The following is a 48,860-nucleotide window of genomic DNA, read 5'->3' on the forward strand; positions in this document are numbered from 1 at the left end:
CCTCGACACGGTGGAGCAGGCCTGCACGGTGGTACACGCGACCAGTCCAGCCACGGCTGTCAGCGCGGCAAACGATGCCCGCTGCCCACCCTTCAAAGGATTGACGCAAGACACGGAACTGCGCGGTTGCCGCAGCACTCGAAGTAGGCCGTTGCAAGGCAGCTTCAGCATCCCGAAAGCTTGCTTGCAATGAACGGCGAAGCGTCGAATCCGCGCATTCCTTCTGCGCAGGGAAAGATCGGTGGTAAGCATGAATTGTCTCCTGCTGCATCCCGGTAACGGGCGGGGTGTAATCACTGTTAGGTGGTCGCGACCCACAATGCGCCGCGAAGCTGGCGGCCGATGAGTTGTAGATGGCCAACAGTCGCTGCGCATGGTGCCGGGCCTTACTGGCCAGTGCCATGCAATTGGTTGCGGTTCTGCCAGATCAACGCCACAGCGGTTACCAGGCCATGCGTAGGCCCATCTGCGCCGAGATCCTACGCTGGCCGCGACCACCGTGCTCCGCGTTCAGGCCCGCCCAGGCGCCCCGGCGCACGCCCCACTGCAGATCGACACCCGCCTGCAGTTCACGCCGATCGCTTTTCCGAGAATCGTGCATGTCGCCGCTCAGCCAGTACACGGCCGCATAGGGTTGCAGCAGGCTGCGCTGGCCCTCATGCCAGGTGGAAACCCGCAGCCCCCGCACCGGCCTCCATGCCGTCGGCATGCCGCAACAGCACCTGCGGCTGCAGCTGCAATGGCCAACGTGCGCCCCTACGCAAATTGAATGTGAAGCCGCCTTCCAGCGACGCCAGCCATGGCCGCGAGTCGCGGGCCGCTTATGTCAGGCTCGCGCCGTACACATGGCTGCGGAACTGCGCCGCCTGCAGGCTGGCATCGAGATAGGCTCCAGCCGCGCCATCTGCCTGTTGCAGCCAAGTGCCGTACACGCCGACCGTAGTTCCTTGCACGCGTTCCTTCCCGCCGCGACCAGACGCCGTGGAAACCACGTGACCATCGCTGCGGCTGCTGCCCACCATCACGCCCATAAGCACATGACTCGATTGCAGCACATCGCTACCCAGCTGTACCGCCGCGCCGCTTTCGTATGCATTGTTGCTCAGCGTGGCGACACGCACCCATGCATTGCGTCCGTCTTCCAGCGTGAGTGTGCCGCGACGGTCATGCGCGCGCAGGGCCAACAGGACAGCGGCCCGAGCACTACCCAGCTGCACTGCATCGGTGGCCAAATCGCCAGCCATGACCGGTGCAGCAGCGCAAACGCCCGCAGATGGTGTGCGCGAAGGGCTGCTGCTGCCATGCCGGGGGTTGGCCGAGTATGTGGACGTGCAGTTGCACGCCGCGCTGTAGAGTCGAGCTTGCTCGACTTCGCAGACACCGCGGAAGGCAGTCGAGCAAGCTCGACTCTATGATGGGGCGGCGCGCGGCGCGTTATTCGTAGTCTGCGGTAACGGTGATTTCGGTGCGCACTTCGCCGGCCTGCAGGCCAGTCAACGCGGTGGCGTAGTAGCCGGCACGCAGCGGGTAGCTGGCGGTGGCGCCGGTGACCGGCACTTCAATACCGGTGTCGCCGTTCTTCAGGTAGGTGTTGCCGCTGGCACCGGCCAGCAGGGCCACGCTGACGCCCGCTGCCGGGTCGGTGCTGGCGGTATTCTTCCAGCGCTGCGCATCGCCATCGGCCGCCGTGCCGCTGAACGACAAGACCGCCTTGCTTACACCTACGCAGCCGGTGAAGTTCAGCGCGCTGGTTTTCAGCCCATTGTTGCCAACCACCAGCTCATCGGCCTTGATCGAGTCCAGTGTGATCGGTGGCGCCGCCAGTGTGCAGGTACCCGGCAGCACGCGACCGCTGATGGTGAGCGTGGCGGAGTCGGCCGAGGCCACGGCGGGCAGCATGCCGACAGTGATCGCGACGATACAGGCAACTAGTGAAGCTTTCATGGAATTCTCCTGACGAGGATTGAAAGTACGCGGCGGCTTACTCATAGCGAAGCGCTGGCCGCCGCCAGACGCTGCGGAACACACTCGCCCACGCTCCACGACAGCCCGTAGGCGTCGGGAGCATCGGGCATTCGGTACTCGATGCGGCAACGCGCCGCGCCTTCGGGGTCGACAATCAAGGCACCTGCATCCTGCGCGCCACGCAGCTGGATCACCCCACCCTGCCCCACCGCACCCAACGGCAAGCCGTCTTCGCTGTGTACCTGCGCGGCGAATGGCAGCGGCTGGCCCAGCGCATCGGTGGCGTCGATGAACAGCGTGCGCTCACGGCGCACGTCGAACGGCACCCGTACGATCCCACCAGCGGTCGGCGCCACGCGCTGCGAGGTCTGCAACAGTTCCACTTCCATCGGCAGGCCAGACGGATCCAGATCCAGCGTGTTCCAGCGGTACGGGCTGATGTGCGGCACCAGTGCATAGCCATTGCCGGCCACGCGCACGCCCGTGCTGCTGCCCACGCGTGCGCCCTGCGCGCCCGGTGCCTGTACCAGCGCGAAGCCATCGCCCACCGGTGCGCCCAGGTTGATGCCACCACCATGCAGCACCGCGCTGCCCGAGGCGCCCAGCGACAGGCTGCTGTAGTCGCCCACGCGGCTGTAGCCGGCATCGACGTGGCCGCGCCCGCCCTGCCACGCGGCGTAGGCACTGTGGCTGCCTTGCCCGCTGCCCTGGGTAGTGGACAGCGTGTAACTGAGCGCGCGCGATTCACCCAGGCTGCCGGTCAGGGTGGCTTGGGCCTGCCCGCCACTGCCGGCATGGCTGAGCTGGGTGCTCATGCGCGGCGCATGATGGGTGCGGCCCAGCGGCACGCTCAGGGTGAAGGCATAGCGGGTGTCCTGGCGTCCATCGCCCTGCTGGTAGCGCAGGGCCGACAGCCCGTAGTTCGCCCGCCGCGTGCTGGTCTGCACACTCAGCTGCAGGTCGCTGCGGCTGCGGCTGCTGTCCCAGTAGGCGACCTGGCCGCCGCTCAGGTGCAGCGTGGTGCGCTCTCCCAGCTTCTGCGAGAAATTCAGCTGGTAGCGCTCGCGTGCACGAAAGCCGTAACCCCATTCGTCCACCGCGCCGCCGCCGAGCACGCGCGCGGTGTCGTTCAGGCTGAGGAAGCCGCGCGTGCTGTAGCGGTAGGCAGCCAGACCGAAGTTGGTGCCGGTGGCCTGCACATAGCGCTGGTAGTTCACCCGGAAGCTGTTGCCGGACATGCGCTCACCCGGCGCCAAGTTGGCGCGCGAATGGGTGACGTCTACGCCGAAGGCGCCGATACGGGTGTTGATGGCCGCGCCCGACAACAGCGATTGGTAGTGCTGGCCGACCTGCGTACCGCCCAGCAGGGTAAGGCCGTTGCTGATGCCACGCGCGTAGGTGCCTTCGGCAAAGCGCAGCGGCTGCAGGGTGCGCTGGGTGTCGCGCAGCTCGCCCACGGTGAACGCGAAGCGCGAAGCACCTGCGCGCAGCGCCTGTGGCACTGCAGAGAAGTTCACGTTGAAGCGCTGCTCGCGGCCATCGGCCTCGGTGACCGTGACCTCCAGGTCGCCGCCGAAACTGGTGGGGTACAGATCCTCGATGGAGAATGGACCGGGCGCCACGTTGCTTTCGTGGATGATGTTGCCGTTCTGGCGGATGGTGACACGTGCCGCGCCTTCGGCGATGCCCTGCACCTTCGGCGCATAGCCGCGCAGCGAATCGGGCAGCATGCGGTCATCGCTGGCCACGCGCACACCGGTGAAGGCCACGCTGTCGAACAGCTCGCCACCGGTATTGCCCTGGCCCAGCAGCAGCTGGCTGTTCCAGGCCGGAATGTCGCGCTGCACGTGGCTGCTGATGACGTTGTAGTTCGAGCCACGCGTACTGTGTGTAAAGGAAGATCGATGACGCAGCCGCCAGGCCCCGGCATTGAACCCTGCGTTCAGGCCCAGGTAGGAACTCTCACGCCCCTGGCTTCGGTAATGATTGCCGCTGTAGTTCACGAACGCGGCCGTGATGCCGTCGTCGCGCAGCTCCGGCGCCACGAAGCCGCGTGCGGTACTGGCCTGTGCGGCCTGCGGCAGGCTGATCGACAGTTCCAGGGTGCCGCTGTCGAAGGCGACGCGTGCGCCTTGCACACGCTCTGCCAGATCGACGCAGGCCGCTGCATTGCCGGGCAGCGCATCCAGGTATTCCGGCTTCAGCGGCAGCAGGCGAACCAGCGACACTGGAATACACGGCACCGCCACGTGCGGGTCCTGGTCGATGGCGAAGCGGATGTCCTGGCTACGCAGGAACTGGCCGTTCACATGTACATCCACCGCGTAGTCGCCTGCAGGCAGCGGATTGCCGTTGACATAGCGCGCCATGTCGATGGCCTCGCCGCCAAGCAGGAAGCCTTCGCTGAACTCGGGTGCGGGTGAGGCGGCAACAGCAAGGGCGGGCAGACCCGCCAGCAGCGCGGTACCGATGGCACGTGCCAGGGGAACGGGTTTCACCGGGCGCATTGCGCCGGCCCACCGCGATGCGGCGGAAGTCGGAAACTGCATGTGGCGGGTGGCCGCGTGAGCACGCGGCGGCTTCGTGGGGGGACGCCAGACTAGGAGTGTGCTCTTGCCAATGACATTCAACTTGTTGCATTTCGCCTGACGCATCTGCACCAGTGTCGGCGACAACCCACGCTCCGCCAACAACGGGCACGAACAGCCGCCTCGCGTGCGTGATGACGCAACTGCGTGGAGGTCTTCCGCCATGCAAGTGCATTTGCAAGTTGTTGCATTCACCCGGCGACAGCAAGCGCGGAGACTACGCACCGCTGGCTGCTGCGCGGCCAATGCACATCCTTCCCTCCGTTGAGAACTTCGCATGTCCCTGAAACTGCGCCTGCTGTCCCTGTCCCTGCTCGCCGCCGCTGCGCCGGCCGCGTACGCCGAATCACTGGAAATCACCGGTGAGCTGATGCCGTCGACCTGCTCGGTCGGCTCCGCTGGCGGCACCATCACCGTGCCGATGGGCCAGGTCGATCTGGCTTCGGTGAACGCCAACACCCGTGCTGGCCAGAAGAACTTCACCATCGCGCTGGACTGCACCGGCTCGGGTGCCGAGCAGGATGTGGGCGTGCGCTTCGGCGGCACCCCGGACGGCAGCACCGGCAACCTTGCACTGACCGTCGCGTCCGGCGCCACCAACGTGGGCGTGGCCCTGTATGACGGCGCCGGCAACCACCAGAAGATCGGTGATGACCCGACCCAGTGGGTCACCATCGCCGCCGGCGGCACTGGCCAGCTGGACTACAGCGCGTGGTATGCCTCGCCGGGCCAGAACGCGACACAGGGTACCGCCAACGCCTCCGGCGATTTCGTGGTGGTCTACAAGTAAGCCCCTGGCCGCCCGGCGCACGGATGCGCCAGGCGGCCATCTTCATCATCAAGAGGTTTCCCATGAAGCACCACGCATCGACGTGGCTGTGCGCGTCGCTGGCGATGGCCGTTGCGCTGCCTGCTACCGCGGCGGTCACGCTGCAGGGTACGCGTATCGTGTACGACGCCGGCAAGGGCCGCGACACCACCGTGCGCGCCAGCAACGTGGGCGAGCTGCCGGCCATGACCCAGGTCTGGATTGACGATGGCAACGCGCAGTCGCGCCCGGAAGATGTGCGTACGCCGTTCCGGCTGACCCCCGCCGAGCCACGCCTGCTGCAATCCAAGCAGGGCCAGGCCTATCGCATCACCTACGCGCCGCGTCCATCGGAGGCACCGCTGCCGACCGACCGTGAATCGGTTTTCTACTTCAATCTGCTGGACATTCCGCCCAAGCCCGCCAACGTCGCCGACAAGAACCTGCTGCAGTTCGCCGTGCGCACACGGGTGAAGCTGTTCCATCGCCCCGCCGGCCTGCCCGGCAGCGCGCGCGATGCGGCCGCACAGTTGCAATGGCGCGCTGACGGTGGTGCGCTACAGGTGAGTAACCCCAGCGCCTACCACGTGACGCTGAGCACGCTGAAACTGGCCGATGGCCGCAGCGTGGACGTGGACATGATCGCGCCGGGCCAGAGCGCGCGCTTCGCGCTGCCGGAGGGTGCGGCGATGCCGGCGTCGGTGACCTTTACCTGGCTGGATGACTACGGCGCGCCGCGCGAGCAGCAGGCAGCGGTCAGCCGATGAAGCCTGCACGCCCGTGGCACTGGGCGCCGTTGCTGTGTCTGGTCGCGACGCTCTTCCTGTTTGAAGCGGGTGCCGCCTGGGCCTGCACTGCCGTGACCGATGGCTTTGCCAGCACGATGTATCCGGTGGTGTTGAACGAGCGCGAATCGTTCGACTACTCCTTTGGCGCGGCCGGTGTCGAGTTCAGTGGCTGCCCGAACACTGCGCCGCTGGAGTTCGAGGTGGAGTTCGATACCCCGATGACGCTGCTGGGCACGGTGGAGTACCGCGGCCTGACCTTCGGCAAGTTCCAGGCGTCTGATACTTCACCATTGGTACTGCTGGGCGTGTACGAGGAGCGCGGCGGCATTGCCAACGGCGTGGCGTTCACCATGAGTGGGCAAAGCCTGGTGCTGACCGTTCCTGCTTCGTCGCGGGCGAAGCTGTTGACCGAACTGTCGGTCTCCGGGCGTCGCAACGTACAGAGCGAAGCGATCTCGCGTACCTCGCAACTGCGCATCCGCCCGCGCAGCAATCCTTCATTGGTGGGCACAGGCACGCTTGAACTCGGGTTCGATGTCTCGGTGATACGCGACTGCGCGGTGCAAGGCGCCACGCTGACACTGGACGATGTACCCGCCAATGCACTGGCAGGTGCCGGAAGTTCGGCGGGCGACAAGGACTTCGTGGTGAACATGGCCTGCAGCCACGACAACGTGCCGGTGGAGCTGACCCTGACCGACGCGCATGTGCCCGGCGGCAGCGGCAGCATGCTTGCCGCCGCACCTGGCAGCGATGCCGCAGGCGTGCAGATCGAACTGCTGCGCAATGGCCTGCCGGTGCAGCTGGGCACGCCCTGGTCGTACGGCATGGCGCAGACCGGAAGCAACCCGATTCCGCTCAGCGCGCGCTATGCCCGCAACGCCGACGCGCTGGTGGCCGGCGCGATTGTCGGCGAAGCCGTACTGATGGCCGATTACCCCTGAGTGCCGTGGCGGTCGGGTTCAGATCCTTCTGCCAGTCGGCAGACGGATCTGAACCCGCCAATCGTGACCAGTGTTTTCACCGCCCCAAAGGAGAAAAGTAGATGCACAAGATGATGGTTCCGCTGAAGCGCTATACCCAGTTCACTGGGCGCGCCAGCCGCAGCGAGTACTGGTGGTTCCAGCTGTTCATGATGATGTTTACGGTTCCGTTGAACGTACTGGGCCTCATTGCCGGCCACATCAACTCCACATCGCTGGCGTTGGTTTCATCCGGGCTGACAGTGGCGGTATGGCTGGCACTGGCACTGCCACTGATCGCGGTGACCATTCGCCGGCTGCACGACACCGATCGTTCGGGCTGGTGGCTGCTGCTGATGTTGGTGCCGTTTGCCGGCTTGGCCGTGCTGGTGTTCATGCTGCTGCCCAGCACGCCGGTTGACAATCGGTTTGGCAAACCCGTTCCGCACGTATAAGCGATTACGCCGGGCAATGCCTGGTGTTTTTGTTTGTCGCGCCCCCGCTCTGGCAGGTGTCGACCTTGGTCGACACGAGGCCGGCAAGGAGGCCTGACAGATCAGTGCCAACCAAGGTTGGCACCTACCATGGCAACGCTCTGACGCCAAGCTGGGGTCAGAGCCCTTTGCGCTGCAAAGGGATCCGACCCCGCCATGCTTCAGGCGAAGTGCTGGTAACCACCATCGGCGGCTTCGCCATCCACATGCACGCCCTGCCCTTCGGCGATGCGGCCGATACGGGTGAGCGGCAGGTCCAGCGATTCGGCGAGGTAATGCAGCGCATCGCGCTGGTCAGCGGCGGCGGTGAAGCACAGTTCGTAGTCGTCACCGCCGCGCAGTGCGCATTCGCGGGCGGTTTCACGGCCCAGCAGCTCACGCAGCGCATTCGAAATCGGCAACAGATCGGCATCGACATGCGCGGCCACCGCGCTGCGCGTGGCGATGTGGCCCAGGTCGGCCAACAGGCCATCAGACACGTCCACCGCTGCATGCGCGAACGCCCGCAGGCGCAGGCCGAGGGTGACGCGCGGCGTCGGTCGCAGCAGGCGCAGGCGCAGGCTTTCGTAGTCGGCCAGCAGCGTGGCGGTGGCCACGTTCAGCGCACCCTGCTGCCACAGGCGCAGCGCACCGGCGGCATCGCCCAGCGTGCCACTGACCCAGATATCGTCGCCCACCTGTGCACGGTCGCGGCGCAGTGCCTGGCCACGGCCGACCTGGCCCATCGCAGTGACCGACAGCGACAGCGGGCCGCGCGTGGTGTCGCCACCGATCAGCGCGATGTCGTGCTGGTCGGCGAGGGCGAAGAAACCGTCGGCGAAGGCTTCGATCCAATCCTCGCTCGCATCGGGCAATGACAGCGCCAGCGTGCACCACGCCGGGCGCGCGCCCATCGCAGCGAGGTCGGACAGGTTGACGGCCAGCGTCTTCCAGCCGATGTCGAACGCCGGGGTTTCGGCCGGGAAATGCACGCCGCTGTTGAGCGTATCGGCGGTGACCACCAGCTGTTCGTTCGGGCGCGGCTGCAGCAGCGCGGCGTCATCACCGATGCCGAGCAGGATGTCGTCGCGCTCGAGGGTGCGGGCGCGGATGCGGTCGATGAGGGCGAATTCGGCCAGGGACATGGGGGCGCTCCGGCGGGTTGCATGGATGGGCGGCGGGCGCGGGTGGATCGTGCCGATGGGGGACAACCGATGGGAAACCGATCGGATGGAACCGGTGGGAATCCGACGGGGTAGAGTCGACTGTTAGTCGACTGCTCTCCCGTCCGACACCCCGACTGCTGATCGAAAGGCAGTCGACTAACAGTTGACTCTACCAAAGCAGGTTCCCGCGCCATTCGAAAATCAAAGCAGGTTCCCGCGCCGTTCGAAGTCCAAAGCAGGTTCCCGCGCCGTTCAAAGATCAAAGCAGGTTCCCGCATCGTGCAACGGTCGAGCGGGTTTTCACCCATGCCAACCAAGGTTGGCATCCACCAGAAGCAGAAACGGGTCAGTGACCCGATTCGACCTTGCGCCATTCCACGGCGGCACGATCCAGCACACCATTGACGTAGGTGTGGCCGTGTTCGGAACCGAAGCGCTTGGCCGATTCGATGGCTTCGTTGATCACCACGCGGTACGGCACGTCCAGGCGGTAACGCAGCTCATAGGCGGCCAGGCGCAGCACCGCGCGTTCGATCGCGTCCACTTCCTCGATGCCGCGGTCCAGGTACGGGGCCAGGGCTTCGTCGATGTCACGACGGTTGTCGAGCACGCCATGCACCAGCGCTTCGAAGTACGCCAGGTCGGCGATTTCACGGGCCTGCTCATGCGCGAACTGGGCGATCAGCGACTGGGCGTTGCCGCCGGAGATCTGCCAGGCATAGATGGCCTGCACGGCACGGCGGCGGGCGCGCGAGCGCAGCACCGGATCGACGCCATCGCGGCGGACGGGTTTACCGGAGGGCTTGCCCTGGGTGTTCTTGTTCATGGCAGCTGCTCCAGAAGATTGACCATTTCCAATGCGGCGAGTGCGACTTCCTCGCCCTTGTTGCCGTGGCTGCCGCCTGCGCGGGCCTCGGCGTCTTCAACGCGTTCCACCGCCAGCACGCCGTTCAGCACCGGCACGCCGAAGTCCAGCTGCACGCGCATCAGGCCTTCGGCGCAGCGGTCGGCCACGTGTTCGTAGTGGCGGGTATCGCCACGGATCACGCAGCCCAGGGTGAGGATGGCGGCGTGTTCATGGGCGGCGGCCAGGCGCGCGGCCACCAGCGGCAGTTCCCAGGCACCCGGCACGCGGATCACGTCGATGTTGGCTTCGGTGATGCCGTTGCCGGCCAGGCTCTGGCGGGCGCCAGCGACCAGCGTATCGGTGATGCGGGCGTTCCAGCGGCTGGCCAGGATGGCGAAGCGCGCTGATTCGGGAGTGCGAAGATCGCCTTCGTAGTGGCTCATATGCGGCTTGGGGGACTCGATAAGGGGGTAATTCTAGCGTGGATGGGCCCCGGCCGTGGCTCGCGGGGACCTTGAGGGAGCCTGCTGTAGAGCCGAGCCATGCTCGGCTGCCCTGTCTGGCACCGGACCGGAGAACCCCGCGCTGGGCGCATGAGCCGAGCATGGCTCGGCTCTACAAGGGTTCCCAATGGCCTCAGCAGCCCACCGTCTCCACCACTTCCAGGCCGTACCCGGCCAGGCCGATCTGGCGGCGCGGGGTGCCCAGCACGCGCAGCTTGCCCAAGCCCAGGTCGGACAGGATCTGCGCGCCGGCACCGTTGCGGCGCCACTGGCTCACGTCCTTGTCCTTGCCCGGCACTACCGGCGCCGCCTGCTGGCGCAGGCGGGCCAGCAGGGCCTCGCCATCACGCGGCGCCTGCAGCACCACCATCACGCCACTGCCTTCGGCGTCGATGGCACGCAGGGCATCGGTGGCGGCCACGCCGAAATCATCGCGACGCCAGTGCAGCAGGTCGGCCAGCGGGTTTTCCACCTGCACCCGCACCAGGGTGGGGGTGTCGGCGTCCGGGGTACCACGCACCAGGGCGAAATGCAGGTCGTGGGCGATGCGGTCGCGGTAGGTCACCAGCTTGAACGGGCCGAATTCGGTATCGATGTCGCGCTCGTCGACGCGCTCGACGGTCTTTTCGGTGGCCAGGCGGTAGGCGATCAGGTCGGCGATGGAGCCCATCTTCAGGCCGTGCTCGCGGGCGAAAACTTCCAGCTCCGGGCGGCGCGCCATGCTGCCGTCGGGGTTCAGGATCTCAACCAGCACGCCGGCCGGTTCCAGCCCGGCCAGCATGGCCAGGTCCACGCCGGCCTCGGTGTGGCCGGCGCGGGTGAGCACGCCGCCCGGCTGGGCGATCAGCGGGAAGATGTGGCCCGGCTGGTGCAGGTCGGCCGGCTTGGCGTTGGGCTTTACTGCGGTGCGGATGGTGTGCGCACGGTCATGCGCGGAAATGCCGGTGGTGACACCCTCGGCCGCCTCGATGCTGACGGTGAAGTTGGTCTGGAACTGCGCGGTATTGGCCTGCACCATCGGCGCCAGGCCCAGATCGGCCGCGCGCGTGCGGGTGAGCGGCAGGCACACCAGGCCACGGCCGTGGGTGACCATGAAATTGATGTCGCTGGCCTTCACCAGCTCGGCGGCCATGATCAGGTCGCCTTCGTTCTCGCGGTCTTCGTCATCGACGATGACCACCATGCGGCCCAGGCGGATGTCTTCCAGGATTTCGGGGATGGGTGCGAAGTTCATGCGCGGGCTCCTTCACCCAACAACCGCTCGACATACCGAGCGACCAGATCGATTTCCAGGTTCACCGCGCTGCCCACGCCGGTAGCGGAAAACGCGGTGTTGGCCACGGTGTGCGGAATGAGGGCGACTTCGAAGCCTTCATCGTCCACTTCGTTGACGGTGAGGCTGACGCCGTCCACGCAGATCGAGCCCTTCTTGGCAATGTAGCGGCGCAGCGAGGCCGGCGCGGCGAAGCGCCAGCGCTGGGCGCGCGCATCTTCGTGGATGGACAGCACCTGGCCCAGGCCATCGACGTGGCCGCTGACCAGATGGCCGCCCAGGCGGTCGGTCGGGCGCATGGCGCGCTCCAGGTTGATGACCGCGCCCTCGCCCAGCTGGCCCAGCGTGGTCAGGCCCAGGGTCTCGGTGGAGGCATCAGCCTGGAAGCCGCAGGCGTCGAATGCGATGACGGTGAGGCAGACGCCGTTGATGGCAATGCTCTCGCCCATCTGCACGTTGTCAAACGGCAGCGTCCCGACATTGAAAGTGAAGCGGACATCGCCGCCAATGGGTTCGCGAGCGGCCAGACGGCCGACGCCTTCGATGATTCCAGTAAACAAGTAACGTTCTCCGCGGAATGTGAGCGAAAAACGCCGCAAGGCAAACAGGCGCACGCAGGGCATGAGCCCTGTGGCACCGTCTTCTTTCATCCGGACTATGACCGTCGGCTCCGGCATTGGACCGGATCTGCTGACCCCCGGCCGTGGGCCGGGGCGCTCGCGGGCTCGTGCTTGCGCACCTACCGCCGGTGGGGAGTTGCACCCCGCCCTGAAGACGTTTGTGTACCGGCGAACCGGCGTAGCCAGTGTAACAGCCCGGGCTGAACGGGGTCGGATGCCACAGCTGTGACGCCCGTCGCTCGCAATTTGTAAAACTTTCATTAAAATTCTACCTCGGACGACATGATGTCGCCACGGGCAGCCGCAAGGGCAGGCCCGCCAATGGACTGAAATTCACAGGAATTCCCATGCGCAAGATCCTGATTGTGGCCGCCCTGCTGGCCGCCGCCCCGTTCACCGCGTCGGCCGACGCCCTGAGCTACACCTACGTTGAAGGTGGCTGGACGCAGGTCAAGGTTGACGACAACGCACTGGACGACCCCAAGGTCGACGGCGGCTACCTGCGTGGTTCGGTCGCGCTGGCCGAACAGGTCTACGTCTTCGGCGGCTGGTCGCGTACCAGCAAGACCCGCCATTACGGCGAAGATTCGCTGAAGCTGGAACTGAACCAGCCGGAGCTGGGCATTGGTTACCACATGCCGTGGTCCGACCGCGTGGACTTCACCGCCGATGCCGCCTGGGTGCGCCAGAACGCCGAATCGACCCTGCGCTATGACGGCGTGCGTTACCACGGCAAGGACCACACCAACCTGGGCCGCGTCACCATGGGTATCCGCGGCAAGCCGTCGCGCATGACCGAAGCCTGGGCCAAGGCCGGCTACATGGATGGCGGCAACAACTTCAAGGGCACCTGGGTCGGTACCGTCGGCGGCCAGATCAACTTCACCAAGACCTGGGGCCTGGTGGGCGAGATCTCCGGCTACCGCGACGTCACCCAGTACTCGGTGGGCGTGCGCGCCAGCTTCTGATCCAACGATCGCTCCTCGTCGTGCGATCGAACGGGCCCCGCAAGGGGCCCGTTTTTTTTGGCCGCTGCACACCGGCACGTGGCCGCGTGGCGCCATCGAAAGTGCAGGCAGATGCGCTAGTCTTGCGCGCCTCTGGAACAGGAAACCACCGTCATGAAGACGCTCACCCGTAGCTTGCTGACCAGCGCCGTGCTGTGCGCCCCGCTGTTTGCCAGTGCCGCCCCGGCCCCGCTGACGCCCGAACAGGCCTTCGACCTGTACGCGCGCACCCTGCTGGAAGACGACGCGGCCGCCACCCGCACGCTCAACGATGCGCTGAAGCCAGCCTTCGAAGGCCAGGACGCCGTGACCCCGACCCCGGGTGCCCTGGCCAAGGCCCTGGCCGAGCCGTGGCAGACCGTGCTGGCCAGCGCCGGTGACAAGACCGACGCCGCCGCCACCGAAGCGCTGTACGCCAAGGCCCTGCGCGATTCGAAGTGCCGCGCGACCAAGAGCGTGATCGAAGACAACGAATACGTTGAAGACCAGAAGCTGGCGCGCATCAGCTTCAGCTGCCAGGTGCCCGACCTGGGCAAGGTGCGCCCGCTGTTTGCTGCCAGCCTGGCCGCCGATGCCAGCCCGGCCTCGCGAAAGCAGTTCACCGATGCCTATACCCAGGCGCTGCAGAGCGGCGCGCGCGTGCCGGTCAGCGGCACCTTCACCCTGTACCCGGCCAAGGACAACGGCTATTGGTACAGCGGTAATTTCGATGACCTGGTGGGCACCGTGGCCGGCGCACTGGCCCCGTTCGAGGACTGGATGCAGGACGTGGAGGCCGCCAGCGCACCGAAGGTAACCGGCGTACCGGGCTGCGACCTGCTGCTGCAACAGCACCGCGCCTGCGTGGCGAAGATCGCGCCGGACCAGATCAGCGGCGTGGATGCGATGGCCGAGGAACTGAAGGCCAAGGCACAGGTGCAGTCGGCCGAGGAGATGACGCAGGAGTGCAAGGCACTGCGCCCGATCGCCGAGATGATGTGGACTGACGAATGCGCGTGAGGCGGTAAGCGATATCGCCAGGCCATGCCCGGCATTACGCCGCTGCCGTCAGCCTTCGGCGGCAGTGCCGGTATGGTGTGACAGAGAGTCCGGGCAACCTTCACGATGCCTGGGAGGGGCCTGCCGGCGAAGGTGGCGCGCGGACGGCCAGATATCCTCGATGCCACCAAGGCACGCGCATGCAGTCCACCGCCATCCCGACTGCGCAGGAACAAGGTCCTCTGGAGGCAGTGCGACTCGCTGAGTCGAACGGCCAAAGTCCGCGCCCCGTGAACCCGGCGCCGTGGGTCTGGAATTTCGGATTTCTTGCATGGACCCAGGGTCCACGTACAGGGATCCTCGCGTTCCATTCCACGCGACGCGGCCATGCCATGCTGAAACCGATCATCACCGGATTGCTCGGCACGTCGCTGTCGGCGACCGCCGCGCCCACGGGCGCACTCTCGCTGGAAGAGACCTTTGACGCGTACGTACGCGTAGTCACCCAGGATGACGAGCGAGCCCGAACCGCACTGAGGGAGAGCCTGCAGACAGCCAGTAAACATGCGTTCCCCGGAATCGGGGATACCGTAGACGCGCTCCATATCCATCAAGGCCCTGCGCTGGGAAGCAATGACCCCATTGCCATGGCTGTCAAAGCCAGGTGGCACTCCATCCATTGCAAAGAGGTCGAGCGCGCCGATAGCGGCTCTCCCGATCGTGTGACGATCCGCTACCACTGCGGGGTTCCAGACGTCTCCAGCTTCTTCGCGACCTATCGCGAGCATCGCGAACAATTCGTGGCCGTGGATGCAGTCGCGTCCATCCAACCCGCGAAAATGGCATTTGCCCAAGTGCTGACCCAAGCTCCCAACAGCACGTTCGACACCACGGCCGAGTTCTTCCGTGCTGGCGAAGGCGGTCCCTGGGCCAGTACCGACATGATGTTCCTCGGGCTGGCGCTGCTTCAGAAGATGCTGCCGTTCCGGGAATGGAATGAGCGCATCGAGGCAGAGTCCATCACTGCCCGTACGGGCATTCCTGCGTGTGACCTGCTGCTTGACGCACGACTGAAAGCCGCACGGATTCACGACTCCGTCGATCCCTCATCAGACGACGCGACCTTTCAGAATGTCTTGGAAGAGACGGTCAGCGGGATGGGACCCGACGAGGCTCGCGCGCACTGCCGTGCACTCCAGGAACGCCACCGACCATGAGTCCACCCATGAAAATGATGCGACTGCTCGTACTGACCTGCGCGCCACTCTCTGCCCTGGCCTCGCCCGATGCATCCACGCAGCGTGCGGATGCGCTGCCGTCGGGCGAGATCACCGCAGGTATTGACGCCAATTTCCAGCTTTATCTTTCGCTTCTGCTCGCTGCCGACCCGGTTGCCCGCCGCACCCTCGACGCGCAGTGGAAGGGTACGTTCCAGCCCCCAGGCTATCTCGATCGGCTGCAGGAAGTGCGAGCGCGCATTGGCGATGACGAGGCCGCCGAACGCTTCCTGGTGCCTGCTGGCTTTGAATCACCCGGCATCGGCGCTGCATCGCTGGACAGGCTGGGCCGCGTGACCTGTACCGCACTATCCACCCGCGCCGGCCCCACCGCCAATACAGCGACGTTGTCCTATCGCTGCTCTGTCCCCGACCTGACTCCACTGTACGCCAGGTACCGGGAGGCAACAAAGGCAGGTTCCAGGGCTGCGGCTCCCGCCGAGATGGCCGACATCTTCCGTCGCCAGGTCAGGATACTGAGGGGATCAGGATCGCGCAGCATTTCCGGGGATCTGGAGTTCTTCCGACATGGCCAGGGCGCATGGCTCAGCCGCAGTGCCAACAGCCTGGAAGCGAAGCTGCTCGACGCCTTCATTCCCTACCACGGCTGGGACCGGCGCATGCTGGAGGAGGAAGCGCCCAGGCTCACAGGATCGGTTGCATGTGACTGGCCGCTGCATCGGCTCCGCAACTGCGTGAGCCAGCAGGCACCGCATCGCATCGGTCATTTCAATGCGCTCCAGGCCGAAATACTGGATGCGGCGAAAGGCATGGATGAGCACCAGCTATTGACCTACTGCAACAACCAGGTATCGCCCCATCTTCATTTCGAATACAGCGGCCTGACATGCCCATGAAACAGGGCCCGGCAAGGTGCACGTGCGGTCAGGGCTGATGAACTACGCGTACGGCAAATGCCTGGGAGGCCATTGGAGACCTGTGAGCCTTGCAACATGCGCAGCGATCATTCGCCCCGCCAACCTTGATGCCACATCCGGCGGGTACGACGCGACATGATCGGCTTGCGTTACGGCCGCAGCAGCAGACGCATGTCCTCACCCACCTGGCGTTGATCCACCACGCGCAGCCGGTGCTGCTGGGCCATCGCCTCGATGCCGAGGCCAGCCAGCAGCGGGCGGCCGGTATCGCCCAGCAGCGTCGGCGCCTGGTAGAGCAACAACTCATCCACCCAGCCGCCGCGCAACAGTGCACCGGCCAGGGTGGCTCCAGCCTCGGTATGCACTTCGTTGATGCCACGCTCGGCCAGCAGGACCAGCACCGCACCAAGGTCCAAACTGCCACCGCTGCCCGGCACGCTGGCAAATTCGGCGTCGGCCGCATCCGGTGCGCTTACTGCTGCGTCATGCAGGTACAACGTCGGTGCCCCACCCTCGCGCACACGGCTGCATTCCAGCGAACGCAGGCGCGAATCCAGCACCACGCGCAGCGGCGGCATCACGTCGGTATCGGCCAGGCGTACGGTCAGCATCGGGTCGTCGGCCAGCACGGTGTCGGCGCCGGTCAGGATCGCGCCGGCGCGAGCACGCCAGTGCTGCACATCCTCGCGCGCGGCCGGGCCGGTAATCCACTTGGAGCTGCCGTCGGCCATCGCGGTGCGGCCATCCAGGCTGGCGGCCAGCTTCACCCGCAGCCACGGGCGGTTGCGCTCCACGCGTGAGAGGAAGCCCTTGTTGAGTTCGCGTGCCTGCGCGGACATCAACCCTTCGGCGACCTCGATGCCGGCATTGCGCAGCAGATCGAAGCCACCGCCATCAACCTTCGGGAACGGATCGCGCATCGCCGCAACCACGCGCGACACGCCGGCCTCGATCAACGCCAGCGCGCACGGCGGCGTGCGCCCGTAGTGTGCGCAGGGCTCCAGGGTGACGTAGGCGGTGGCACCGCGGGCCTCGATGCCGGCCTCGCGCAGCGCGAACACTTCGGCGTGCGGGCCACCCGCGCGTTGGTGCCAGCCCTGCCCGACCACGCGTTCGCCATGGGCGATCACGCAGCCGACCATCGGATTGGGGCGGGTGGTGTAGGCGGCACGCTCGGCCAGGCGCAGTGCGTTGGCCATGTGCAGGTGGTCGAGGACGGAGAACGAGGTGCTCATGCCACCATGGTAACGCTGACGGTGTAGATCCACGCCATCAGTGCCAACCAAGGTTGGCACCCACCAGAGCAAAGGCCATTGTGCCAACCAAGGTTGGCACCCACCAAGGCAGAAGCGGTCAGCCCTTCTTCTTCTTGGTCAGGGCAATCACGTCGCCCAGCAGCTGCAGCTGTTCGGTACTGGACGGCAGGTCACGTTCCAGCTTCTCGATCTCCTCGCGGAAATCAGCTACGTCCTCGAAGCTGCGGTACACCGACGCAAACCGCACGTAGCCCACGTGATCGAGCTTGCGCAGTTCATTCATCACGAACTCGCCAACCTTGATCGAAGGCACTTCGCGCTCGCCGCTGATACGCAGCTGGTGAACCACCGCGCGTACCGCCGCTTCGATCTTGTCTTCGGCCACCGCACGCTTCTGCAGCGCGCGGTCGAAACCCGCCCGCACCTTGCGCTGGTCGAACGCTTCGCGGGTGCCATCGCTCTTGACGATGGCCGGCAGCTTCAGTTCAACCGTTTCCATGGTGCTGAAGCGCTCGCCGCAGGCTTCGCATTCACGCCGACGGCGGATCGTCGCGCCGTCTTCAGAGACGCGCGAGTCGATGACCCGGGTATCGGCATGTTGGCAGAAGGGGCAATGCATGGAACGCCTGGCTCAGGGGGCAACCTAATTGCCACGGTCATGGCAGCGTCGCAAAGGTACCTGAGAAGGCGTTCAGCAGCAAATGCTGTCTGCGCAGAAGTGCCTGCGCAGCGCGCCCAGCGCGCGCGTGGCGGGAGGCTCAGCCCGCCTTGCCGACATCAGGGGGCAGACCGTCCCCAGCGCAGCCACGCCAGGTGCCCCGCCATCACCAGCAACGGCGGGCCAAGCCCAAAGAAGGCCAGCGTCGTTATCTCACCATGCTTGAAGGTGAAATACAGCGTGGCGGCGACCACGCCCAGCGCGGCGAAGGTCCCCAGCAGCAGCCCAATCCATGCGACAAGCGGGGATTGGCGCAGGCCATCGCGGCCGCGCCACAGGAAGAGCCCGGTCAGCCACATCCATGACAACAGACCGAGAAGCCCGGCCAACGACCACAGCGCGATCACCGCGGGCTCGTTGCCGGACAGATACTTGCCGTCCATGACGGCTATCAGGCCCAGCACCGCCACGGTGCCTCCTGCCGCCGCAGTGGGCAGGCCCACCAGCAGGCCTGCTATCCCCATCCATCGTTTGTGCTGCTGCTCATCCATAGGCTCGACTCTCCTTGCTGACGTCAAGGGCTTCGTGGCTGCTGTGGCTCCTGACGCCTCAACCATGCCTGCGAAGCGGACTGCGAGCAAGTTCCCGCGCAGACTGCCATTTACTCCACCACCTCCTTCTTTGTCAGCCATCGGAGGTGGCAGACAAGGGTCAACCACGGGGCGCCCAAGGCTATGGACACAGGCAGAAACAGCATGCCAAACGGTCCAACCACTATGTACATGGCACACCCGGCCTGCATGGCGCATATCAACCCCATCGCACTCAGCGGCTCCGAGTTTTCCCGTAGCCCGGCGGTGCCGCGCTCATGCCACGCATTGATCAGCCTGTAAATGAAAGACAGGGCAAGCAACGAGAGCAGGGCCCACAGCGCAATCATTGACAGAAATACAACACTGCCACGAAGAAGAGCTCCCCAGGTCATCAAGAATGCGAAATAAAAACTGAAAAGAACCAGGGGAACGGACAACAGCCAAAAGTGTAGAGCAAGAAGAATCGACTGCTTGGCAGGTGGATGGCGCATGGTCATGACCCTTGAGGCGATTACACGAGCCTGAGACCCCGCCGTCAGCTAAGCCATACGATTATTCTGAAAAAGTATCAATCGGATACTGGGGTCAGAGCCCTTCCCTGCGGGAAGGGATCCGACCCCTGCGTCGATCCGGGTTGCGGGGTCGGATCCCTTTCCGCATGGAAAGGGCTCTGACCCCTGCTTCGATCAGCCGTAGACCGGGTACTTGCGGCACTGCGCGCTGACGGCGTCGCGCACGCGGGCGATGACGGCTTCATCGGTCGGTGCGTCGAGCACATCGGCGATCCAGTTGGCCAGGTCCACGCAGTCCTGTTCCACGTAGCCGCGGGTGGTCACCGCCGGGGTGCCCAAGCGCAGGCCCGAGGTCACGAACGGCGAACGCGGGTCGTTCGGCACCGAGTTCTTGTTGACGGTGATGTGCGCCTTGCCCAGTGCAGCTTCCGCATCCTTGCCGGACACGTCCTTGCCGATCATGTCGACCAGCATCAGGTGGTTCTGGGTGCCACCGGAGACGATCTTGTAGCCGCGCGCGATGAGCGTGTTGGCCATCGCCTGGGCGTTCTTCACTACCTGCTGCTGGTAGGCCTTGAAGCCCGGTTCCAGTGCTTCCTTGAAGGCCACGGCCTTGCCGGCGATGACGTGCATCAGCGGACCGCCCTGGATGCCCGGGAACACGATCGACTGCAGCTTCTTGACCAGGTCTTCGTCGGCGCCCTTGGCGACGATGATGCCGCCGCGCGGGCCGCGCAGGGTCTTGTGGGTGGTCGAGGTGACCACGTGCGCGTGTTCCAGCGGGCTCGGGTAGACGCCGGCGGCGACCAGGCCGGCGACGTGCGCCATGTCCACGAACAGGTAGGCACCGACCTTGTCGGCGATGGCGCGGAAGCGCGCCCAGTCGATCACCTGCGAGTAGGCCGAGAAACCAGCCACGACCATCTTCGGCTTGTGCTCCAGGGCCAGGCGCTCGACTTCGTCGTAGTCGATCAGGCCCTGGTCGTTCACGCCGTACTGCACGGCGTTGAACAGCTTGCCCGAGGCATTCACCTTGGCACCGTGGGTGAGGTGGCCGCCGTGGGCCAGGCTCATGCCGAGGATGGTGTCACCCGGCTGCAGCAGCGCGAAGTACACGGCCTGGTTGGCCTGCGAACCGCTGTGCGGCTGCACGTTGGCGTAATCGGCGCCGAACAGCTGCTTGAGGCGGTCAATCGCCAGCTGCTCGGCGATGTCCACGTATTCGCAGCCGCCGTAGTAGCGCTTGCCCGGGTAGCCTTCAGCGTACTTGTTGGTCAGCTGGCTGCCCTGCGCTTCCATCACCGCCGGGCTGGTGTAGTTCTCGCTGGCGATCAGCTCGACGTGGTCTTCCTGGCGCTGGGTCTCAGCGGCGATGGCCTTGGCCAGTTCGGGATCGTAGGATTCGATGCGGACGTCACGCGGGAACATCGGGTACTCCAGCAGGCAGGGAAAGGGGATACGACTCAGCCCTCGATTGTAGCCCCGCACCGGCCTGCTGGGGCCGAAACAGACGGGGCCGGCATCCCCGAAGGAATCCGGCCCCGTATGGTTTCGATTGATGGTGTGGGCTCAGAGCCCTTTCCGTTGGAAAGGGATCCGACCCCGGCCGCGATCCTCAGCGCCCGCTGAGCACGTACTGGGCGATCACGCCGGTGGCGATGGCCACCAGCAGCATGTTGCCGCGGTCGTCGCGGATCCAGTGATGCCCGTACGGCGGGCGTCGCAGGTGGTAGCGCGGGTAGTCGTTCACCACGTAGACCGGGCCACGGTAGTAGTCGCGGTAGGGGGAACCGACCCGCCAGCCGTAGCCGCCATAGCGCGGCGGCGGCGGTGCCGGACGATAGACCACGCGCGGCGGCGCCGGGCGGTAGTAGCGGTCATGGTCGCGGTGCCACTCGCGGCGATCCTGGCGGTAGTCGCGCCGGGCCTCGCGGCGGTCGCGCTCCCAGTCACGGCGGTCCTGGCGCCACTCACGGCGATCCTCCCGCCACTCGCGGCGGTCATGGTCGCGACCGCGATGGTCATTGTCGGCGAAGGCCGGGGCCACGGCGCCCAGCGCCAGCACAGAGGCCACGGCGCCGGCCATTACTCGATTGATGCGCATGTCAGACCTCTGCTCGGGTGGGTGGTGAGCCCATATTGCCCACCCGATCTGAACCGTTTCCGGCTGGAAACGCTTCCCGCTGCGGGACTGTGACGGAGTATTCAGGCGATAGCCAGCCCGGCGGCGCCACCCGGGCGCGGCCCGGAACCGGTTCCGGCTATAATTGGCGGTATTCCATTTCAGTCTGTGCCCACTGCCGCAACGGGATCTTCCCGTGACGGACCGGGCGCAGGGCCGCGCCTACGGAGACCGCATGTCCTCGCAATACATCTACACCATGAACCGCGTGTCCAAGGTGGTCCCGCCCAAGCGGCAGATCATCAAGGACATCTCGCTGTCCTTCTTCCCGGGCGCGAAGATCGGCCTGCTGGGCCTGAACGGCGCCGGCAAGTCCACCGTGCTGAAGATCATGGCCGGCGTGGACACCGATTTCGAGGGCGAAGCCCGCCCGCAGCCGGGCATCAAGGTCGGCTACCTGGCGCAGGAACCGGAGCTGGACCCGACCAAGACCGTGCGTGAAGCGGTGGAGGAAGGCGTGGGCGAAGTGCTGCAGGCCCAGGCCGCGCTGGAAGCGGTGTACGCCGCCTACGCCGAGGAAGGCGCCGACTTCGACGCGCTGGCCAAGGAACAGGAGCGCCTGGAGGCGATCCTGGCCGCCGGCGATGCGCACACCCTGGAAAACCAGCTGGACGTGGCGGCCGATGCGCTGCGCCTGCCGCCGTGGGATGCCATCGTCGGCAAGCTGTCCGGTGGTGAGAAGCGCCGCGTGGCGCTGTGCCGCCTGCTGCTGCAGAAGCCGGACATGCTGCTGCTGGACGAACCGACCAACCACCTCGACGCCGAGTCGGTGGAATGGCTGGAGCAGTTCCTGGCGCGCTACACCGGCACCGTGGTGGCCGTTACCCATGACCGCTACTTCCTGGACAACGCCGCCGAGTGGATCCTGGAACTGGACCGCGGCCGCGGCATTCCGTGGAAGGGCAACTACACCGACTGGCTGACCCAGAAGGACGAGCGCCTGAAGCAGGAAGACAACCAGGAAAAGGCTCGCCAGAAGGCGATCCAGAAGGAACTGGAGTGGTCGCGCCAGAACGCCAAGGGCGGCCGCACCAAGGGCAAGGCCCGTCTGGCCCGCCTGGAAGAGCTGCAGTCGGTCGATTACCAGAAGCGCAACGAGACCAATGAAATCTTCATCCCGCCGGGCGAGCGCCTGGGCAATGCGGTGATGGAGTTCAAGAACGTCTCCAAGAAGTTCGGCGACCGCCTGCTGTTCGACAACCTGAGCTTCCTGGTGCCGGCCGGCGCCATCGTCGGCATCATCGGCCCGAACGGTGCCGGTAAGTCGACCCTGTTCAAGATGATCACCGGCCAGGAAAAGCCGGATACCGGCGAGATCGTGGTCGGCCCGACCGTGAAGCTGTCCTACGTGGACCAGAGCCGCGACGCGCTGGAAGGCAACCACAACGTCTTCCAGGAAATCGCCGGCGGCCTGGACATCCTCAACATCAACGGCATCGAGATCCAGTCGCGCGCCTACATCGGCCGCTTCAACTTCAAGGGCCAGGACCAGCAGAAGATGGTCGGTTCGCTGTCCGGTGGTGAGCGTGGCCGCCTGCACATGGCCAAGACCCTGCTGCAGGGTGGCAACGTGCTGCTGCTCGACGAACCGTCCAACGACCTGGACATCGAAACGCTGCGTGCGCTGGAAGATGCGCTGCTGGAGTTCCCGGGCAACACCTTCGTCATTTCGCATGACCGCTGGTTCCTGGATCGCATCGCGACCCACATCCTGGCGTTCGAAGGCGACTCGCACGTGGAGTTCTTCCAGGGCAACTACCGCGAGTACGAAGAAGACAAGCGCCGCCGCATGGGCGACGACGCGGCGCCGAAGCGCCTGCGCTTCAAGGCGCTGAAGTAAGCCGCACCGCAGGAAACGAAAGGCCGCGCTCGCGCGGCCTTTCGTCTTTCAGGCCTTCCTGTCGCCAGTTTTTCAAGGTGTTTTCGCCGGTCGGAATTCAACCGCTGATGAACGTCCGAGCCCAAACAGGCGTGAAACCCTGTCGCAGTCTCGCTTTGCAATTCGTTGTATGTATTCACTCGCCCACATCGGTTTTCCTACGCGCCCGCTTCATCCCCCAACGCAGGAAACCGCAATGAAAACACTGATCATCACCACGGCAGCCCTGCTGCTGTCGGGCACCGCCACGGCCGCAACCACCGACTGGGAAGGCTACTACTTCGGCGTGCAGGCGTCGCACGGCGAAGGCCACAGCAAGGACCGCAGCAACGCCAACGCATCGGAGAAGAGCATCCGCGGCTTCACCGGCGGCGTGCAGGGCGGCCGCCGCTGGCAGTTCGACAACAACATCGTGGTGGGCCTGGAAGGTTCGCTGTCCTTCGGCAACGTCGCGCGCGACTGGAAGGACCGCGAGCAGCACCAGTACAGCCCGTACCACGGCAAGGATGCAGTGACCCGCGCAGGCGCCGTTGATGTGACGCTGGGCCGCGCGATGGGCCGCTGGCTGCCCTACGTCGGTGCCGGCGTGACGGTGGCCCGGCAGGAATTCACACTGGGCTGCGACAAGTCGCTGGTGGAGGCCACCAACGGCTGCCGCGTGGCCGAATTCGAGACCCGCGCCTCGCACGTGTCCACCGGCGCCCACGCCACGGCAGGCGTGCTGTACCGCTTCAACGACCGCCTCTCGGCCGGTGCCGAGTACCGCTACACCCACCTGGGTTCCAGCCCGGTGACCCTGGAAGATCCCAACTACCCGGCTGCGGCCCGTCGCAGCTTCCATACCGACTACAGCAGCGTTACGCTGAAGTTGAACTACCACTTCTAACCGCCTGGCGACGTACCCGCAGGTCCCCAGGGGCGGCAGGGTGTGCAGGCATGAGAGATCTGCGATGTCCCTGTTCGAGCGCCTGTTCCAGCTGCAGCAGCACGGCACCACCGTGCGCACCGAACTGCTGGCCGGTGTCACCACCTTCCTGACGATGTCCTACATCGTCTTCGTGAACCCCGAGATCCTCGGCACCACCGGCATGGATGCCGGCGCGGTGTTCGTGGCCACCTGCCTGGCCGCCGCGCTGGGTTCGGCGGTAATGGCGCTGGCCGCCAACTTCCCGGTGGGCATGGCGCCGGGCATGGGCCTGAACGCGTTCTTCGCCTTCACCGTGGTCGGCGCCGCCGGCCTGCCCTGGCAGCAGGCGCTCGGTGCGGTGTTCATTTCCGGCCTGGTGTTCCTGGTGCTGTCGCTGACCGGTGTGCGCGCATGGCTGGTGTCGGGCATTCCCTCATCGCTGCGCTCGGCCATCGTGGCCGGTATCGGCCTGTTCCTGGCGATCATCGCGCTGCAGAAGTCCGGCGTGATCGTCGGCAATGAAGACACGCTGGTGGCGCTGGGTCCGTTGAACACGGCGCCGCCGCTGCTGGCGCTGGCCGGCTTCCTGCTGATCGCGGTACTGGAAGCACGGCGCATCCGTGGTGCGATCCTGATCGGCATCCTGGCCGTGACCGGCGCGGGCTGGGCGCTGGGCGACGTGCAGTACCAGGGCCTGGTTTCGCTGCCGCCGAGCCTGGCCCCGACCTTCCTGCAGCTGGACCTGCCGGGCCTGCTGCACCATGACGGCGGCGCACCGATCGCCGTGCTGCTGCAGGTGGTGCTGGTGTTCGTGCTGGTGGAAGTGTTCGATGCCACCGGCACGCTGTATGGCGTGGTCGGCCGTGCCGGCCTGCTGAAGCTGCCGGGCGCGCAGAAGCGTTTCGGCCGCGCGCTGCTGGCCGACAGCACCGCGATTGTTGCAGGCTCGCTGCTTGGCACCAGCAGCACCACCGCCTTCGCTGAAAGCGCCTCTGGCGTGCAGGTGGGCGGCCGCACCGGCCTGACCGCTTTGGTGGTGTCGGCCCTGTTCCTGGCGGCACTGCTGTTCTCGCCGCTGGCAGCGATGGTGCCCAGCTATGCCACCGCACCGGCGCTGCTGTTCGTCGCCGGCCTGATGCTGCGCGAGCTGGTGGAAGTGGACTGGAGCGACCTGACCGAATCGGTGCCGGCGGCCCTGTGTGCGCTGGCGATGCCGTTCACCTACTCGATTGCCAACGGCCTGGCGTTCGGCTTCATCGCCTATGCCGCGCTGAAGGCCGGCACCGGGCGCTGGCGCGAAGTGCATCCGGCGGTGTGGCTGGTGGCGGTGCTGTTCACCCTGCGCTACGCGCTGGAATGACCGTTGAGTGGGGTCAGAGCCCATTGCGATGCAATGGGATCCGACCCCGCAGCACTGCAGCTACCAGCGCGGCTGCAGGCGGCCGTCGGCGGCGAAACGCCAGCGTCCTTCAGCCCAGCCCAAGCCGAACAGGGCCAGCATCTGCGAGTAATAGGCCGGTGCATCAGCACGCTGCTGTTCGGCGCTGGGCAGGCTGGCCCGCAGCGACTGCGCGTGCTCCGTGTCGCCCTGCGCGATCAGATACGGTAGCAGGGCCGCACGGAATCCGTAGTTGCCTTCGCCCTGCCCCTGGCCACTGCGGGTGTCGATCTTTTCCCACATCGGCGCACCACTGCGCAGGCGCTGCAGCGGCCCGGACAGGGCCGCCAGCTGCGTGCGGAACAACGGATCGCGCGGCGCGGTCATGCCTGCCCAGGTGTAGCAGCGGATCGCATCGTAGCCGCCGACCGCACCGCGCACCGGATCGACGACGAAGCGATCGCCTTTCCACGCCGCCCAGTCCGGTGCGAACCCGTGCGGGCTGCTCTGCTGCAACAGCTGCACGCTGTTGCGCGCCAGTGCCTGCCACGGCCCACCGCGATCCTCCACCGCAAAGCGGCGCAGCAGCGGCAGTGGCAGATAACTGGGGTTGACACGCGTGGCGTCCCCTTCGACGAATCCCTGTGGGCCCGGCAACAGCATCGGGCCGAGCCCGGGCAGGTCCACGATCTCGCGTGCCCGCACCTGGGCGAGCATGCCCTCGGCGATGGCGTTCAGCGCGGGACGGCGCCACAGCCGCGCGCCTTCCAGCAGCGCATAGGCCAGCCAGAGATCGGAGTCCGAGGCCGGGTTGTCATCCAGTACCCGCCACGCTCCGGCGTCATCGCGTCCCCACAGCCAGGCCGGCAGGCGCTTGCCCATGTCGCCTTCGGCGAGGTTGTCCTGGGTCCAGCCCAGGATGCGGTCGAACAGCGCCTGGTCGTTGTCGACCAGGGCGAAGAACAAGGCATAGGACTGGCCTTCGGAGGTACTGCGCTGATCGTCCTGGCTGCGATCGATCATGCGTCCGTCGCGGCTCAGGCTGCTGTCGAGCAGTACCTGCCACGCCGGCCAGCGCGGTGCGGGCGCGGCCTGCGCACTGCACCAGCCAAGCAGCGGCAGCGTGGCGGCCGCCTGCAGCAGGCGACGTCGCCGCAGGTCAGCGGAATTCGCCATACGGCACCAGTGGCGATACGGGCAATGGCAGGTTTCCCTGCCACGGTTTGAAGGTGTAGCGCAGGTAGAGCTGGAACGAATTCGGCGAGAAATCGCGGCTGCGCTGCAGCGTGCCGGCGGCACCCAGCACGAAGTGGTCGCCCAGGCGGCGCTCGACCGCACCATACAGGCGGTAGCCGGTGCCGGTGCTGCTGCTGTCGCCGGTGTACAGGCCGGCCTCGTCCAGCTGCAGGGGGCCATACTGCGGCTCGAGCTGTGCAATCACGCGCTCGATCAATGCCTGGTCGGGGAAACGGCTGATCGACGAGGTACGCGCACTGGACACACTTACCGAGCCATCCAGGCGCAGCGACCACACGTCGTTGCGCCAGGCGAAGCTGACCGGCAGGCTCAGCGACGCATAGCGCTGCGGGCTGTAGTAGCCGCCCTGGCCCAGCGAGTAACCGCCCAGGTCCTTCTGGTAGCGCCAGTACATCGCGGTGGTGCCCACATCCAGCCGCATGTCGGGGCGCTGGATCAGCTTGTGGTACCAGCCCACCATCGCGCGTGCACGGGTATTGTCGGCCACGTTGTGGCCGGTCAGCCGATGCCAGCTCCAGTTCGACCACACGCCATCGCGGCCACCCTGGTCGTAGCCGAGGCTGAAGGTCACGCCGTTGGCGGTGACGCCGCCCCAGCTGATGCCACTGCGCGGATCAACCGCACCGGCCTGCGACAGCAGCGAATTGGTCATTGGCCGCCGCGACACCGTGGCGCCCCAGCCGAAGCGCCCGAGGTCACCATTGAGGGTGATACCGCCAAGCCAGTTGCCGACCACGTAGTTGGACGGGGTGTGGCCGATATCGAAGTTCCAGCGGTCATCCAGGGTGCGCCAGCCCACGGCGAAGCCGGCGCCGGAGGTGCGCCGCTGGTGCACGAAACGGGTGCAACCCGGTGCGCGCAGGCGGCTGTTGTCAGCCTGCAGCAGATCCAGGTCGCAGCTACCGAAATCCTCGTCGTAGGCCCCGTTCCCGTCGGTCTGGAAGCGGCCGGCATCGAAGCTCACCTGCTCGATGCGCGCCCAGCCCAGGCCACCGGCGAACGGCGCGTCGAGATGCGCGATGCGGGTATCGCGCGACAGCCGCGAAATACCCGGGGTTCCGTCGCTACGGCGCCCGGTGTCCTGCATCACCGTCAGGGTGGGATTCTCCTGCTGGTACAGGGTCTCCACGTCGCTGCGCAGGCTGCGCCGCAACCAGTCATCGCCGGCCGTCTCGCGGCTGGCCAGGGTCAGCGCGCGGTTGTCGCGCGGCGCGGCCTGGCTGGGGGCCAACAGGCCGTTGTCGGCCATCGCCTGCGCATACATGTCCAGCGCCTGCTGTGGATCATCGCGGCGCACCAGCCGTGCCGCATCACGCCAGGATTGTGCGTCGGGCCCGGTCTTGCGCGCCAGCAGCGCGCGCAGGATCGCCAGCGCCTTCGTGTCCTCGCGCAGGTCGGTCCAGATCGTGGCGAGCTGGCGCTGCTGGCCGATCTCGGCATCGTCCACTGCTGGCGGTGCGTCTTGCATCTGGCGGCGTGCGCTGGCCAGATCGCCGGTGCCGATCCAGGCCTGTACCTGGCCCAGCTGCGCATCCACGTTGCCCGGCTGTGCAGCAAGCACGCGCTGGTAGTAGTGCAGCGCCTGCGCGTGGTCGCCGCGCAGGCGCGCCCATTCGGCCATCAGCAGATCGTTGTCGGTGCTGGGCGGTTGCTGCTGCAGCAGCGCGATGGCTTCGGCCTCCCTGCCCTGCGCACGCAGATCCCACAGATGATCGACCAGCTGCTGCCGCTGCAGGCGCGCCGACAGCGCGCGGATGTCATCGTCCCACTGCGCCTGCGGCAGCGCATCGAGCACCGCCAGCGCCTGCGGCAGCCGATCGGATCCCGACAGATAGAGCGCCTGCGCGTAGCGCGCTTCGGTACTGTCGTTGTGCGTGGCCATGTCGGCCACCACCGCGTCGGCTTCGTCCTGCCGGCCGGCGGCGCGCAGCTCGTTGCCCAGCGCATAGGCCAGCCATGCATCGCCCGGCAGTTCGCCGCGCAGCTGCTGTCCCAGCGTGATCGCAGTGCCTGCATCCCCGGCAGCCAGCGCCTGCTCGCGACGCTCACGCAAGCGACTGATCTGCAGCTGGCGCAGGTCTTCGGCATACAACCTGCGCTGGGCAGCGGGCAATGCGTTGATGAAGGCTTCCAGCCGTTGAGGATCGGTGCGGCCGTACAGCTGCACCAGCTTGCGGATCACGTTGGCATCGTTGGGGGCCATCCGCCGGGCAACCTGCAACTGGCGTTCGGCCGCGGCGTCATCACCACGGGCCACGGCCACGTCGACCAGGCCCAGTGCAGCATTGACGTCGCGGGGCTGCTGGCGACGCGCCTGCGCATACAGGCGCTCGGCTTCGTCCAGCCGGCCGGCCGCCAGCGCCGCGTCGGCCTGGTCCAGCTGCAGCCAGTAGCGGGTGCTGGCGATCAGGTCACGCCACTTGTCGTTGCTGTCACCGGCCGGGGTGGCCTGCACCGCACGCTGGAGATAGTTGATGGCCTGCTCGCGGCGGCCCTGGCGCATCAGCGCCATGCCCAGCCCCCCCAGCAGGTCGGGCTCGCGAGGATAACCGCGCAGGGCCTGCAGGAAGGCGCGCTCGGCCTCTTCATTGCGGCCTGCATCGAGCAACTGCTGGCCACGCAGACCGGCGCGCCACGCCGGGTCGCTGACCCGCTTGTGCTGGTCGGTGTAGCGCTCGCGCACCAACGCGATGTCGGCGAACGTCGGGTTGCGGGTGATGAAGTCCTGCAGCCTGCGTACGCTGCGGTCATCGGCCGGCTGATCCTTCAGGTAGGCCCACTCGGCGTCCGCCGCCATGCCGCGCGCTTCCGGATTGCGCCCCATGCGCTGCAGCGCGGCCAGCGCCTCGGCATCGCGGCCGGCCGCGAACAGCATCTGCGACAGCGCCTGCAGCAACGGCACATTGCCCGGATAGCTGCGGTCCAGTTCGCTCAGCGCACGGATCGCCTGTGTACGCCCATCCGCCTGGGCGCCGCGCAGGCGCCAGTACTCCAGGCCCAGCTGCAGGCCGGGCGGCTCATCGTTGAACAGGCGCCGGTAGATCGCCAGCGCTTCGGCGCTGCGACCACCGGCAGCGAACAGACGCGCCTGCTGCAGGTCCTGCTGCAGGTCACCACGGTAGGCCTGCCAGAGGCGTTCGCCGGCGGCCAGTTCACGGGTACCCGCGCCGATCTCGCGCAGGCGCTTCAGGGTCGCCTCGGCATCCTGCAGCTTCTGCTGCGACAACTGCACTTCCAGGATCGCCACCAGCGTGCCGCGATCATCCGGTGCCAGCATGCGCAGCCGCGCCAGCGCGTCTTCGATCAGGCTCTGGCGACCGGTGGCCTCACCGATGCGCACCTGCTGCAGCAACCACTGGCGCTGCTCGGCGACGGTTCCGCCCGGTGTATCGGACAAGGTCTGCGCCGCGCATGGCCCGGCACCGGCCAGTCCCAACAGGACCAGGCCGGAAGCGGTGACCAGCGGATGCCGAGTGCGTGCCATCAGTGCCCCGGGTCCAGGCGCTTGGCCGCAACCCAGCGCAGCGTGCGCCACAACAGGAAGGCGACCATCAGCACCACCAGCGTGGCCAGCACCGCCAGCAGTGCCGGGTGGTCGGCCAGGTGGTACCACAGCAGCAGCCACCACGGCAGCGCGCCGACGTAGTAGTGATCGCCGACGAACTGGCTGTGGATGCCCGAGGTACGCAGGATCGCCACCGAACCGGCGATGGCTTCGCGCTTGCCGGTATCGCTGAGTGCATCGTCGAGCAGGCCGTAGTCGGCGGCGTTGCTGGCGGCCAGCGAAACGATGCTGCGCTGCGCATGCCTCGGCGACTGCATGCCGATGATCGCGGCGAACGGCGCCTGCGCGCTCACTGCCACTTCGGTCACCGCCGGGTCGCCATCGCGGCTGCCACGGCGCGCCTGTTCCATCGCCTGCTGCGGCGACGGCGACTGGCCGTTGAGCAGACGTGCGCGCTGGTCGTCGATCAGCAGCGACAGCTGCTGGCTGCCGCGCAATTCGGCAGGCAGGGCGCCCAGCATCAGCAGGTCCGCATCCAGCGCGCTGGCCTGCTTCCAGTCATCGGACAGGCGCAGGCCATAGGCCGGGTAGCCGCTCTGCACGCCCAGCCCACCGATCAGGTTCAACAGCAGGCTGACCTGTGCTTCGCTGGCGCCGGGCGGCACCAGCACGACCGTCTCGGACAGATCGGCCATGCGGGTGAAGGGGAAACCGCTGAGTGCGAACGCGGACAGGTCCGGCAGGCCCATGTAGTGATGGAACCCGGAGAAGTCGATGGTCGAGTCTTCCTCGATGGCTGCCTGCAGGTTGGGCGGCAGCACGGTCTGGCAATGATCGCGCTGTGCACTTCCCATCACGCTGGCGAAGTTGAAATCAAAGCGCAGCTGGTTGCGGTCGCCCAGCTTGAGCGCCGGAATCAACAGGCGCCCGTCATCGGCACCGGCATCGCCGGCCAGCACCGGCAGGCGGATTTCCTCCAGGCCCTGCTTGCCGTTGCGGCGCACCAGCGGGAAGCTGGAGATGAACTGGTCGTTGATTGCAACGCCCAGCCGCGACTCATCGCTGCCGAACGGCGGCGTGTAGCGGTAGCGCAGGTTCAGCGGAATGCCCTGGTTGCGCCAGATGAACAGGTCCGGCGGCAGGTTGAGGTTGACCGTGATCGGCTGCGGCGACACGCCGTTGGCGTGCAGCTGCTGCGGATAGTCGAGTAGTTCGGCCAGGCGCACGGCGCGGTCGGTACGCACCCAGTTCGGTGCGTCGTACGGCTTGCGCGGGGCCAGCGGCTTGATCTCGTCGACGCTGACCTGACGGCCGCGGAACAGCACGTTGCCGGCCGCCATCGCGGCCACCGCCTTCTGCAGATCCTCATCGTTGCGGCCCAGCACCAGCAGCAGCTTGCGCTGCGGATCCTCCGGCAGCGACATCAGTTCGATCATCGGGCCCTTCACTGGGGCATGGTTGGCGATCACCGGCGGGAACCTGCCGTTGACCGCCAGCACCACCGCGTGGCCCTTGTCCGGCAGCGCACCGAAGCTGACCGGGAAACGCGCCTGGCGCCACCAGCCGGACAGGCTGCCGAAGTACGAGGACATCACCGCCGCCGCGCGCTGCTGCGCCAGGCTCGGTGCGGCGGCGAACACCACCGGCAGTTCCAGGCGTGCGGTATCGCGCGGGTCGAAGAACGGCAGCGGGAAGTTGGCCAGGTCGTCCTGCATCGCCAGTGGCTGGCCACCCAGGCGCAGCGTGCTGTTGCTGGACAGGTTGACCCACAGCGAGCTGTGCGTCGGCTCTTCGCAGATGTCGGTGTAGTGACCGACGAACTCCAGGCGGACCTGGTTGAAATCGGCGATCAGGCGTGCGTCCAGCGGCAGCTTGGCCTGCACCGGGCGGCCGAGCTGGTCGTTGCTGATCGGCACCACGCCCATCATCGCGTCGTTGAGGTAGACCCGCAGGTGCGACAGGGTCGGGAGCAGCGATGGTGAAGGCGTGAAGCTCAGATCCAGTTCCGCATCGCGGACCAGGCGGTCACGGCGCACCTGGAACTCGAAGGTGGTGGCATTGCGCACCCCCGACAGCAGCGTGTCCTGGCGACGCCCCAGCTGCGCGAAGGTGTTCTGCCGCTGCCAGGGCCAGGCGCTGCCCGCCCAGGTCTGCGCCAGCGCGGGCTCGGTACCGGCGGCAGGCGTGGTGGCGGGTGCGGCCGGCACGCTCGGCATCGGTGGCGCGGCAGGCGCCGTGGTGGGAGGAGTGGCCGGTGCCGGGGCAGGCGCGCTGTTGCCTGACGCCACGGGCAGGGCCAGCAGGGGCAGCAGCAGCCAACGCAGAGAGGACGGAAGGGTCATGGACGAAGCCCTGGATCAGCGGCTGGGTCAGCCGGGTGGGAAGGAAGCGGACGTTGCGGAGCAAAACTGGCCAGCCATCGCAGCAGGCGACGGTTCCAGTGTGCCGGGCGGTCAAGGTCGAACGGTGCGAAATCACCCATCCGCCGATAGCCACGCCAGCCCAGGACCAGCACGCTCCACAGGCTGCGCGGCAGGCTCTTGGGTTGGTAACCGGCGTGCCAGTCGAGCCAGGCATCGGCGCGGGCGAAGGTGCACTGGGCGAACTCGACGCGCTGGCGTTCGTTCTCGAACAGCAGCAGCAGGCCCAGTCGCTGGCCGACCGTGCGCTGCACGCGCGCCGGGAACGCGAACTCGCGGCGGCCGCGCCCCAGCAGCACCTGCACGCGCTGGCCTTCGGCCAGTTGTGCGTCTTCGCCGAGCTCGACGCCCACGCCATCGTTGGAGTAATCCTGAAGCACGCCGCGCAGGCGGCGGCCATCGGGTACCTGCAGCGCCATCGGCAGGTGGGTGGTGACGCGATGCGTGCGCCGCACCTGCTGCACTTCAGCGGCCACCGCCAGCGCCCCACCGATGATCAGCAGGTTGTACAGCACCCACAGCGAACTGACGACCACCGTGCCGCGTTCGTCGAGCGGCCCATGCATGAAGCGCCACACGGCAAAGCACAGGCCCAGCACGTTCAGCAGCGCCAGCACCAGGTAGGGCTGCGCTACGCGCCAGTCGAAACGATCACCGGCCTGGGTACCGCCCTTGTCGGTGACGTTGAACTTGCCACGGCCCGGGCTGAACAGCGCCACGGTGGTGGGCCGTGCGATGTACCAGGCCAGCACGGTCTCGTACACCTCACCCCAGAACGGTCGCCGGTACTTGCCCTGGATTCGCGCGTTGGTAAGGCTGGCGTGGGCCATGTGCGGCACCACGAACAGCAGGATGGCCAGTGCCGGTGCGTAGATGATGTAGACGTGCAGCAGCAGGAACGCCAGCGGCGCGGTGAGGAACACCAGGCGCGGAATGCCGGCCAGGAAATGCAGCATCGCGTTGGCGTAGCAGAAGCGCTGGAACAAGCTCAGGCCCTTGCCCAGCAGCGGGTTGTCGATGCGGAAGATCTGCACCATGCCGCGTGCCCAGCGGATGCGCTGGTTGACGTGCGCGCCGAGGCTGTCGGTGGCCAGGCCGGCCGCCTGCGGAATGCGCAGGTAGGCCGAGTTCCAGCCGTTGCGATGCAGGCGCAGCGCGGTGTGCGCATCTTCGGTGACGGTCTCGGTGGCAAACCCGCCGATGGCATCGATGGCCTCGCGCCGCAGTACCGCGCAGGAGCCGCAGAAGAACGCCGCGTTCCATAGGTCGTTGCCGTCCTGCACCAGACCGTAGAACAGCTCGCCTTCGTTGGGGTCGCTGCGGAACACCTGCAGGTTGCGTTCGAACGGATCGGCCGAGAAGAAGTGGTGCGGGGTCTGCACCAGCGCCAGTTTCGGGTCGCGCAGGAACCAGCCGCAGGTGATCTGCAGGAACGAACGCACCGGCAGGTGATCGCTGTCGAAGATGGCCACCAGCTCACCATCGATCAGGGTCAACGCATGGTTGAGATTGCCGGCCTTGGCATGGCGGTTGTCGGCGCGGGTGATGTAGTTGACCCCGGCACGCTCGGCGAATGCGCGGAATTCTTCGCGCTTGCCATCATCGAGGATATGGATGCGCAGCTTGTCGGCCGGCCAGTCCAGGCCCATTGCTGCGTACACGGTGTGCCTCACCAGCGCCAGGTCTTCGTTGTAGGTGGGAATCAGCACATCCACCGTCGGCCACTGGCGGATATCGGCCGGCAACGGCGCCGGACGGCGACGCAGCGGCCAGGCCACCTGCACGTAGCCCAGCATCAGCACCAGCCACGAATAGGTTTCCGCCGCCAGCAGCACCACGCCACAGACCAGGTCGAAGGTGCTGTTCCAGTTCAGCGTGGCGGTGTAGCGCCACCACAGGTAACGGCAGGACACGGTGATCGACAGCACCACCAGCACCAGCGTCGCATAGCGCCCCTGCATGCGCCGCACCAGCAGCGCGATGGCCCACAGCAGTGCAACGAACACGAACTGTGCGAGATAGGTGAACGGCTGGGTGATGCACAGCGCCGCCAGCCCCAGCGTGGCCAACCCGACCAGCAGGGTCAGCAGGTGCCGCGAACGTGGCGACAGGCTGCCCACCTTCCGGCCGAACCAGGCCGCCACGCGGCTGTTCCAGAATTCACTGGGCGCATCGCGCATGGCGCGCAGATAGCGCAGGCGGCCGCGACCGGCCGCGCCACGCAGTTCGGCAATGCGTTCGCGCCGGGCCTGGGCCAACCGCTGCCGCCTCAGCGAAGGCTGCGGTACCAACCGCACCACCGACAGCCACATGGCCTGGATCAGTAACCGCAACGGATCGCCCGGGCGCCAGCGACGGTCGCCCTGGATCTGCGGGAAGGCGTTGCGCAGGCGCGGGGCCTGTGCCTGCCACGCCGGCCCTTCCAGGCGCAGGAACGCCCAGCCCACGCATTGCAGCAGCCACAGCATTGCCCGCGTCGGCCAGGACGCATGCACCCGCTCACGCAGGCGTCCCCAGTCCAGGTAATAGACGCGGGCACCCATCAGCGTCCTCCCGCCGCGGCCTGGCGCCGTGCGGCCTCCGCCAGGCACCACAGCACCAAGCCATCCACATCGGCAGCAGCCAGCGAATCGGTCGCATAGCGGCCCAGTGGCTGCTTGCTGGCCAATGCGGACGGCACCCGCGCATCCTCGTGCAGCGGCTGCGGCACCAGCCGCGCCCCGTGCGCGTGCAGCCACAGCTGCATCAGGTCGCGCTGCACCGGAATGACCGGGTCATAGCGGTTGGCCAGCAGCAGGCGAGTGTCATCCGGCTGTCGTTGCAGGAACACATGGCTGACCGGATCGACACAGGCCAGGCGCAGCGGCAGCGTGCAGCGCGCGTGCTGGTTGATGGCCGCAGCGTGCGCCGGCAGGCGCTGCGGCAGGTCGAACAGGATCCAGTCGAACTGGGCCTCCAGCAGCGGAATGCGTTCGGCCCAGGTGGCCGGTGCCTGCTGCAGCTGCTGTTCGATGTGCATCGCGGCCTCGGCGTCGACACGACCGTAGGGCAGCACCGCGAGTCCTGCTGCGACGGCGTAGGCGGCATCACGCCAATCCGTACCGTCCAGCTGCGCGCGCGCCCAACCGTTGTCCACGTCGGCAGGCAGACCCAGGTGCAGGCCGAGCATCTGGTCCGGGCTGCATTCGACCAGCAGCACACGCTGCCCCTGGGCGTGCAGGCCCTGGCCCAGCGCGGCAAGCACCGTAGTGACGCCGGTTCCGCCATGGATGCCCTGCAGCGACAACACGGTGCTCATCGGCGCGGCTCCAGTTCGGCCAGCAACGGCCAGCGCGCCAGCGCCCGTGCACGTTCCTGCTGGGCCGAGAAGTCCACGTAGGGCAAGCCCGGCATGTCCAGGCTGCGGCGCAGCAGGTCGATGTCATCCTCTTCCACGGACAGTGTGACCGGCACGGCAAGAATGTCGGCAGGCATCAGCGCGCCTCCTCCGGGTAGGGGCTCCAGGTCTGGCTGCCCTGCAGCTGCAGCCAGGGCTTGCCGGCGTACTCGATGACCTTGGCGCCTTCGTTCTCCGATACCGACGGTGTCTGCGGCAACCCCTTCAGCAGGCTGTCCCAGTTGCGCTCGCTCGGCGGCGACTGGGCATTGAGCGCGTACACACGCGACACCAGCTCGGACACCGCCAGGTAGCTGCTCGGTTCGGGCACATGACGTGGGCCGCCGGCCGCCGGCGCGCCCATGCCGATCAGCTTCACGCCCACCGGCACGTGGGTGATCGATGGACTGGGAATCTCACGCATGCCCGGAATCTGCATGCGGTCGCCATGCAGGGCCGCGCCATGCTCAGGCACCACCACGATCATCGCGCGGCGGCCACTCTTCTCCACCGCATCGACGAAACCGGCCATGTCACCCAGCACCATTTCCGCACGTGCCTTGTAGTCGGCGGCATTCGAACGGCCATCGGCGCCGACGATGCGGTTGCCATCGTGCAGCGAGATCGTGTTGTAGAACAGCGCCACCTGCTGGCTGGTCCCGGCCAGCCGCTGTTTCCACCACGCCATCAGCACATCACCATCGCGGCGCAGCGGTGACTTGTCGAACGCCACCAGCGCTTTGGGAAACGCGCTGATGTCCATCGGCTGCGCCTGCAGCCCACCGTACTGGTGCAGTTCACCGATGAAGTCGTCGAAGTGACCGTCATGGTTCATCGCCAGCTCGCTCTGGAAGCCTAGATGCTGCAGGTTCGAGAACAGCTGGCACTCGGCCGGCACCGGATCGAACAGCGCGGTGTGCGAGGTCTGGCCACAACTGGCGCGCAGCAGGCGGATCGCTGCTGGGCCGCTGTAGGCGGTTGCCGAGTTGAAGTCGTCGAACACCACGTCCATGTGGTCGAGCAGGTTGTTCTGGCGCAGCCCCACTTCATCCAGATCGCTCCATGCCAGCGAGCAGATGTTGAGGATGATGACGTCGAACGGCGCGCCGCTGCCCGGTGCGGGGAAGCTGGTCTTGAGGCTGGCCTGCTGCTGGTAGAAGCTGGCCAGCCATGCATTGAGCGTCTCGTTGTTGGCCGGCGGCAGGCCGCCACCTGAGGTGCCTCCGGTGCTGGCGGTGGCTGCGGTGGCGGTACCCTGCCCCCAGTTCCAGCCCGCCGGCATCGGTATCGCCATCACGGCCAGGCCAAGCATGCCCAGCACGCTCAGGGTAGTGATGCGCAGCCACGGCTTGAGCAGCACGTAGGCCAGCACCAGCATCACCAGCACCGCCACCATCTGCCAGTTGATGAAGCGCTGGGCCAGTTCAAGCCAATAGTCGGCCGAGAAGTCCAGCACGCCCGGCTGCACCAGCAGGCGCCGGAACGGCGGCCACCAGGTGTCCTGGTAGTACAGCGCGACGCCCACCGGTACCGCGACGACGGTGCGCGCGATGCGTGCCCAGCGCCAGCGCAGCGGAATCAGCAGCGCGCCCAGGAACAGCAGGTTGGGCAGGATCTTCAGATCCAGCGCGCCCATCCAGGCCAGTACCACCTTGGACAGGAAGTACAGGTTCCAGCCACGCAGGTCGGCCCAGGCGAAGGGAGATGCGGGTGCCATCTGCGGACTCATGCAGCCCTCCGCGGCGCACGCTGGCGTACACCGGCGCGGCGCAGATGGCGGGGTGGCAGCCAGCGTGCGGCACGGCGGCGCAGCCCGCGCCACAGCGTGCCGAGCATGGCTCCGAAGGGAATCATCACCAGCGCGCAGGCGACGATCAGGGTCCAGAGTTGCTGGTCGGTGGTCATGCGCGATCTCCCAGCCGCAGCGGCTTCGGGGCGGTGAAAACAGGCGCCTCGAGCGCCGGGGCCACAGCCGGCAGGGCCGCAGGTGCTTCGGGCAGCACCTCGGCCTCAGGATCACTGCCGTGGGCATTCATCGCTGCAATGTCATATTCGGCCAGGCGCTGGTAGCCATCGAACAGCTCGCGCCAGGGCAGGCGGAACAGATTGCCCAGGGCCTGCTCGACCGCATCACGCCGGCAACCAAACAGGAACAGGCGCACCTGCCCGCGGTAGACACAGGCCAGATCGCCCTGGCGGCGGATGCGCAGCTGCTGCAGGGTCTGCTCGGCACGCAGGCCGGCCACCGGCTGCAGCGCCAGCACGGCGCTTTCCACCGCACTACCGTCCTGGTCGATGCGATCACCTGCGATCTGGCGGAAGCGTGCGGCGTTGACCAGGCCACTCACCGATGGTGGCCGATGCGCACGGATCAACGGCTCCGGATCCTCAGCCAGCTGGCCCTGCCAACGCTGCCGCTGCACGGTTTCCAGCAGGGTCAGCAGTCGCGGCAAGGGCGTCGCTGACGGCACCACCAGGCTGCAACCGCACTGCATCAGCAGCCGCTCATCGGCGTAGCGCAGGCAGGGCTGCAGCTCGCGCACCACCAGCTTCAGCGCATTGCCACGTTCTCGGCGCAGGCGGTGCAGCAGGCGGGCCAGTGCATCCACCTTGGCATTCTCGTCGATGGCCAGCACCACGGTGGCCTCGCGCGCCTGCAGCGCGGCCGGCAGCAATCCGGCCCAGCCGTCATACAGGCGCCAGGCCGCCGACAACGGCGGCGCACCTTCCAGCACTTCGGCCTGGGCCAGGAAGACATCGCGGTCGCTGCCACTGGTCGCATCGATCCCAGTCTCGGCGGCACCGGCCTCGGCCAGGTGGCGCAGCCCGCAGCTTTCCTGCTCGACGCCGAACGATCGCTGGGCCACCACGCCATGGCTGTTGGACCAGTAATGCAGCAGCAGCTGCAGGGCACCACGATGCGGATGCAGCTGGGCCACACCGGCGCAGATCCGGTTCAATGCCAACAGGCGCGGGGCCAGGGTCGCCACTTCGCCGTGGCACAGCAACAGCAGCACCTGCTGCGCCTGCACGGCACATTCCTGCAGCTGCTGGCACCAGCGCGCCAGCCGGGCATCATCCCAGCCGTCCAGCGCCGCCACCGGAAACTGCACCAGGCTGAGCCGGGTGCGCGCCGAGGCGGTGCGCGGCAGATCGCCGGTCAGCCCGCGCAGCGCCTGCTGCATGCCATGGTGCGAACGCTGGAACAGCCGCAGGCGGGCCGGCCCCTGGTCGGCAGCCAGCAGCGCCAGCATCGATTCGGCCCCCCGCCCCAGCGTGACCAGCACGGCTTCATCCAGTGCCTCGGCCGTGGCCAGCACGCCGGCACCGAGCAGGTCCGTCGGCGCGCTGCCGGCGGCCACCACCCAGTACAGGCCTCCGCTGCGCATCTCGACGAACTCGGCGGGCAATCCGGCAATGGCAAGGTGGGTCGCAGGCACGCCGGATCCTTTCATTGCCCCTCAACCGGGCGGAAAGCCCGGCAGTGGAGGCGCTGCGGTGAAAAGGAGGTCACTTTCATGACGTACATCACATTCATGTTTCTGTACGGCAATGATAGCCCTGATCTTCACGTTTGCGGGATCAAGACGCAGTCAACGCCGCCCGCGGAACGGGCGACGTGAGGCTCGAAACTCAGCAATGGAAAGCGCGTACTACTCGTACTGGATCGTGAACGTCGCCTGCCCGTTGGCGGTGCCGGCACCGACGGTGCCGGCCTGGGTCTGCACATAGCGGGCCCGCAGCGGCAGGCTCATGACACTGGTACCGGTGGTGGTGGTGCCGACACTGATGGTCTGGCCGAAGCGCACTTCGCGCTCGCTGCTGCCGTCGCGCTGGACCATCTGGATGCCGATGCGGGTAGCGCTGTTGGTGGCTGCGCTCAGCTTCAGCACGCCGGGCATGTTCGAGCTGTCCTGATCGGCATCCAGGCGGATGCCGATCTTGCTCTGGTATGCGGCCACGTTGCTGCCCTGGCAGTTCAGGCGGATCTCGAAGTCACGGTCGACCGCGCGCGAGCCGACGCCGGTGAAGGTGGTGTTGGCCACGCTGCCGAAATCGACCGCGATGTTGCGGCTGCCGGCCTGCACTTCGCAGGTCGGGCTGACCACGGTGGTGCCCGAGCCCCTGAAGGTCGAGGTCAGTACCGGGCGGCTGGGACCATCACCATCGAAGTAATAGGTGGTGAAGCGGCCATTGGGTGCGATCACCCCCGAACCGGTCTGCGTGGCGGTCTTGATCAGCTGGATGCGGAACTGGCCACCGATCAGCGAGATGGTGGAGTTGGCACCGAAGTTGATGGAATGCGGGTAGTAGGTCTGGATCGCGCCGGAGTCGCGGAACAGTCGAATACCTACGCCAGCGACACCGGTCTCGTAGACGTTGGCAAAGCCGGCCACTGGCCGCTTCTGCGGGGCATTGACATACTCGCCGGTCGAGCTGCCGCCATACCAATAGTCGCAGCGGGCGACGCTGTTCTGCTGGTTGATCGGCACGCTGATTTCCTTGATCACGCCACCCACCGGGGTGCTGGGCAGGATCACGATCTGCCCCATGTCCATCTGCACGTCCTGCGCAACGAAACCATTGATCTGGATGCGGCAGGCTGCGCTGGCCTGCTGCGCCAGCAGAACACCGCCCAGCAGCGCCATTGCAGCCAGCACCTTGCGGCCACGGGAAGAAATCATCGGCATGCTGCCTCCAGCGGGATGAAGCCGGTCTTGGACGCATCGGCGTCCGCCGGAACCTGGTAATCGACGGTGCAGCGCTGATCGGCGCCCGCGCCCCACTCCACCAGCAGGCGGCCCTGGTTCTTTTCACTGCGCACGTACAGGCGGCCGCCCTGGCTGACCATGCCCACCGGCTGGCCCTGCTCGTCCTTGACCTGTGCACCGAACGGCATGCTGCGGCCATCGGGGTTGCGTACCTGGATCAGCAGCGCGTTGCCCTTGCGGGTATCAAAGCGCAGGTAGCTGATGGCACCGGCGAACGGTGCGATCGCCTGGCTGGTGCTCTCCAGTTCGACGTCGTGGGCCATGCCCTGCGGGTCGAGGGTGACGGTGTTGAGGCGGTACGGCGACACGTACGGGACCACCGCGTAGCCGCGGCCATCGACACGCAGGCCCGGGGCGTTGCTGACGATGGCATCGCGTGCGCCCGGCGCTTCCACCAGCACCATGGTGTCGCCACGCTGCGGGGTGAAGGTGAAGCCGCCTGGATGCACGACCACGCTGCCGTTGGCACCGACCGAGGCCTGGCGGAAATCACGCGAGTGGCTGTAGGTGGCGTTCAATGCCGAATAGCGGCTGCGGTATTCGACGTTGCCGACTGCGGTGGTGCCGCCTTCGCGCGAGTCGGACAGGGCGGCGCCATAGCTGAAGTTGTTGTCGACGCCGGCCGAACCGGTGATGCCGACGCGGCTGTTGTCGTAGCCACCGCGATCGCGCACGCCGAGGTCGGCGCTGAACGATACCGGGTGGGTACCACGGCCCAGCGGCACGCTCATCGACAGCAGGTACTGGGTATCGGAACGGCCCAGAACGCCCTCTTCGGTACGCAGCGCAGAGAAGCCATAGTTCACTGAGCGCCAGGCGTTGTTGTAGCCGACCTGGTACTGCTTGGAGGTGCCGGGGCGATCGTAGAAGTCGCGCACCGAACCGGTCAGGTAGAGCGCGCCGCCGCGACGACCCAGCGGCTGGTTCAGCGTCACCTGGAACTGGCTGCGCTGGCGGCCGCGGGTGGTCGGATCGATGCCACGCTTGTCCGAATCACGACCGTACAGTGCGTCCTGCAGGCTGTAGAAGCCTTCAGTCGAATAGCGGTAGGCGGCCAGGGTCAGGTTGGTCCCGGTCTCGCCGATCATGTTGCTGTAGCTCAGGCGCACGCTGGCACCGGTGTGGTTGCCGTAGTGATCGAACGAGGTACGCGCATGGGTGACGTCGGCGGCGAACGCGCCGACCGGCGTGGACAGGCCAACGCCGTACAGCAGCGACAGGTAGCCGTCACTCAGTGCGCTGCCGCCGTACAGGGTCAGCTGGTTGCCGATACCACGCTGGTAGGTGCCCTGCACCAGCCACGGCTCATCGGCCAGCAGCTTGTTGCGCACCTGGCCGGCGGTCAGCGAGTAACGCGACACGCCTTCGCGCAGCATCTGCGGCACCGAACCGAACGGCACCTTGAACTCGCGGCGACGGCCATCGGCCTCTATCACGCTCACTTCCAGGTCGCCGCCATAGCCGGTCGGATAAAGATCGTCGATGACAAAGCTGCCCGGCGATACGGTCGAGGAATAGATCAGCTGCTGGTTCTGGCGCACTTCGATGCGCGCGTTGGTCTCGGCGATGCCGCGCACGACCGGCGCGTAACCGCGCAGCGAATCGGGCAGCATGCGGTCGTCGCTGGCCAGGCTGGCACCGCGGTAACCGATCGAGTCGAACAGCTCGCCGGTGGTGTAGGCCTCACCGATGGTGAGCATGCCGCGCACCTGCGGGATGCCGCGCTGGGCGTAGGTCGCGATGCTCTGCCAATGACGGCCGTCGCCCTCGGACCAGGTCAGGTTCGAATCGTGGCGGAACTGCCAGCCGCCCAGGTTGAGGCCAGCGTTGAGGCCCAGGTAGGCACTGCGGTTGCGCTGGCCGCCTTCGACGCGGCTGTCGCTGTCGATGGCATTGAAGCTGTAGCCGACGAAGCCGGCATTGATGCCACGGTCCCACAGTGCCGGGTTGACGTAGCCACGCGCCTCGCGGCGCAGGAACACCTGCGGGATGCTGAGGTCGTAGCGCAGGTTGCCGCTGTCGTAGACACCATAGGCATTGGCCATGCGCTGCTGGACCGGCACGCAGCTGGTCGTGTCGGTCGGCACGGACGGGTCCTGCTGCAGCAGCACAGCCTCGCTGTCCACGCCCATTTCTTCCAGCATCGGCAGCGGCAGGCAGGCGTCTACGCGGCCCTGCGCATCGGCCTTGAACTGCAGGTCGCGGCGGCCCTGCCAGGCTCCGTTGACATAGACGTCGACACGGTAGTTGCCGGCCACCATCGGGTTGCCGTTGCTGAAGGCCGCCAGATCGACCTGCTTGGCCTGGCCAGACAGGAAGCTGGAGTTGAACTGGGCCGACTCCGGGGCACGCGCATTGGCCGCACCACTCTGCGCCATCAGCGCCTGTTCGCCGAGATTGGCCGGAGCAGCCAGCGCCCATCCTGGGCAGGCCACGCCAGCAACCAGCAGGCAAAGCGCCTGATGGATCGACAATGTCAATCTGTTTCCGATCACACTGACATTCCTTCAGTTCGCCGCACGGCGGCGGTGGCGGGATGCGCGGGCCGTGGGCCAGCGCGGCGCGTTCAGCCCCCGGTGCTGCCGAGGCGGATCGTGTGTTCCACCCGGCCGCCGTAGTCGTTGATGGTGATGAAGCGGACCTGGCTGGTGCCCGCCGGTGCGGCAAACTCCAGGCTCTGCTTCGGTGCAACCATTGCGCCCTTGTCCTCGACGGCCTTTTCGGTGCCGCCGGTCACGGCGTGCACTTCAGCCAGGGTGACGTGGAAGGGGCTCGGGTTTTCCACCCGCAGGCGATCGCCGGCGAGCGTCCAGCGCAGCGCTGCCGGCGCGTCGTTGGCGACGCCCTTCAGGCCCTGCGGCCGGTAGAAAAGCTTCAGGCGCGAACGGAACGCAACCTGCAGGTAGTTCTGGTCGCCACTGTCGGCGTTGTCCGGCGACGGCGGAACGTCCAGCACGTTGAGCCAGAACACAGACTCGCGATCGGTCGGCAGCTGCGCGCCGGAGAAGATCACGCGCAGCGCTTGGCTGCGGCCCGGTTCAACGCGCGCGATCGGCGGCGTCAGTACGAACGGGGCGTCGCTGGTATCGGCGGTCTGGTTGGCGTCGCCACTGTCGATCCAGGCCTGGACCAGGGCGGGCGAGTCGCCGACGTTGTCGACCTGCACGGTGACTTCGCGCGCCTGCGCCGGATAGATCACCCGCGTGCCATTGACCACCACGCCGGCCAGTGCGTCCTGGCAGAAGGGCAGCGTGAACGCTGCCAGCAGCAGCGCCCGGGGAAAGAATGCTTTCATCGGAAGTACTACGCTCGAGGTATGGGGCCAGAGGCCGCGAGGCACTGGCCGGCGCGTACGCCGGCCAATGCGGGTACGGCTGCGATCAGTTGTAGATGATCGTGTACTTGACGCTGCTGGTGACGTCGCCCGGGGTGGCGGCGGCAGTGGCGTAGTACTCGGCGTAGTAGTTCAGGTCGGCCGAGCCGTCGGTGCCGACGGTGACCCACTGCGAGTTGGTCTGGGCCTGGCCAGCACCTGCAGCCTTGATCGGCAGGACCTGGTTGTTCGAGCCCAGCAGCTGCAGCTGCACGTTGGTGGCAGCGTTGGCCGAGGCCTGGTTCAGCAGGCGGCCGGTGTTGAAGTCAACGGTCGAACCCGGCTCGAAGTAGGTAGCGACGTTGCCGGCGCTGCACTTGGTCAGGTTGATCGCGAACGGGGTACGGCCCGCAACGTTGCCGGCGGCGGCCAGCGTGTTCTTCGACACGGTCGGCAGGTTGACGGCGAAGTCCTTGCCGCCCGGGGTCGAGATGGTGCAGGTCTTGTCGGTCACCTTGCCGGTGAAGGTGATGGTGCCGTCGGCGGCGTTGGCGGCCAGCGGAGCGGCGGCCAGCATCAGAGCGGCGATGAGGTTGATCTTGTGCATTCGCTTTTACCTAACCCTACTGAAGAGATGGAAGTAGAGGAGGAAGCAAGGAGCACTGCCGGGCGAACAAGACCCATCCTTGCGTCTCACCTGTGGCCGGATTCGGACATACGTTCCCCTGAATCCGTGACGCAAGTATATGCACAAGTGTGATGAAAGTCTCATTATTTTTCTGAACGTCAATTCATTGACGCTGCAAATGTGACGTGCTAGGCGAAATGATGACCTCAAAGGTGCGGGGATTTGACGGTCGCCGGATCAGGTCGGAAACGACCTTGGATGACGCTTCAGGTGGCGCGTTCGGCATGCACGGAAACAGGCCTTTTTCAGGTGGAAATCGGCTTCTTTGATGCGCATCACTCTTTCTTGGTGATGGGCCTAGCAGATTCGGAATCGTCCTATTAAAGGCTGATCGAAGCTGTCGCTAACTAGGACACACCGAACCAGAGAACGTGTCATGAGAACCTCCCTTCTGCTGTGCGTGGCCCTGATGTCCATCAGTGCCGTGGCCCAGGCCAGCAGCGGCAGCATCCGCTTCAGCGGCCGCATCGTCGAACCGGGCTGCACGACCAACCTGTCCCAGGGCGAGCTGAGCCTGGCGGCCTGCCCGCCGTCGGCCAAGGGCTCGACGGTGGCTGTGACGGCGCTGGCCGATGGCCAGGCCGCAACGCTGCGCGATGGCAAGCGCCAGGGGCAGAAGCTGTCGGTGTCGGCCAGCGCGATGCGCGCCGGCGATATCGCCTTCTCAGAGCGCTACAGCGTGCAGGCCTCGAAGCAGCAGCCGCTGCAGGGCGCCTACCTGGTCGTTGTCGACTACCTGTAAGCAGCACTGAAGGCCGGCGCGGTTACGCCGGCTGCGGCAGCTCGAAGACCTGGCGCAGGTAAGCCAGGTAACCCGGGTCGTCGCACATGCTCTTGCCCGGCGAATCGCTGAGCTTGGCCACCGGCTGGCCGTTGCAGCGAACCATCTTGATGACGATGTTGAGCGGCGTCGGACCCAGATCATTGGTCAGGTGGGTGCCGACGCCGAACGCGACCTGGCAGCGACCACGGAAGTAGTCGTACAGGCGCATGACCTTGGCGATGTCGAGCCCATCGCTGAACACCAGTACCTTGCTGCGCGGGTCGACCCGGCGCTGCTGGAAGTGCGCCAGCATGCGGTCGCCCCAGTCGAACGGATCGCCGGAGTCATGGCGGACACCGTCGAACAGCTTGCAGAAGTACATGTCGAAATCGCGCAGGAACGCGTCCAGGCCGACCACGTCGGACAGCGCGATCCCCAGGTCGCCGCGGTACTCGCGCGCCCACGACTCGAGTGCCGCCACCTGCGAATCACGCAGCCGCGGGCCCAGCGCCTGGAACGCCTGCAGGTACTCGTGCGCCATCGTGCCGTGCGGGGTCATGCCGTAGAGGCGGGCGAAGTGCACGTTGCTGGTGCCCACCAGCTGCGGGCCCAGCGCATCGCGCAGCAGCGGCAGCAGGCGCGCATGCCAGTCGCGCGAGTAACGCCGGCGGCTGCCGTAGTCGGCGATGCGACACTGTTCGAAACCGGGGGTATCGCGCAGCAGCGCGGCCTTGGCCTGCAGGCGGCGCTCGCCTTCGGCGAAGTCAGCCGTGGTGGTATTGCGGAACCAGACTTCGTTGATGATCGCCAGCAGCGGCACTTCGAACAGGATGGTGTGCAGCCACGGGCCGGTGATGTCCAGTTCGATCTCGCCGGGCACGGTTTTCGAGGCACGCAACTGGATGTACTTGCGGTCCAGGTGGAACAGACCGAGGAAATCGGCGAAGTCCGGCTTCACGAAGCGCAGGCCACGCATGTAGTCCAGTTCCGCGTCACTGAAGCGCAGGCTGCACAGGTGGTTGATCTCTTCGTCGATCTGGTCGATGTAACGGGCCAGGTCGATGCCGGGGGTGCGGCACTTGAACCGGTACTGCACCTGCGCGCCGGGGTGCTGGTGGAGCACCGCCTGCATCATGGTGAACTTGTACAGGTCGGTGTCGAGCAGGGACTGGATGATAGGCATGGGGCGGATTATGCGCCCGGACGGGTGAACCGGGGGCGCCGCCCGTGGATCCACACCCTGCATGGATGCCCCTATCCATGCAGCCGAGCGCGGGCTCGGCGCTACCGATCGGGCACCCCATCCACGCATGGCGTGGATCTACCGACGGATCTCGTGTGGCCGAGCGTGGGCTCGGCTCTACAGGGACCGGCGCAACAGGCGCGGCACCAGCATCACAGCGTGGGCCCAGATCGCGCACCACACCGCCACCCGCACCGGCAGCGAACGCTGCTTCGCTTCGAACTTCTGGAAATAGCGCCACAGGCCCTTGTGCTTGTGCCATTCAACGAAGAACGGTCGTGAGCGGCTGGAGACACCACGCACATGGGTGACCTGCAGGTCGTTGGCGATCGCCACCACCGCGCCAGCCTCACGTGCGCGCCGGCACAGGTCCAGGTCTTCGGCGTGCAGGCGGTAGCCAGCGTCCCAGCCACCGATGCGGTCGAACAGCGCACGCGGCATCATCAGCAGCGCACCGGACAGTGCCGGCACCCGCTGCAGCGGCTGCTGGGGGTCGCGCGGAACCGCCAGCTTCGAGCCTCTACCCGGCGAACGCAGCATCAACAGAAAATCCGGATCACGACGGCGCACCGCCTCGTCGGCATGGCCATGCTCGTCCAGCTGCTCGACACCCAGCAGGCAATCACCCAACCCTTCGGCACGGCTGCGCAGCTCGGCCAAGGTATCGGGCTCCACCATCAGGTCCGGGTTGATGAAGGCCAGCCACGGGCTGTGCGAATCGGCCACCCCCTGGTTGTTGGCAGCGGCGAAGCCGGGATTGTCAGGATTGCCGACAAAACGCACGCGGGGGTCGTGGCTGGCGTGCCGTTGCACGATATCCAGCGTGCCATCCAGCGAGCCGTTGTCGATCACCCGGATCTCGGCCACGTCCTGCGCCTGGCGCAGGCGCGAGAGGCAGGCATCGATGGTGCTGCCACTCTGGTAGGTGACGACGATGGCGGCGATGGCAGCATTCAAACGGGGGGCTCCGGTGCGGAAGGAACGAACAGGTCGCCCTGCTCCCTGGGCATTATCGCCTGCCGCATGCGCTGCTGCAGGTCGGCGCGCAGCCCGTGCAATGGATCGTGCATCAGGAAATCTGCCAGGCGCGGCACCCAGCCGGGCCAACGCGCAGCCAGCGCCTCAAGGTCGCCATCACGGCTGACCGCCTCGCCAGCCCGGCTGACAAAGGCGGTCTCGCACAGCACGTTGCGCCAGCCCAGGCCGGCCATGCGCAGGCTGAGGTCGACCAGGGCCGCGTTCCAGCCGGCGTAGCTGTCCACATCCAGGCCACCGGCGCGACGGCGTGCATTGCCACGCACCAGCACCGCATGGGTGACCGCCGATGGCAGTTCCGGGTGCAGCGTCGGCAGCCCGCTACAGACGTGAGCCAGCAGTTCTGCGTCATCGGGCTCGGGATTGATCTCGCCCAAGCGCGGCCAGGCCGCAGTTTCACCCGCGTTGCACCACGGGGTTGCAGTGGCGATCGCGGCGTCGCGGGCAAAGGCATCCTGCAGCTGCTGCAGCCAACCGGGTGCCGGCACACTGTCCGGGGCCAGCACGACCACGTCCATGCCATCGCAGGCGCGCAGCATCTCGTCCAGATGCGCCACTTCCCCCAGCGGCCGCGCGCGGCGGGTGTATTCGGCCTGCAGTGGCGTATGCGCCAACCAGTGTTCCACCACCGCCTGCGCACGCGGACCGGTCTGCGCATCGTCGGCCAACCAGACCGCGGTGCCCGGCGCGGTGCCGGCATCCAGTGCAGCCAGGCAGCGGTCGAGCGCGGCATCGTCCACGCACAGCGGCAACAACACGATCGCCCCCATCCCGCCTCCGTGGTTGTCGGTGGCCACAGCCTAGCACTGGGAGGGTATCGGCCGGGTTGCACCCGGCACCCGCTTCAGGCCGGGGTCGGAGCAACAGCAACAGCCGAAGCAGAAGCTGGGTTCCTTGGAGTTGGCGGGGTGGGTCCGGTTGCGGGGGACGCCGTAAATACGTCCCTGTAGGCTCGGTCGCGCCATCCATGGCGCTCACGCCCCCGCAACC

General features: G+C 66.7%; 44 protein-coding genes and 1 riboswitch (1 of these 45 cut by a window edge). Of the genes, 12 read left to right on the forward strand and 32 right to left on the reverse strand.

Going from position 1 to position 48,860, the window contains the following annotated elements:
- The 5 genes from V3B41_RS11360 to V3B41_RS11380 form a co-directional block, all read right to left on the reverse strand.
- Positions 1 to 252, reverse strand: the 5' portion of a protein-coding gene (locus tag V3B41_RS11360; protein WP_238378674.1) for a fimbrial protein. It extends 879 nt beyond the left edge of the window; the window shows 252 of its 1,131 coding nt (coding positions 1–252); the start codon lies at positions 250 to 252; its stop codon lies beyond the left edge, outside the window.
- Between the two features lie 190 nt (positions 253 to 442).
- Positions 443 to 709, reverse strand: coding sequence for an autotransporter outer membrane beta-barrel domain-containing protein (locus tag V3B41_RS11365; RefSeq protein ID WP_329861099.1), 267 nt, complete (start codon positions 707 to 709; stop codon positions 443 to 445).
- Between the two features lie 112 nt (positions 710 to 821).
- The gene (locus V3B41_RS11370) at positions 822 to 1,244 is read right to left on the reverse strand and encodes an autotransporter outer membrane beta-barrel domain-containing protein (protein ID WP_049429505.1); all 423 of its coding nucleotides are present in this window, start codon (positions 1,242 to 1,244) and stop codon (positions 822 to 824) included.
- A 190-nt stretch (positions 1,245 to 1,434) separates the two neighbouring features.
- A complete protein-coding gene (locus tag V3B41_RS11375; RefSeq protein ID WP_329861101.1) occupies positions 1,435 to 1,944 on the reverse strand; it encodes a fimbrial protein in 510 nt (169 codons plus the stop codon).
- Positions 1,945 to 1,985: 41 nt separating this feature from the next.
- Complete coding sequence (locus V3B41_RS11380; protein WP_329861128.1) at positions 1,986 to 4,436, reverse strand: fimbria/pilus outer membrane usher protein; 2,451 nt, start codon at positions 4,434 to 4,436, stop codon at positions 1,986 to 1,988.
- A 394-nt stretch (positions 4,437 to 4,830) separates the two neighbouring features.
- Here V3B41_RS11380 and V3B41_RS11385 point away from each other — a divergent pair, with 394 nt between their 5' ends.
- The 4 genes from V3B41_RS11385 to V3B41_RS11400 all read left to right on the forward strand — a co-directional run bounded on the left by V3B41_RS11385 (position 4,831) and on the right by V3B41_RS11400 (position 7,566).
- The gene (locus V3B41_RS11385) at positions 4,831 to 5,343 is read left to right on the forward strand and encodes a fimbrial protein (protein ID WP_049429503.1); all 513 of its coding nucleotides are present in this window, start codon (positions 4,831 to 4,833) and stop codon (positions 5,341 to 5,343) included.
- A gap of 62 nt (positions 5,344 to 5,405) precedes the next feature.
- Positions 5,406 to 6,128, forward strand: a complete 723-nt coding sequence (locus tag V3B41_RS11390) for a molecular chaperone (RefSeq protein WP_100443859.1) — start codon at positions 5,406 to 5,408, stop codon at positions 6,126 to 6,128.
- Positions 6,125 to 7,093 (forward strand): fimbrial protein, encoded by a 969-nt coding sequence (locus tag V3B41_RS11395; RefSeq protein ID WP_238378673.1) that lies wholly within the window; start codon positions 6,125 to 6,127, stop codon positions 7,091 to 7,093. Before V3B41_RS11390 ends, V3B41_RS11395 begins: the two co-directional genes overlap by 4 nt.
- A 101-nt stretch (positions 7,094 to 7,194) precedes the next feature.
- On the forward strand, positions 7,195 to 7,566 hold the full coding sequence (locus tag V3B41_RS11400) for a DUF805 domain-containing protein (RefSeq protein ID WP_049429502.1): 372 nt from the start codon (positions 7,195 to 7,197) through the stop codon (positions 7,564 to 7,566).
- A 200-nt stretch (positions 7,567 to 7,766) separates the two neighbouring features.
- On the opposite strand, the gene thiL is transcribed toward V3B41_RS11400, so the two are convergent.
- The 5 genes from thiL to V3B41_RS11425 all read right to left on the reverse strand — a co-directional run bounded on the left by thiL (position 7,767) and on the right by V3B41_RS11425 (position 11,933).
- Complete coding sequence (thiL, locus tag V3B41_RS11405; protein WP_049429501.1) at positions 7,767 to 8,729, reverse strand: thiamine-phosphate kinase; 963 nt, start codon at positions 8,727 to 8,729, stop codon at positions 7,767 to 7,769.
- A gap of 367 nt (positions 8,730 to 9,096) precedes the next feature.
- On the reverse strand, positions 9,097 to 9,576 hold the full coding sequence (nusB, locus tag V3B41_RS11410) for a transcription antitermination factor NusB (RefSeq protein WP_049429500.1): 480 nt from the start codon (positions 9,574 to 9,576) through the stop codon (positions 9,097 to 9,099).
- Entirely contained in the window at positions 9,573 to 10,040 is a 468-nt protein-coding gene (gene ribH, locus V3B41_RS11415; RefSeq protein ID WP_010481977.1) for a 6,7-dimethyl-8-ribityllumazine synthase, read from the reverse strand. The genes nusB and ribH overlap by 4 nt, the downstream gene beginning before the upstream one ends.
- A gap of 193 nt (positions 10,041 to 10,233) precedes the next feature.
- Positions 10,234 to 11,334, reverse strand: coding sequence for a 3,4-dihydroxy-2-butanone-4-phosphate synthase (gene ribB, locus V3B41_RS11420; RefSeq protein WP_049429499.1), 1,101 nt, complete (start codon positions 11,332 to 11,334; stop codon positions 10,234 to 10,236).
- On the reverse strand, positions 11,331 to 11,933 hold the full coding sequence (locus tag V3B41_RS11425) for a riboflavin synthase (protein WP_049429509.1): 603 nt from the start codon (positions 11,931 to 11,933) through the stop codon (positions 11,331 to 11,333). The genes ribB and V3B41_RS11425 overlap by 4 nt, the downstream gene beginning before the upstream one ends.
- 74 nt (positions 11,934 to 12,007) lie before the next feature.
- A riboswitch (FMN riboswitch) is annotated at positions 12,008 to 12,153 on the reverse strand.
- Between the two features lie 187 nt (positions 12,154 to 12,340).
- On the opposite strand from V3B41_RS11425, the gene V3B41_RS11430 reads away from it, so the two are divergent.
- From V3B41_RS11430 to V3B41_RS11445, 4 genes are all read left to right on the forward strand, one after another.
- Positions 12,341 to 12,961, forward strand: coding sequence for a hypothetical protein (locus V3B41_RS11430; RefSeq protein WP_049429498.1), 621 nt, complete (start codon positions 12,341 to 12,343; stop codon positions 12,959 to 12,961).
- Positions 12,962 to 13,114: 153 nt separating this feature from the next.
- Positions 13,115 to 13,999 carry a hypothetical protein gene (locus V3B41_RS11435; RefSeq protein ID WP_049429497.1) on the forward strand — a complete coding sequence of 295 codons (885 nt, stop codon included), beginning with the start codon at positions 13,115 to 13,117 and terminating at the stop codon, positions 13,997 to 13,999.
- Positions 14,000 to 14,178: 179 nt separating this feature from the next.
- Complete coding sequence (locus tag V3B41_RS11440) at positions 14,179 to 15,195, forward strand: hypothetical protein (protein ID WP_152906582.1); 1,017 nt, start codon at positions 14,179 to 14,181, stop codon at positions 15,193 to 15,195.
- Positions 15,196 to 15,203: 8 nt separating this feature from the next.
- Positions 15,204 to 16,112: a hypothetical protein gene (locus V3B41_RS11445; RefSeq protein WP_049429495.1), complete on the forward strand. Its 909-nt coding sequence runs from the start codon at positions 15,204 to 15,206 to the stop codon at positions 16,110 to 16,112.
- 170 nt (positions 16,113 to 16,282) lie between these two features.
- On the opposite strand, the gene ribD is transcribed toward V3B41_RS11445, so the two are convergent.
- The 6 genes from ribD to V3B41_RS11475 form a co-directional block, all read right to left on the reverse strand.
- A complete protein-coding gene (gene ribD, locus V3B41_RS11450) occupies positions 16,283 to 17,368 on the reverse strand; it encodes a bifunctional diaminohydroxyphosphoribosylaminopyrimidine deaminase/5-amino-6-(5-phosphoribosylamino)uracil reductase RibD (protein WP_049429494.1) in 1,086 nt (361 codons plus the stop codon).
- Between the two features lie 118 nt (positions 17,369 to 17,486).
- On the reverse strand, positions 17,487 to 18,008 hold the full coding sequence (gene nrdR / locus V3B41_RS11455) for a transcriptional regulator NrdR (protein WP_004143350.1): 522 nt from the start codon (positions 18,006 to 18,008) through the stop codon (positions 17,487 to 17,489).
- A 158-nt stretch (positions 18,009 to 18,166) separates the two neighbouring features.
- Positions 18,167 to 18,598, reverse strand: a complete 432-nt coding sequence (locus tag V3B41_RS11460) for a hypothetical protein (RefSeq protein ID WP_049429493.1) — start codon at positions 18,596 to 18,598, stop codon at positions 18,167 to 18,169.
- Positions 18,599 to 18,708: 110 nt separating this feature from the next.
- Entirely contained in the window at positions 18,709 to 19,137 is a 429-nt protein-coding gene (locus V3B41_RS11465; protein ID WP_049429492.1) for a hypothetical protein, read from the reverse strand.
- 189 nt (positions 19,138 to 19,326) lie between these two features.
- Positions 19,327 to 20,580, reverse strand: a complete 1,254-nt coding sequence (gene glyA / locus V3B41_RS11470) for a serine hydroxymethyltransferase (protein ID WP_049429491.1) — start codon at positions 20,578 to 20,580, stop codon at positions 19,327 to 19,329.
- Between the two features lie 187 nt (positions 20,581 to 20,767).
- Positions 20,768 to 21,256, reverse strand: coding sequence for an RcnB family protein (locus V3B41_RS11475; RefSeq protein WP_049429490.1), 489 nt, complete (start codon positions 21,254 to 21,256; stop codon positions 20,768 to 20,770).
- A 253-nt stretch (positions 21,257 to 21,509) separates the two neighbouring features.
- Here V3B41_RS11475 and ettA point away from each other — a divergent pair, with 253 nt between their 5' ends.
- The 3 genes from ettA (at position 21,510) to V3B41_RS11490 (ending at position 25,480) form a co-directional block, all read left to right on the forward strand.
- Positions 21,510 to 23,174 (forward strand): energy-dependent translational throttle protein EttA, encoded by a 1,665-nt coding sequence (ettA, locus tag V3B41_RS11480; protein ID WP_005408049.1) that lies wholly within the window; start codon positions 21,510 to 21,512, stop codon positions 23,172 to 23,174.
- Positions 23,175 to 23,409: 235 nt separating this feature from the next.
- Positions 23,410 to 24,099: an outer membrane beta-barrel protein gene (locus V3B41_RS11485; RefSeq protein WP_049429489.1), complete on the forward strand. Its 690-nt coding sequence runs from the start codon at positions 23,410 to 23,412 to the stop codon at positions 24,097 to 24,099.
- A 64-nt stretch (positions 24,100 to 24,163) separates the two neighbouring features.
- On the forward strand, positions 24,164 to 25,480 hold the full coding sequence (locus V3B41_RS11490; protein ID WP_049429488.1) for an NCS2 family permease: 1,317 nt from the start codon (positions 24,164 to 24,166) through the stop codon (positions 25,478 to 25,480).
- 60 nt (positions 25,481 to 25,540) lie between these two features.
- On the opposite strand, the gene bcsZ is transcribed toward V3B41_RS11490, so the two are convergent.
- The 13 genes from bcsZ to V3B41_RS11555 all read right to left on the reverse strand — a co-directional run bounded on the left by bcsZ (position 25,541) and on the right by V3B41_RS11555 (position 44,748).
- The gene (bcsZ, locus tag V3B41_RS11495; RefSeq protein ID WP_049429487.1) at positions 25,541 to 26,674 is read right to left on the reverse strand and encodes a cellulose synthase complex periplasmic endoglucanase BcsZ; all 1,134 of its coding nucleotides are present in this window, start codon (positions 26,672 to 26,674) and stop codon (positions 25,541 to 25,543) included.
- Complete coding sequence (gene bcsC / locus V3B41_RS11500; RefSeq protein ID WP_329861112.1) at positions 26,658 to 30,239, reverse strand: cellulose synthase complex outer membrane protein BcsC; 3,582 nt, start codon at positions 30,237 to 30,239, stop codon at positions 26,658 to 26,660. Before bcsC ends, bcsZ begins: the two co-directional genes overlap by 17 nt.
- Positions 30,239 to 32,602, reverse strand: a complete 2,364-nt coding sequence (gene bcsB / locus V3B41_RS11505) for a cellulose biosynthesis cyclic di-GMP-binding regulatory protein BcsB (protein WP_180848831.1) — start codon at positions 32,600 to 32,602, stop codon at positions 30,239 to 30,241. The genes bcsC and bcsB overlap by 1 nt, the downstream gene beginning before the upstream one ends.
- Complete coding sequence (bcsA, locus tag V3B41_RS11510) at positions 32,599 to 35,223, reverse strand: UDP-forming cellulose synthase catalytic subunit (protein WP_197619727.1); 2,625 nt, start codon at positions 35,221 to 35,223, stop codon at positions 32,599 to 32,601. The genes bcsB and bcsA overlap by 4 nt, the downstream gene beginning before the upstream one ends.
- Entirely contained in the window at positions 35,223 to 35,978 is a 756-nt protein-coding gene (gene bcsQ / locus V3B41_RS11515; protein WP_049429484.1) for a cellulose biosynthesis protein BcsQ, read from the reverse strand. The genes bcsA and bcsQ overlap by 1 nt, the downstream gene beginning before the upstream one ends.
- Positions 35,975 to 36,154: a cellulose biosynthesis protein BcsR gene (gene bcsR, locus V3B41_RS11520; protein ID WP_049402398.1), complete on the reverse strand. Its 180-nt coding sequence runs from the start codon at positions 36,152 to 36,154 to the stop codon at positions 35,975 to 35,977. The genes bcsQ and bcsR overlap by 4 nt, the downstream gene beginning before the upstream one ends.
- On the reverse strand, positions 36,154 to 37,785 hold the full coding sequence (gene bcsG / locus V3B41_RS11525; RefSeq protein WP_049429483.1) for a cellulose biosynthesis protein BcsG: 1,632 nt from the start codon (positions 37,783 to 37,785) through the stop codon (positions 36,154 to 36,156). The genes bcsR and bcsG overlap by 1 nt, the downstream gene beginning before the upstream one ends.
- A complete protein-coding gene (gene bcsF, locus V3B41_RS11530; protein WP_049429482.1) occupies positions 37,782 to 37,961 on the reverse strand; it encodes a cellulose biosynthesis protein BcsF in 180 nt (59 codons plus the stop codon). Before bcsF ends, bcsG begins: the two co-directional genes overlap by 4 nt.
- Entirely contained in the window at positions 37,958 to 39,496 is a 1,539-nt protein-coding gene (locus V3B41_RS11535; protein WP_049429481.1) for a BcsE family c-di-GMP-binding protein, read from the reverse strand. The genes bcsF and V3B41_RS11535 overlap by 4 nt, the downstream gene beginning before the upstream one ends.
- 213 nt (positions 39,497 to 39,709) lie before the next feature.
- A complete protein-coding gene (locus V3B41_RS11540; RefSeq protein WP_049429480.1) occupies positions 39,710 to 40,747 on the reverse strand; it encodes a fimbrial protein in 1,038 nt (345 codons plus the stop codon).
- Positions 40,738 to 43,302, reverse strand: a complete 2,565-nt coding sequence (locus tag V3B41_RS11545) for a fimbria/pilus outer membrane usher protein (RefSeq protein ID WP_049429479.1) — start codon at positions 43,300 to 43,302, stop codon at positions 40,738 to 40,740. Before V3B41_RS11545 ends, V3B41_RS11540 begins: the two co-directional genes overlap by 10 nt.
- Before the next feature lie 92 nt (positions 43,303 to 43,394).
- Entirely contained in the window at positions 43,395 to 44,123 is a 729-nt protein-coding gene (locus V3B41_RS11550; RefSeq protein ID WP_049429478.1) for a molecular chaperone, read from the reverse strand.
- 85 nt (positions 44,124 to 44,208) lie between these two features.
- Positions 44,209 to 44,748, reverse strand: coding sequence for a fimbrial protein (locus V3B41_RS11555; RefSeq protein WP_033834853.1), 540 nt, complete (start codon positions 44,746 to 44,748; stop codon positions 44,209 to 44,211).
- A 457-nt stretch (positions 44,749 to 45,205) separates the two neighbouring features.
- Here V3B41_RS11555 and V3B41_RS11560 point away from each other — a divergent pair, with 457 nt between their 5' ends.
- Entirely contained in the window at positions 45,206 to 45,571 is a 366-nt protein-coding gene (locus V3B41_RS11560) for a hypothetical protein (RefSeq protein ID WP_033834854.1), read from the forward strand.
- 22 nt (positions 45,572 to 45,593) lie between these two features.
- Here V3B41_RS11560 and pncB read toward each other — a convergent pair whose 3' ends face one another.
- The 3 genes from pncB to V3B41_RS11575 all read right to left on the reverse strand — a co-directional run bounded on the left by pncB (position 45,594) and on the right by V3B41_RS11575 (position 48,640).
- A complete protein-coding gene (gene pncB, locus V3B41_RS11565) occupies positions 45,594 to 46,775 on the reverse strand; it encodes a nicotinate phosphoribosyltransferase (protein ID WP_049429477.1) in 1,182 nt (393 codons plus the stop codon).
- Positions 46,776 to 46,952: 177 nt separating this feature from the next.
- Positions 46,953 to 47,792 (reverse strand): glycosyltransferase family 2 protein, encoded by an 840-nt coding sequence (locus V3B41_RS11570; RefSeq protein WP_049429476.1) that lies wholly within the window; start codon positions 47,790 to 47,792, stop codon positions 46,953 to 46,955.
- The gene (locus tag V3B41_RS11575) at positions 47,789 to 48,640 is read right to left on the reverse strand and encodes a glycosyltransferase (protein WP_049429475.1); all 852 of its coding nucleotides are present in this window, start codon (positions 48,638 to 48,640) and stop codon (positions 47,789 to 47,791) included. Before V3B41_RS11575 ends, V3B41_RS11570 begins: the two co-directional genes overlap by 4 nt.
- Between the last annotated feature and the right edge of the window lie 220 nt (positions 48,641 to 48,860).

The organism is Stenotrophomonas sp. SMYL89, from assembly GCF_036319985.1.
Lineage (GTDB): Bacteria > Pseudomonadota > Gammaproteobacteria > Xanthomonadales > Xanthomonadaceae > Stenotrophomonas > Stenotrophomonas maltophilia_Q.

Coding starts and splice junctions, on each gene's coding strand:
- V3B41_RS11465 (WP_049429492.1), bottom strand. CDS start 19,137: ATGACCATGCGCCATCCACCTGCCAAGCAGTCGATTCTTCTTGCTCTA.
- bcsB (WP_180848831.1), bottom strand. CDS start 32,602: ATGACCCTTCCGTCCTCTCTGCGTTGGCTGCTGCTGCCCCTGCTGGCC.
- pncB (WP_049429477.1), bottom strand. CDS start 46,775: ATGCCTATCATCCAGTCCCTGCTCGACACCGACCTGTACAAGTTCACC.
- bcsQ (WP_049429484.1), bottom strand. CDS start 35,978: ATGAGCACCGTGTTGTCGCTGCAGGGCATCCATGGCGGAACCGGCGTC.
- ettA (WP_005408049.1), top strand. CDS start 21,510: ATGTCCTCGCAATACATCTACACCATGAACCGCGTGTCCAAGGTGGTC.
- V3B41_RS11445 (WP_049429495.1), top strand. CDS start 15,204: ATGAAAATGATGCGACTGCTCGTACTGACCTGCGCGCCACTCTCTGCC.
- V3B41_RS11460 (WP_049429493.1), bottom strand. CDS start 18,598: ATGGATGAGCAGCAGCACAAACGATGGATGGGGATAGCAGGCCTGCTG.
- V3B41_RS11540 (WP_049429480.1), bottom strand. CDS start 40,747: ATGCCGATGATTTCTTCCCGTGGCCGCAAGGTGCTGGCTGCAATGGCG.
- V3B41_RS11475 (WP_049429490.1), bottom strand. CDS start 21,256: ATGCGCATCAATCGAGTAATGGCCGGCGCCGTGGCCTCTGTGCTGGCG.
- V3B41_RS11395 (WP_238378673.1), top strand. CDS start 6,125: ATGAAGCCTGCACGCCCGTGGCACTGGGCGCCGTTGCTGTGTCTGGTC.
- bcsG (WP_049429483.1), bottom strand. CDS start 37,785: ATGAGTCCGCAGATGGCACCCGCATCTCCCTTCGCCTGGGCCGACCTG.
- V3B41_RS11490 (WP_049429488.1), top strand. CDS start 24,164: ATGTCCCTGTTCGAGCGCCTGTTCCAGCTGCAGCAGCACGGCACCACC.
- V3B41_RS11365 (WP_329861099.1), bottom strand. CDS start 709: ATGCCGACGGCATGGAGGCCGGTGCGGGGGCTGCGGGTTTCCACCTGG.
- bcsR (WP_049402398.1), bottom strand. CDS start 36,154: ATGCCTGCCGACATTCTTGCCGTGCCGGTCACACTGTCCGTGGAAGAG.
- ribB (WP_049429499.1), bottom strand. CDS start 11,334: ATGAACTTCGCACCCATCCCCGAAATCCTGGAAGACATCCGCCTGGGC.
- V3B41_RS11550 (WP_049429478.1), bottom strand. CDS start 44,123: ATGAAAGCATTCTTTCCCCGGGCGCTGCTGCTGGCAGCGTTCACGCTG.
- ribH (WP_010481977.1), bottom strand. CDS start 10,040: ATGAGCCACTACGAAGGCGATCTTCGCACTCCCGAATCAGCGCGCTTC.
- V3B41_RS11400 (WP_049429502.1), top strand. CDS start 7,195: ATGCACAAGATGATGGTTCCGCTGAAGCGCTATACCCAGTTCACTGGG.
- nusB (WP_049429500.1), bottom strand. CDS start 9,576: ATGAACAAGAACACCCAGGGCAAGCCCTCCGGTAAACCCGTCCGCCGC.
- V3B41_RS11375 (WP_329861101.1), bottom strand. CDS start 1,944: ATGAAAGCTTCACTAGTTGCCTGTATCGTCGCGATCACTGTCGGCATG.
- V3B41_RS11435 (WP_049429497.1), top strand. CDS start 13,115: ATGAAGACGCTCACCCGTAGCTTGCTGACCAGCGCCGTGCTGTGCGCC.
- V3B41_RS11430 (WP_049429498.1), top strand. CDS start 12,341: ATGCGCAAGATCCTGATTGTGGCCGCCCTGCTGGCCGCCGCCCCGTTC.
- V3B41_RS11370 (WP_049429505.1), bottom strand. CDS start 1,244: ATGGCTGGCGATTTGGCCACCGATGCAGTGCAGCTGGGTAGTGCTCGG.
- V3B41_RS11385 (WP_049429503.1), top strand. CDS start 4,831: ATGTCCCTGAAACTGCGCCTGCTGTCCCTGTCCCTGCTCGCCGCCGCT.
- V3B41_RS11560 (WP_033834854.1), top strand. CDS start 45,206: ATGAGAACCTCCCTTCTGCTGTGCGTGGCCCTGATGTCCATCAGTGCC.
- bcsZ (WP_049429487.1), bottom strand. CDS start 26,674: ATGGCGAATTCCGCTGACCTGCGGCGACGTCGCCTGCTGCAGGCGGCC.
- bcsF (WP_049429482.1), bottom strand. CDS start 37,961: ATGACCACCGACCAGCAACTCTGGACCCTGATCGTCGCCTGCGCGCTG.
- V3B41_RS11485 (WP_049429489.1), top strand. CDS start 23,410: ATGAAAACACTGATCATCACCACGGCAGCCCTGCTGCTGTCGGGCACC.
- glyA (WP_049429491.1), bottom strand. CDS start 20,580: ATGTTCCCGCGTGACGTCCGCATCGAATCCTACGATCCCGAACTGGCC.
- nrdR (WP_004143350.1), bottom strand. CDS start 18,008: ATGCATTGCCCCTTCTGCCAACATGCCGATACCCGGGTCATCGACTCG.
- V3B41_RS11575 (WP_049429475.1), bottom strand. CDS start 48,640: ATGGGGGCGATCGTGTTGTTGCCGCTGTGCGTGGACGATGCCGCGCTC.
- thiL (WP_049429501.1), bottom strand. CDS start 8,729: ATGTCCCTGGCCGAATTCGCCCTCATCGACCGCATCCGCGCCCGCACC.
- V3B41_RS11440 (WP_152906582.1), top strand. CDS start 14,179: ATGCAGTCCACCGCCATCCCGACTGCGCAGGAACAAGGTCCTCTGGAG.
- bcsC (WP_329861112.1), bottom strand. CDS start 30,239: ATGGCACGCACTCGGCATCCGCTGGTCACCGCTTCCGGCCTGGTCCTG.
- V3B41_RS11390 (WP_100443859.1), top strand. CDS start 5,406: ATGAAGCACCACGCATCGACGTGGCTGTGCGCGTCGCTGGCGATGGCC.
- ribD (WP_049429494.1), bottom strand. CDS start 17,368: ATGAGCACCTCGTTCTCCGTCCTCGACCACCTGCACATGGCCAACGCA.
- V3B41_RS11555 (WP_033834853.1), bottom strand. CDS start 44,748: ATGCACAAGATCAACCTCATCGCCGCTCTGATGCTGGCCGCCGCTCCG.
- bcsA (WP_197619727.1), bottom strand. CDS start 35,223: ATGGGTGCCCGCGTCTATTACCTGGACTGGGGACGCCTGCGTGAGCGG.